This is a genomic window from Bartonella sp. MR90HLJMH (genome assembly GCF_042194115.1).
GTDB lineage: Bacteria > Pseudomonadota > Alphaproteobacteria > Rhizobiales > Rhizobiaceae > Bartonella > Bartonella grahamii.
The window spans coordinates 1-57,671 of sequence record NZ_JBHIMM010000006.1; the positions used below are offsets into that span (position 1 = coordinate 1).

Annotated in this window: 49 protein-coding genes, 4 tRNA genes and 3 pseudogenes (1 of these 56 running past the window's edge); 25 read left to right on the forward strand and 31 right to left on the reverse strand. The window is 36.2% G+C overall.

Annotated elements, in window-relative coordinates; translation table 11 throughout:
• A pseudogene (locus ACFIJ9_RS05165) lies at positions 1-212 on the forward strand (XRE family transcriptional regulator); the annotation flags it as partial.
• A gap of 89 nt (positions 213-301) precedes the next feature.
• Here ACFIJ9_RS05165 and ACFIJ9_RS05170 read toward each other — a convergent pair.
• The 3 genes from ACFIJ9_RS05170 to ACFIJ9_RS05180 all read right to left on the reverse strand — a co-directional run bounded on the left by ACFIJ9_RS05170 (position 302) and on the right by ACFIJ9_RS05180 (position 2,603).
• Positions 302-376: transfer RNA gene (locus ACFIJ9_RS05170), tRNA-Val, on the reverse strand.
• A 97-nt stretch (positions 377-473) separates the two neighbouring features.
• Entirely contained in the window at positions 474-836 is a 363-nt protein-coding gene (gene cpdR / locus ACFIJ9_RS05175) for a cell cycle two-component system response regulator CpdR (protein WP_005773448.1), read from the reverse strand.
• An 849-nt stretch (positions 837-1,685) separates the two neighbouring features.
• Positions 1,686-2,603 (reverse strand): alpha/beta hydrolase, encoded by a 918-nt coding sequence (locus ACFIJ9_RS05180; RefSeq protein ID WP_375636041.1) that lies wholly within the window; start codon positions 2,601-2,603, stop codon positions 1,686-1,688.
• Between the two features lie 279 nt (positions 2,604-2,882).
• Between ACFIJ9_RS05180 and ACFIJ9_RS05185 the strand changes: the two genes are divergently transcribed.
• Complete coding sequence (locus ACFIJ9_RS05185) at positions 2,883-3,350, forward strand: Hsp20 family protein (RefSeq protein WP_273788169.1); 468 nt, start codon at positions 2,883-2,885, stop codon at positions 3,348-3,350.
• A gap of 261 nt (positions 3,351-3,611) precedes the next feature.
• Here ACFIJ9_RS05185 and ACFIJ9_RS05190 read toward each other — a convergent pair.
• Positions 3,612-3,688, reverse strand: a tRNA-Pro gene (locus ACFIJ9_RS05190).
• A gap of 569 nt (positions 3,689-4,257) precedes the next feature.
• Here ACFIJ9_RS05190 and ACFIJ9_RS05195 point away from each other — a divergent pair.
• Positions 4,258-4,623, forward strand: coding sequence for an iron-sulfur cluster assembly accessory protein (locus ACFIJ9_RS05195; protein ID WP_375636042.1), 366 nt, complete (start codon positions 4,258-4,260; stop codon positions 4,621-4,623).
• Positions 4,624-4,692: 69 nt separating this feature from the next.
• Here the strand turns inward: ACFIJ9_RS05195 and mazG are convergent, their stop codons facing one another.
• The 8 genes from mazG to ACFIJ9_RS05235 form a co-directional block, all read right to left on the reverse strand.
• On the reverse strand, positions 4,693-5,508 hold the full coding sequence (gene mazG, locus ACFIJ9_RS05200) for a nucleoside triphosphate pyrophosphohydrolase (RefSeq protein ID WP_375636043.1): 816 nt from the start codon (positions 5,506-5,508) through the stop codon (positions 4,693-4,695).
• A gap of 33 nt (positions 5,509-5,541) precedes the next feature.
• A complete protein-coding gene (locus ACFIJ9_RS05205) occupies positions 5,542-6,471 on the reverse strand; it encodes a lipid A biosynthesis lauroyl acyltransferase (protein ID WP_375636125.1) in 930 nt (309 codons plus the stop codon).
• Between the two features lie 6 nt (positions 6,472-6,477).
• Positions 6,478-7,506, reverse strand: a complete 1,029-nt coding sequence (locus ACFIJ9_RS05210; RefSeq protein ID WP_375636044.1) for a zinc-binding dehydrogenase — start codon at positions 7,504-7,506, stop codon at positions 6,478-6,480.
• 58 nt (positions 7,507-7,564) lie between these two features.
• Positions 7,565-8,839, reverse strand: coding sequence for a beta-ketoacyl-ACP synthase (locus tag ACFIJ9_RS05215; protein ID WP_375636045.1), 1,275 nt, complete (start codon positions 8,837-8,839; stop codon positions 7,565-7,567).
• A 14-nt stretch (positions 8,840-8,853) separates the two neighbouring features.
• A complete protein-coding gene (locus ACFIJ9_RS05220; protein WP_375636046.1) occupies positions 8,854-10,029 on the reverse strand; it encodes a beta-ketoacyl-ACP synthase in 1,176 nt (391 codons plus the stop codon).
• 10 nt (positions 10,030-10,039) lie between these two features.
• Positions 10,040-10,324, reverse strand: a complete 285-nt coding sequence (locus ACFIJ9_RS05225; RefSeq protein ID WP_015856464.1) for an acyl carrier protein — start codon at positions 10,322-10,324, stop codon at positions 10,040-10,042.
• Positions 10,325-10,513: 189 nt separating this feature from the next.
• A complete protein-coding gene (locus ACFIJ9_RS05230) occupies positions 10,514-12,832 on the reverse strand; it encodes an NADP-dependent malic enzyme (RefSeq protein ID WP_375636047.1) in 2,319 nt (772 codons plus the stop codon).
• Positions 12,833-13,958: 1,126 nt separating this feature from the next.
• Positions 13,959-18,518 (reverse strand): hypothetical protein, encoded by a 4,560-nt coding sequence (locus ACFIJ9_RS05235; RefSeq protein WP_375636048.1) that lies wholly within the window; start codon positions 18,516-18,518, stop codon positions 13,959-13,961.
• A gap of 656 nt (positions 18,519-19,174) precedes the next feature.
• Between ACFIJ9_RS05235 and hfq the strand changes: the two genes are divergently transcribed.
• From hfq to ACFIJ9_RS05255, 4 genes are all read left to right on the forward strand, one after another.
• Positions 19,175-19,414, forward strand: coding sequence for an RNA chaperone Hfq (hfq, locus tag ACFIJ9_RS05240; RefSeq protein WP_005773461.1), 240 nt, complete (start codon positions 19,175-19,177; stop codon positions 19,412-19,414).
• A 54-nt stretch (positions 19,415-19,468) separates the two neighbouring features.
• A complete protein-coding gene (gene hflX, locus ACFIJ9_RS05245; protein WP_375636049.1) occupies positions 19,469-20,812 on the forward strand; it encodes a GTPase HflX in 1,344 nt (447 codons plus the stop codon).
• Positions 20,813-20,956: 144 nt separating this feature from the next.
• Complete coding sequence (locus ACFIJ9_RS05250) at positions 20,957-22,783, forward strand: hypothetical protein (RefSeq protein ID WP_375636050.1); 1,827 nt, start codon at positions 20,957-20,959, stop codon at positions 22,781-22,783.
• Positions 22,784-22,929: 146 nt separating this feature from the next.
• Complete coding sequence (locus ACFIJ9_RS05255) at positions 22,930-24,006, forward strand: COX15/CtaA family protein (RefSeq protein ID WP_375636051.1); 1,077 nt, start codon at positions 22,930-22,932, stop codon at positions 24,004-24,006.
• A gap of 20 nt (positions 24,007-24,026) precedes the next feature.
• Here the strand turns inward: ACFIJ9_RS05255 and argC are convergent, their stop codons facing one another.
• A complete protein-coding gene (argC, locus tag ACFIJ9_RS05260; RefSeq protein ID WP_375636052.1) occupies positions 24,027-24,959 on the reverse strand; it encodes an N-acetyl-gamma-glutamyl-phosphate reductase in 933 nt (310 codons plus the stop codon).
• 322 nt (positions 24,960-25,281) lie between these two features.
• On the opposite strand from argC, the gene glyA reads away from it, so the two are divergent.
• From glyA to nusB, 6 genes are all read left to right on the forward strand, one after another.
• Positions 25,282-26,595, forward strand: a complete 1,314-nt coding sequence (gene glyA / locus ACFIJ9_RS05265) for a serine hydroxymethyltransferase (RefSeq protein WP_375636053.1) — start codon at positions 25,282-25,284, stop codon at positions 26,593-26,595.
• 11 nt (positions 26,596-26,606) lie between these two features.
• Positions 26,607-27,089: a transcriptional regulator NrdR gene (gene nrdR, locus ACFIJ9_RS05270; RefSeq protein WP_015856456.1), complete on the forward strand. Its 483-nt coding sequence runs from the start codon at positions 26,607-26,609 to the stop codon at positions 27,087-27,089.
• Positions 27,082-28,209, forward strand: coding sequence for a bifunctional diaminohydroxyphosphoribosylaminopyrimidine deaminase/5-amino-6-(5-phosphoribosylamino)uracil reductase RibD (gene ribD / locus ACFIJ9_RS05275; RefSeq protein ID WP_375636054.1), 1,128 nt, complete (start codon positions 27,082-27,084; stop codon positions 28,207-28,209). Before nrdR ends, ribD begins: the two co-directional genes overlap by 8 nt.
• Entirely contained in the window at positions 28,191-28,808 is a 618-nt protein-coding gene (locus tag ACFIJ9_RS05280; RefSeq protein WP_375636055.1) for a riboflavin synthase, read from the forward strand. The genes ribD and ACFIJ9_RS05280 overlap by 19 nt, the downstream gene beginning before the upstream one ends.
• Before the next feature lie 81 nt (positions 28,809-28,889).
• A complete protein-coding gene (locus ACFIJ9_RS05285; RefSeq protein ID WP_375636056.1) occupies positions 28,890-29,345 on the forward strand; it encodes a 6,7-dimethyl-8-ribityllumazine synthase in 456 nt (151 codons plus the stop codon).
• Positions 29,346-29,347: 2 nt separating this feature from the next.
• A complete protein-coding gene (gene nusB, locus ACFIJ9_RS05290; protein WP_015856452.1) occupies positions 29,348-29,818 on the forward strand; it encodes a transcription antitermination factor NusB in 471 nt (156 codons plus the stop codon).
• A gap of 78 nt (positions 29,819-29,896) precedes the next feature.
• Here nusB and ACFIJ9_RS05295 read toward each other — a convergent pair whose 3' ends face one another.
• Positions 29,897-30,376 (reverse strand): outer membrane protein assembly factor BamE, encoded by a 480-nt coding sequence (locus ACFIJ9_RS05295; RefSeq protein WP_375636126.1) that lies wholly within the window; start codon positions 30,374-30,376, stop codon positions 29,897-29,899.
• 219 nt (positions 30,377-30,595) lie between these two features.
• On the opposite strand from ACFIJ9_RS05295, the gene ACFIJ9_RS05300 reads away from it, so the two are divergent.
• From ACFIJ9_RS05300 to ACFIJ9_RS05320, 5 genes are all read left to right on the forward strand, one after another.
• Positions 30,596-31,153 carry a DUF177 domain-containing protein gene (locus ACFIJ9_RS05300; RefSeq protein WP_375636057.1) on the forward strand — a complete coding sequence of 186 codons (558 nt, stop codon included), beginning with the start codon at positions 30,596-30,598 and terminating at the stop codon, positions 31,151-31,153.
• 150 nt (positions 31,154-31,303) lie between these two features.
• On the forward strand, positions 31,304-32,374 hold the full coding sequence (plsX, locus tag ACFIJ9_RS05305) for a phosphate acyltransferase PlsX (protein ID WP_375636058.1): 1,071 nt from the start codon (positions 31,304-31,306) through the stop codon (positions 32,372-32,374).
• Positions 32,375-32,423: 49 nt separating this feature from the next.
• The gene (locus ACFIJ9_RS05310; protein WP_375636059.1) at positions 32,424-33,398 is read left to right on the forward strand and encodes a beta-ketoacyl-ACP synthase III; all 975 of its coding nucleotides are present in this window, start codon (positions 32,424-32,426) and stop codon (positions 33,396-33,398) included.
• Positions 33,399-33,475: 77 nt separating this feature from the next.
• Positions 33,476-33,790 (forward strand): integration host factor subunit alpha, encoded by a 315-nt coding sequence (locus ACFIJ9_RS05315; protein ID WP_015856447.1) that lies wholly within the window; start codon positions 33,476-33,478, stop codon positions 33,788-33,790.
• Positions 33,791-33,985: 195 nt separating this feature from the next.
• Positions 33,986-34,489 carry a MerR family transcriptional regulator gene (locus ACFIJ9_RS05320; RefSeq protein ID WP_375636060.1) on the forward strand — a complete coding sequence of 168 codons (504 nt, stop codon included), beginning with the start codon at positions 33,986-33,988 and terminating at the stop codon, positions 34,487-34,489.
• Positions 34,490-35,609: 1,120 nt separating this feature from the next.
• Here ACFIJ9_RS05320 and thrS read toward each other — a convergent pair.
• From thrS to ACFIJ9_RS05335, 3 genes are all read right to left on the reverse strand, one after another.
• On the reverse strand, positions 35,610-37,586 hold the full coding sequence (gene thrS / locus ACFIJ9_RS05325; protein ID WP_375636061.1) for a threonine--tRNA ligase: 1,977 nt from the start codon (positions 37,584-37,586) through the stop codon (positions 35,610-35,612).
• A gap of 111 nt (positions 37,587-37,697) precedes the next feature.
• The gene (yidD, locus tag ACFIJ9_RS05330; RefSeq protein ID WP_375636062.1) at positions 37,698-38,048 is read right to left on the reverse strand and encodes a membrane protein insertion efficiency factor YidD; all 351 of its coding nucleotides are present in this window, start codon (positions 38,046-38,048) and stop codon (positions 37,698-37,700) included.
• On the reverse strand, positions 38,049-38,477 hold the full coding sequence (locus ACFIJ9_RS05335) for an iron-sulfur cluster assembly scaffold protein (RefSeq protein ID WP_375636063.1): 429 nt from the start codon (positions 38,475-38,477) through the stop codon (positions 38,049-38,051).
• Between the two features lie 125 nt (positions 38,478-38,602).
• Here ACFIJ9_RS05335 and folE point away from each other — a divergent pair, with 125 nt between their 5' ends.
• The 4 genes and pseudogenes from folE to ACFIJ9_RS05355 all read left to right on the forward strand — a co-directional run bounded on the left by folE (position 38,603) and on the right by ACFIJ9_RS05355 (position 41,457).
• Positions 38,603-39,223 carry a GTP cyclohydrolase I FolE gene (gene folE, locus ACFIJ9_RS05340; RefSeq protein ID WP_375636064.1) on the forward strand — a complete coding sequence of 207 codons (621 nt, stop codon included), beginning with the start codon at positions 38,603-38,605 and terminating at the stop codon, positions 39,221-39,223.
• A gap of 140 nt (positions 39,224-39,363) precedes the next feature.
• Positions 39,364-39,448 (forward strand) — tRNA-Leu (locus ACFIJ9_RS05345).
• Between the two features lie 193 nt (positions 39,449-39,641).
• Positions 39,642-40,814 (forward strand): alpha/beta hydrolase, encoded by a 1,173-nt coding sequence (locus ACFIJ9_RS05350; RefSeq protein WP_015856441.1) that lies wholly within the window; start codon positions 39,642-39,644, stop codon positions 40,812-40,814.
• Between the two features lie 135 nt (positions 40,815-40,949).
• Positions 40,950-41,457, forward strand: a pseudogene (locus tag ACFIJ9_RS05355) (hypothetical protein).
• Positions 41,458-41,944: 487 nt separating this feature from the next.
• Here the strand turns inward: ACFIJ9_RS05355 and ACFIJ9_RS05360 are convergent.
• The 4 genes from ACFIJ9_RS05360 to ACFIJ9_RS05375 form a co-directional block, all read right to left on the reverse strand.
• Positions 41,945-42,020, reverse strand: a tRNA-Thr gene (locus ACFIJ9_RS05360).
• Between the two features lie 204 nt (positions 42,021-42,224).
• Positions 42,225-43,583: an acetyl-CoA carboxylase biotin carboxylase subunit gene (gene accC, locus ACFIJ9_RS05365; protein WP_375636065.1), complete on the reverse strand. Its 1,359-nt coding sequence runs from the start codon at positions 43,581-43,583 to the stop codon at positions 42,225-42,227.
• 14 nt (positions 43,584-43,597) lie between these two features.
• Entirely contained in the window at positions 43,598-44,095 is a 498-nt protein-coding gene (gene accB, locus ACFIJ9_RS05370; protein ID WP_375636066.1) for an acetyl-CoA carboxylase biotin carboxyl carrier protein, read from the reverse strand.
• 242 nt (positions 44,096-44,337) lie between these two features.
• On the reverse strand, positions 44,338-45,210 hold the full coding sequence (locus ACFIJ9_RS05375; protein ID WP_375636067.1) for a DsbA family protein: 873 nt from the start codon (positions 45,208-45,210) through the stop codon (positions 44,338-44,340).
• A gap of 345 nt (positions 45,211-45,555) precedes the next feature.
• Between ACFIJ9_RS05375 and glpD the strand changes: the two genes are divergently transcribed.
• The 3 genes from glpD (at position 45,556) to cobT (ending at position 50,136) form a co-directional block, all read left to right on the forward strand.
• On the forward strand, positions 45,556-47,085 hold the full coding sequence (gene glpD, locus ACFIJ9_RS05380; RefSeq protein ID WP_375636068.1) for a glycerol-3-phosphate dehydrogenase: 1,530 nt from the start codon (positions 45,556-45,558) through the stop codon (positions 47,083-47,085).
• A gap of 698 nt (positions 47,086-47,783) precedes the next feature.
• Complete coding sequence (gene dusA, locus ACFIJ9_RS05385) at positions 47,784-48,764, forward strand: tRNA dihydrouridine(20/20a) synthase DusA (protein WP_375636069.1); 981 nt, start codon at positions 47,784-47,786, stop codon at positions 48,762-48,764.
• A gap of 385 nt (positions 48,765-49,149) precedes the next feature.
• Entirely contained in the window at positions 49,150-50,136 is a 987-nt protein-coding gene (gene cobT / locus ACFIJ9_RS05390) for a nicotinate-nucleotide--dimethylbenzimidazole phosphoribosyltransferase (protein WP_375636070.1), read from the forward strand.
• A 48-nt stretch (positions 50,137-50,184) separates the two neighbouring features.
• Here the strand turns inward: cobT and ACFIJ9_RS05395 are convergent, their stop codons facing one another.
• From ACFIJ9_RS05395 to topA, 10 genes and pseudogenes are all read right to left on the reverse strand, one after another.
• Positions 50,185-50,676 (reverse strand): Lrp/AsnC family transcriptional regulator, encoded by a 492-nt coding sequence (locus ACFIJ9_RS05395; protein ID WP_015856433.1) that lies wholly within the window; start codon positions 50,674-50,676, stop codon positions 50,185-50,187.
• A 21-nt stretch (positions 50,677-50,697) separates the two neighbouring features.
• Positions 50,698-51,326: pseudogene (locus tag ACFIJ9_RS05400) on the reverse strand (uracil-DNA glycosylase family protein).
• Positions 51,327-51,354: 28 nt separating this feature from the next.
• Positions 51,355-51,912 (reverse strand): thermonuclease family protein, encoded by a 558-nt coding sequence (locus ACFIJ9_RS05405; RefSeq protein ID WP_375636071.1) that lies wholly within the window; start codon positions 51,910-51,912, stop codon positions 51,355-51,357.
• Between the two features lie 315 nt (positions 51,913-52,227).
• Positions 52,228-52,395: a 50S ribosomal protein L33 gene (gene rpmG, locus ACFIJ9_RS05410; protein WP_004864083.1), complete on the reverse strand. Its 168-nt coding sequence runs from the start codon at positions 52,393-52,395 to the stop codon at positions 52,228-52,230.
• A 124-nt stretch (positions 52,396-52,519) separates the two neighbouring features.
• A complete protein-coding gene (locus ACFIJ9_RS05415; RefSeq protein ID WP_375636072.1) occupies positions 52,520-52,810 on the reverse strand; it encodes a hypothetical protein in 291 nt (96 codons plus the stop codon).
• Between the two features lie 68 nt (positions 52,811-52,878).
• A complete protein-coding gene (locus tag ACFIJ9_RS05420) occupies positions 52,879-53,121 on the reverse strand; it encodes a hypothetical protein (RefSeq protein ID WP_375636073.1) in 243 nt (80 codons plus the stop codon).
• Positions 53,118-53,333, reverse strand: a complete 216-nt coding sequence (locus tag ACFIJ9_RS05425; RefSeq protein ID WP_375636074.1) for a hypothetical protein — start codon at positions 53,331-53,333, stop codon at positions 53,118-53,120. Before ACFIJ9_RS05425 ends, ACFIJ9_RS05420 begins: the two co-directional genes overlap by 4 nt.
• 30 nt (positions 53,334-53,363) lie before the next feature.
• Positions 53,364-53,576 (reverse strand): hypothetical protein, encoded by a 213-nt coding sequence (locus ACFIJ9_RS05430; protein ID WP_375636075.1) that lies wholly within the window; start codon positions 53,574-53,576, stop codon positions 53,364-53,366.
• A 386-nt stretch (positions 53,577-53,962) separates the two neighbouring features.
• Positions 53,963-56,239: a ribonuclease R gene (rnr, locus tag ACFIJ9_RS05435; RefSeq protein ID WP_375636076.1), complete on the reverse strand. Its 2,277-nt coding sequence runs from the start codon at positions 56,237-56,239 to the stop codon at positions 53,963-53,965.
• Positions 56,240-56,242: 3 nt separating this feature from the next.
• Positions 56,243-57,671, reverse strand: partial view of a type I DNA topoisomerase gene (gene topA / locus ACFIJ9_RS05440; protein ID WP_375636077.1) — the 3' portion only. 1,145 nt of this gene lie beyond the right edge of the window; 1,429 of the gene's 2,574 nt are visible here — the last part of the coding sequence; the start codon falls outside the window, past its right edge; its stop codon occupies positions 56,243-56,245.

Genomic DNA, 57,671 nt, shown 5'->3' on the forward strand with positions numbered 1-57,671 from the left:
GGGTAGCAGAAATTTTGAGAAGAGAATCGGATGCTTGTCGCACAAGTTTTACAATCAAGACTTCTGATCTGTTGAGGCGTGAAATTGTTGGCATGTTTTCTAGATTTATAGATATTTTTACACAAGAGGATTTAGAAAAATTCAAACAAATACCAGAAGTAATTCGCGAATCAAAAAGAGAGAAAAATGCTACCTTTGTAGAGAAATGTTAAAAAACCCTATTCCTCTAACTTTATTCAGACATCCCTCACAGTAAAAAAGATGTATAAATACAGCAAGTTATAGGATAAGAAAAAGAATCTGGTGGGCGTGACAGGGATTGAACCTGTGACCCCTACGATGTCAACGTAGTGCTCTCCCGCTGAGCTACACGCCCATTCATTGATGTTGCATACACCATATAGAATGATAAACGTCAATGCCTAATTTCGTTTTCTCTTTCAAGAGATGCAAATAACTTAAAAAAATACTTTTTAAGCAGCGATAAGGATCTTTTCAACCTCATTGACGAGTTCACGTAAGTGAAATGGCTTAGAGAGAACCTTTGCATCAGGAGGGGCATCACTATTTGAATTGAGTGCTACCGCTGCAAAACCTGTAATGAACATTACTCGTAAATCAGGGTCAATCTCAGTAGCACGTCGTGCGAGTTCGATTCCATCCATCTCTGGCATCACAATATCAGTCAAGAGAAGGGAAAATGGCTCTTCTTGTAAACGTTCATACGCGCTAATACCATTATCGAAATCGGCGACTTCGTAGCCTGCACGTTCTAAGGCTTTTACGAGAAAGCGACGCATATCGTTATCATCTTCTGCGAGCAGGATTCGTTTCATGATTATGTTCCAATGGCTCCATTTGTCAGAGTTTTGCCGCATCAATTATACAATATAGAGTATTTATAAAAAAGACGGTAAAATGCTCATAATTGAAATGAATGGCAAAATGGTTAATTCTTACATTCTTATTCAGAATACAGCATATTCGTTGTGAGTTGGTTAAATTCAAAATATATGTGATTTTGAAAAAAGAAGAGGTTCTCTAAAACTTTTAAGATGATTCATTGCTATCTTTTCTTTTAAATTCGCTGATTATTATCAGAATTTCATTAAAAAACTTATGAAAACCGTTACTGTAGGGACTTGCTATATAGAGAAATTAGAAGAATATTATGTTAATTTATTGTTTTTTAAAAATTCTCTTAAGAAATAGAAATTTCATAGTTATTTGTTTTTATAGAGATTTGTAATAAATATTATAAGTGCGCTTTATTTTCAGTTTTTTCCTTAAATAGATGAAAACTATTATTTTTCTAGATATAATATTAAATTAACACTTAATAATAGATCAAAAATAGTATTTTGATGTTTTATTTATAAATATGTATCATGTTATATTAATGTAGATTTATTATCTTCATTTTATTAATTATACAAAATATTTTTTTATTAAGTTATTTTTTATGATGTAAAATAATTTTGTTTAATGTAACGATATACTTTGTATATTAGTTTTTTATTAGAATGCGTGGTAAATATTTAGGTCATGGCTTGCCTGTAGAGGCTAGAAAACGAATCATATGAGTGGTTGGAAAGTAAAATCCATTATATTAAAAAGTGTTTGTAGATCCAACGCTCGTAGAAATTTTCTTTTTTATGGGGTGGAGCGGAAATTAAGATTTAGTGTTATTTTACAAATACATTATCGGGAATAAATGCATCAAATGCAGCCCAAAATTGCTTTTTATAATTTTCGTTAACCATAATTGTATCCAGTTTAGCGCCTGTAATAGTAATACTTTCTGTCAGGCGTGTGTGTTGGCATAATTGCCGCACTTCAATGTTGTTTGCAATATTGTTTTGATTGGCTAGAATAAAGAGTGTTGGAATTCGTAAATCTCCGTGGAGTACATTTCTCTTCATAGAATCGATCGCATTAAATACCGATGCCATCCATTGGGATGTTGGGGGCTTAATGGAATGGAACGGCACTTTATGCATGTGTTCCGATTTTATATTGTTTTGTTTTTTTTTGTTTAATTTTTTCCCATCTTTCGCTGGTATAAAGCCAAGACCTATATCAGAAAGAAATTGTGTTAATTTATGTTGAAAACCATTCGTTTTATTACCGAATGGAGCAAAAAGGGGAGAAACACAGAGCAATTTATTAAACTGATAATTAATGAGATCTAATCCGCTAAGTGCTATCAATCCACCTATACCATAGGCGAGCATAGAGTAAGGAGGCGGACAATTAGGATAAACAATATTTTTAAGAAATTTATATAAGTCATTAATATCATTATTTATATCAAAACAATGATGTCGGCTTTGTTTTCTTATCTTGAAGGATTTTTTTTCTTGATCAAACCAGTCAAATATTGCTGTATGAAAACCGCGTTTAGAAATTTCATTTATTAATAAAAAATATTTTTCTAAAGTACTTGCGTAGCTTTTGAGAATAACAATTGTTCCCTTAGATTTTTCCACCTCAGGATATGTTATCGCAAAACGAATTTCGTGATCTATTGCTATTTTAAGAGTACCATGATGGATATTAGGAGGAGTGGAAGCCCAGTCTATGGGATAAATAGGTGTTTCCAATTGAAATCCTTTACAGTGTATTTGCCGCTTAGTGCAACGTGAGATAATGAGAGGACTTTGACATTTATGTAATGAAGAAAAAGGATTTAAAAAGGGGTATATTGCTTTTTAGATAGTTTTTATCAATTTAGGTTCCAAAGAGTTGAAATAAAGAAAAACAATTACCAGATAATATAGTGTGGTTGCCATGATGGGGCCGCAGGTTCACAAGTAAGTTTGCCATTTGGGAACTTTGTGAATTAATTATAAATTATAGTCGCTCTAGAGGAGGGCAATATTATGCGTCAAGTAGATTTTTCACCATTTTATCGTTCCACAGTAGGTTTTGATCATCTTTTTAACTGGTTTGATTCTAGAAGACAACCAGATGAAGTTTCTTCTTATCCCCCTTATAATATCGAGCGTTTAACTGAAGATTCTTATAGAATTTCTATGGCTGTTGCTGGTTTTTCTCAAGATGAAATTGATATTGAAACGCATTGTAACCAGCTGATCGTTAAGGGAAACAGAAAGTCTGAAAATGATGATGAAGAGCGAGAATTCCTTTATCGAGGCATTGCTTCGCGTGCTTTTGAACGGCGTTTTCATTTGGCTGATCATGTTAAGGTTATTGGAGCAGAACTTGGAGATGGGCTTCTTCATATTCAGCTTAAAAGGGAAATGCCAGCTGAATTAAAACCCAAAAAGATAACCGTACAGATGTCACCATCCATTACAAAAAATGATAATAGCGACATTGTCGTGTAGGAAAATTTAGAAAATATAAGACCGAATAATTATAAATTTTTCTGAAGAATAAAAAACGCGAGGCAAAAGGTCTCGCGTTTCGTGTGTGTGTTTTCCTAAGAACGAAGCTTATTTTAATAAAACAGCTTATTTCGAGTTTGTGATAAAATGTTATTGCACATTATTTTACGTTGAAGAAAAAATTCATGTATGTGCTAATTGAAATGCATAATAATTCACTTTTTAAGTAAGCTTATTTTTTATTTTATAGCATTTGAAAAATGGTCGGAGCGGCGGGATTTGAACCCACGACCCCTTGACCCCCAGTCAAGTGCGCTACCAAGCTGCGCTACGCTCCGAGTTTGTGTAAAACGATTAAATGACTGTTTCTTTAAAGGCAAGAGAAAAAATAAACAGAATAAAATCTAAAATGCTCTTGCACTTAGAGCTTTTGAAAGTAAAAAATTTTGGACATCAATATCTTGTTATCAATTCAAGATACGTAACAAATCTGTAAAATTCTTTGTAATCATTTTGTGAAGGGGTAAGATTGGTGGATTTAGGGGTATGAATTGGAGAAGGAGGGGAGAAAATGAGTACGGGGGGTATATTTTTTCCTTATCTAATCGTTACTTTTCTAAAAAGATAAAGATTTTTAAAAGGAGAGGAGTGAATGTATGGTATTGAAACGTTTTCCTTTGTTTAGAGTTTTTATAGACGAAGTATTTTGTGTTTTATGTGGACAAAAAATTGTAAGTTCTGGATTGTATAATCATAAATCTCATTTTATGGGTACGCATTTTTATCCAAATAAACAAGGTCAGAATACTTTAATTTAGGTTTTGTTGTTTTTTTTCTAAAATACTAGATACAATATTATAGAGGAAAAACTTTCAAAGTGTTTATTGAACTAAGAAAAGAGTAAACCATGAGCCGTTTTTCGGTAATAAATTTGACGGAAGCAGCAGTGGATCGTGTTAAAGCGATTATGGATGCAAAAGATGCACAGGGTATTCTTGTTGGTATCAAAAAAGGTGGTTGTGCAGGGATGGAGTATACAATTACTCTTGTCAAAGAAAAGGGGATAGATGCGGATGTTGTTGAAGTGAATGGTGCCCGTGTTTTCGTAGCACATGATGCGGTATTATTTTTATTAGGGGCGCAGATGGATTATGAAGTGACAACGCTTCGTTCTGGTTTTGTCTTTAAAAATCCTAATCAAGTTTCAGCATGTGGGTGTGGCGAATCGGTGGAACTTCGTCCTGCTACGCAGGATCAATATAAAACAAATTGAGCTGAGCTGAATTATAATTCAGTAATTTTAGAGGGACTTGTTCTTTGAGGTAGAAAAAATCTAATATTTTTATTGTTCATTTTTAGCTTGTTTCCAAAGTGCTTCCATTTCATTCAAGGATGCGTCAGTGAGTGTTTTAGATTGAGTGGATAGCTTTTCTTCAATATAGGCAAAACGGTTTCGAAATTTTATATTCGTTTTTTTTAATGCTTTTTGTGGATCAATCGCTAAGTGGCGTGCGAGATTAAGGAGAATAAAGTAGAGATCTCCAAACTCTGCTTCTATCTCTGAATTTTGTTTATTTTTGATGGCTTCTTTGAGCTCTTCGAGTTCTTCTTCTATTTTTTCAAAAACTTTATCACTTTTTTTCCAATCAAAACCTACTTTAGCTGCTGCTTCTTGTAAAGCAAGTGCCTCTTGGTTTGCTGGCTGGATTTGTTTTACTTGTGCGAGTATGCTTGTGGAGGAATTGTTGTTTTTTTCTTCGCGCAATTTTTTTTGTTCAACCTGTTCTCTTTTTTTTATATATTCCCACTCTTCTTTTATAAATCCTCGTTTTTTTTGCTCGGCATTTCCAAAAACGTGAGGATGGCGTCGAATCATTTTTGCCGTGATTGCATAAACAACATCTTCAAAAGTAAAGCTGCCTTCTTCTTGTGCAATGGTAGCATGATAGATAACTTGTACAAGAAGATCTCCAAGTTCTTCACAGAGATCCTTTCGGTTTTTTCGTTCAATGGCATCGATTACTTCGTAAACTTCTTCGAGCATATAGGGTATGAGGGATTCAAAAGTTTGTTTTTTATGCCAGATACAACCGCTATCAGAATTTCGTAATGCAGTGATAATTGCAATGAGATCTTTGATGTCTTTTGAAGCTAACATTTGCACTTCCTTTGTAAGCAATAGAGCCTTATGTTAGGTGTCCCAACGTCTATGTAACCACATCCATTGTCCAGGATATTCACGGACCCAAGATTCAACAATATCATTTAATTTTTGCGTAGAAGCAGCTATATCGATATCATTTTTTTCATCACGTGGAAGTTCTATATGTTCATATAACTCTAAACGATGACGTCCATTAGGCAAACGAATACAACGTGCTGGATAAATATCACAGTCATATTGTCGAGCGAGTTTTATAATTAAGGGATTTGTTTTAAGAGGTCTGTTAAAAAATGTTCCCATGATACCGCGGCGAAATTTTTGATCAACGAGCATACCAACATTTTCACCTTTTTCTAATTTGGCTGCTAATGCCCATGCTGCACCGGCCTTGGAGGGAATAAGATGCCCCATAGAAGTTTGTCGTGCTTTAAGGACTCGTTTGGCAACATAGGGATTATTGGGTGGTCTAAATAATACTGTAACATTAAGATCAAAACTTTGTGCACAAATAGGCAGAAGTTCAAAATTTCCAGTATGTGCGGTGAAAAAAATATGTGGTTTTTTTTCATTTTTTAATCGCTCAAATATTTCAACGCCTTTAACCTCAATGAAACCTGGCTCGTCTGCATGAGGATCAAAATCAAAAATTTTATCAAGAAAAATATATTCGGCTAGGAAACGTCCTATATTTTCCCACATTTCTATTGCAATTGCATGGAGTTCTTGCTCTGTTTTTTCTGGATATGCACCTCTAAGATTTTTAAGTGTGATTTGATGACGATGTAAAAGGGGACCAATTTTTTTTACCAACCAAGAAAAAAAAGAGACTCCCATTTTGGCAGGAAAGCATTTTAGAATAAATAAAGAACCAAAGAGCAGATATGCCCATAACAAGTAGGATATTTTTTTAGCTATAATTTTAATAAGATATATGAGATTTTTAAGAGAAAGCTTCATCATGATTTAATCGATTTTAAGGATAATTTTACCAAAAACATCACGGCTCTCCATTCGTTTTAAAGCTGTATCAATTTCATCAAGCTCAACAATTGTATCAATGACAGGGTGTACAGTTTTTTCTGCCATTTTTTGCATGGCATTTTTCATATTTTCCATACGGCAGCCAAATGAACCGAATATCTTAAGTTGTTGTTGGAATAATTGCATGAGATTTATTGGTGCTGAAACACCAGAGGTAGAGCCGCAAGTCACTAAGCGTGCTCCTTTTTTCATACATAACAAAGAACCGTTCCATGTATCTACACCAACATGCTCAAAAACAACGTCAACACCTTTTTTTTGGGTTAATTTACGCACCACACCTTCAAAACGATCTTTACGATAATTAATCACATGATCTGCTCCAAGAGAGTGTGCTTTTGCAATTTTTTCATCTGAACCTACAGTTGTGATAACTGTACAGCCCATGTGTTTTGCAAGTTGAATGGCTGCAGAGCCAATACCTGAACCACCAGCCTGTATCAGGATTGTTTCTCCTGCTTGTAGTTTTGCGTTATCGAAAAGCATATGTTCTACGGTACCAAAAGTAATTGGAGCAACCGCTGCCTGCAATTCATCACATTGGGGAGGTGATGGAACTAATAAACGTGCTGGCAAATTGACAAGCTCACACGCAAATCCATCAAGGTGAAAACCGTAGACTCCCTTTACATGACTGCAAAGATTATCTCGTCCTTCATGACAAGCTTGGCATACTCCGCAGGTTTGTGCACCATAAATTGAGACAATCTGTCCAAGTTGGAGATGTTCAACGCCATCTCCTATTTGTATAACTTCACCAGAGGCTTCTGCACCAATGATGAGGGGCATTTTTCTTTTCGCAAAAGCCATGCCACGCCATCCCCATACATCAATATGATTAAGAGCAACGGCTTTTATCCGCACAGTTACTTCACCTAGACTAGGTGAAGATGGCGGGGAAATATTAGTGATTTCAAGCCGACGATCATCGAAGAGTTGCAGTGCACGCATTACCATTCCCTTTAAATATGTTATTAGGTTAGCGTTGTAAAATTTTATTATTAAAGGATTATCCTTTATATGCAGTGATGACAAGACTCATATTTTGACCACCAAATCCAAATGAGTTGGACAAAACTGCATTGACACAGGCTTTACGGCTATGATGAGGAACAACATCTAAAGGGATATCAGGGTCAGGATTATCATAATTTATTGTAGGTGGAAGTATCCCCGATTGAATGGTTAAAAGCGAAAAAACCGCTTCTATTGCACCAGCAGCAGTTAATGTATGCCCAATCATTGATTTATTAGAAGAGACTGGAATATGCTCTAAAAGATCACCGAATACTGTTGATAATGCAAGATATTCCATTTTCTCATTTTCAGGTGTGGAAGTTCCATGTGCATTAATATAATCAATTTCATTGATGGTTATTTTTGCATCATCTAAAGCTTTGCGGATGGATTCAATTGCTGGTGATGCATCGGGTTTTGAACGAGTACGGTGAAAATCATCGGCTGTTTCTCCACAGCCAGCTAAAATTCCTAAAACTGTAGCATTACGGTTTAATGCGCTTTGAAGAGATTCAAGAACAAAAGCACCTGAGCCTTCTGCCATAACAAATCCATCCCGATCACGGCTAAAGGGTTTTGCTGCTTTTTCAGCAGGCTCATTTTGGGTTGAAAGAGCAGATAGTAACGAAAAACGGATGAGAGATTCAGCTGAAACTGATCCATCTGTCGCAATTATGAGAGCTCGATTTGTCTCTCCCCGTCTAATAGATTCAACTCCTAATTGAATTGCTGTTGCACCAGATGCACAAGCAGTGGAAAGTGTAACAGGAAGTCCTTTTGTGCCAAATGTTTTTTGAAGTTTTTCTGCAATTGCACCAAATTGTGTGGCTTCAAAAAGCGTTTCATGGAGTTTATTCTTACAGACTTTAAGAAGGTGTGCATAAGAAGGTTCACCATTGAATTCGTCCTCTTGATCAAGACTAAAACGTGCGGTCCATTCAAGTTCAACAGGAGGAGCAGCTAGAAAGAGTGGTCCATTAAAATTTTTTTTATCAACAGCAGCTTGTTCCAAAGCTTCTTCAGCGGAAAGATGTGCAAGCTTCTCAGAAAGAGCTGAAGCACCAAGTGTACTTTCTTTGAGAAAATCAATTGTTCCAGCAATATATGTATTTAATCCCTCAACGGGAAAACGTGTTATTTTGTGGATACCGCTTACACCGCTTGTTAATTTTTGCCAATTTTCATGTTTTCCTTGTCCCAGTGATGTGACGATGCCTGCCCCAGTTATTGCTACAAGTGGACGTCCAAAATGATCATGATATTTCACTATAGAAATTCCCTTCAAACAGCTGTAAGACGCACAATACCTTCAGCTCTTTTTATACCAATAGTTGTAACAAATATTTCACGTACTTCTTTAGAAAAAGGTTTTTCATGAGGACTTAACGCTGGAAAACTGTGTTTTTTTTCAATTGAAAGTGCTGCAAGAGCTAGAGCTAGAGGAAATTGTGCTTCCCGCATATAACCAAATAATGTTGTAATGCCACGGTAAGATAGATCAGCATTATCAAGAGCATTTTGTTCTGCTTTTGTTGCTTCGTGAGCTCCTGAGGCTGCTGAAATGGCTAGGGCAGATTTAGCGCCCGCAGTTTTTAACATTGTTGCAATTGATTCTCTAAGTGGAATTTTGGTTCTATCTGTTTGGTTTGTAATAATTTGGCTAATTTCAGCATAAGCACGTGCGTTGCGCTTTTTTGCATGTTCTCCACTTTCAAGAACTAGGAAGATACCACCAGAACCGGCTATGATACCGCCGCCGGGGTGGATTTTACGATCCCACACTGGGCTCCATCCATTATGGGTTAAAAGACCACCAAGTTCATGCGCCAACAACATATCATAACTTTGTGCATTATAGGAACCTCCTACAAGAGCATGGGTACTTTGACCTGATTTAATGCGAGCTACAGCAATTTGAAGAGCAGAAAGCCCACTGCCTTCTTCTCCCATAAATGTACGAGACGATCCAGTGACTTTATGAACAATTGAAATGTTTCCTGCCAAAAGGTTTGAAAGTTGTGCCAAAAATAATGTTGGACGAAGTTCGGTTGAAAGAGCAACATTTAACATAGAGGCATGATCGGCAACTGCGCGCGCTTTAGAAAGAATCTGTGTATCAACAGTAATATCACGCTCTCCTCCACTTGCTGCTACAATCATGTCCATTGTTGAAGTGAGGTGTTCATCATTTTTCATGCCAGCATCATCAAGAGCAAGACCAGCCGCATAGGTACCAAGACGCTGCCATGTTCCCATTTGCCGTTGATCACTTTTTTTAGGAATTTGTAAACTCCAATCAATTTCGGGCAATTTATGAACCGTGTAGGGTGAAAAAGTTGTACAATCTAGGTTTGGTGTACGGATTGGATCATTTAAGAGATTCCAATGTTGATCAACTCCTTCCCCCAGAGAGCTTATGAGGCCTATACCAGTGATGAATACAGATTGATCATGCATGGTGAAAAAATTACTCCGCCTGTTTTAAGGCAACGAGATCATCAATTTTTGCACAAAGGTTTTTAAGAACAAAGTATTCTTCTGTTGCAACAGTACCTTCGTTGACTTCTTGTGTCCATTGTTCTAGAGGGACTTTTATTCCGAAAGCTTTATCAATAGCGAAAACAATATCAAGAAAATCAAGACTGTCGATTCCTAGATCGTCAATTGTATGACTTTCTGGTGTAATTGTATCGCGATCAATTTCACTGATTTCTGCAATGATATCAGCAACTTTATCAAACGTGGAAGGCAATGTACGGATTCCTTATTATAGAGTTAGTAAATTCAAAATACATTTAATATCGTTCTTCTAGCCTTTTTTCTCTTAAAAAAAAAGACTTAATCCAGAATATAGCTATCTTTCTCTATAGAGAAAAGAGGTTTACAGTACATGAAACGCTATATCTCAATATTTAAAAAACTTTGAAATTTTATTGCGCATTTATTTTACGAGACTATTTTTTCTATTGGCTGCAAGGACAGCAAGGGCTGTTATATTAACAACTCCCCGTGAAGTTACTGAGGGCGTTAAGATATGGGCGGGACGTGCTGCCCCGATTAGAATAGGACCAACATGGAGTGCATTTGTGAGGCTTTTAACAGTGTTGAGCGTGATATTGGCTGCATCAAGTGTTGGAAAGACAAGCAAATTAGCTTCACTTTTAAGACGAGAATCAGGAAAAACACGATCACGAAAAACTTTGGAAAGGGCAGAATCACCATGCATTTCACCGTCTGCTTCTAAATCAGGGTGTAATTTGGCAAGAATTTCTGTTGCACGTCGCATTTTACGCGCACTTTCTGTGTTTTTAGAACCAAAGTTTGAGTGTGATAATAAGGCTGCTTTTGGTGTTATTCCAAATGCTTCAACTTCTTGAGCTGCCAATACAGTCATTTCAGCGATTTCTTCTGCAGAAGGATTTTCGTTGACGTAAGTATCTGTGAGGAAAAGAGTACGTTGTTGAGAGATAAGCAAACTCATAGCAGAAAAACGATGAACATTAGGATCAAGACCGATAATTTGTTCAATCAATTCAAGTTGACGTTCAAAACGTCCTTCTAAGCCGCAAATCATTGCATCTGCTTCTTCACGCATGACGGCAAGGGCAGCAATAGCCGTTGTTGATGTTCTTACTACTGTTTTTGCCATTTCAGGCGTAACACCACGCCTTCCTGTATAATGAAAAAATAAATTAACATAATCACGAAAACGTGGATCATCTTCAGGGTTGGTTAATTCAAAATCTATACCAGGACGAATTCTTAAACCAAAGCGTTTTAATCTCGCTTCTACGACATGTGGACGGCCGATAAGGAGAGGCGTTGCGGTTTGTTCTTCAATGACAACTTGTGCTGCACGAAGGACGCGTTCATCTTCACCATTAGCATAGATGACGCGTTTACGTTTTGCTGTTTTTGCTGCAGCAAAAACAGGTTTCATTGTTAAACCAGAAAGAAAGACAAATCGATTGAGGATATCATAGTAGGCTTCCATATCTTCAATGGGACGAATGGCAACACCAGTTGCCATTGCTGCTTTAGCAACAGCGGGAGCAATACGCAGTATTAAACGCGGATCAAAAGGAGAGGGGATCAGATAGTCTGGTCCAAAATTGGGTGGTTCTTTTGAGTATGCACGTGCTACAACATCTGAAGTTTCTTCACGTGCAAGGGCAGCAATCGCATGAACAGCGGCCATTTTCATTTCTTCATTAATTGCACAAGCACCTACGTCTAATGCACCACGGAAGATATAGGGAAAACAAAGGACATTATTAACTTGATTGGGATAATCAGAGCGTCCTGTACAGATCATTGCATCTGGTCGTATAGAGCGTGCTTCTTCAGGCATAATTTCTGGTACTGGATTAGCCAGCGCTAAAATGAGTGGATTTTGAGCCATTCTTTTAAGATATTCAGGCTTTAAAACACCACCCGCAGATAGGCCTAGAAAAATATCCGCATCATCAATAATATCAGATAAAGTTCGTGCGTCCGTTTTTTGTGCGTAATTGATTTTCCAACGATCCATAAGGGTCTTGCGACCTTCATAAACAACCCCCTCTAAGTCACTAAGCCAAATATTTTCAACTTTCGCCCCAAGACGAACCAAAAGATTAAGACAAGCTAGGGCAGCAGCACCTGCACCTGAGGTAACTATTTTTGCATTTTCAATTTTTTTTCCTGAAAGAGTTAAGGCATTTAATACAGCTGCAGAAACAATAATGGCAGTTCCATGTTGGTCATCATGAAAAACTGGAATATTCATTTTAGCACGAAGCTTTTCTTCGATATCAAAACATTCAGGAGCCTTAATGTCTTCAAGATTAATACCACCGAATGTAGGTTCTAAGGTTGATATCGTTTGTACCATTTGTTCTATATCGGATGCATCAATTTCAATATCAAAAACATCAATATTCGCAAATTTTTTAAATAAAACGGCTTTGCCTTCCATAACTGGCTTTGAAGCGAGTGGACCAATGTTTCCTAAACCAAGAACAGCAGTTCCATTGGATATAACAGCGACTAAATTAGCACGGGAGGTATATTGAGCAGCAAGATTGGGATCTTCATGAATCGCAAGACATGGTGCTGCAACGCCTGGAGAATAAGCAAGAGCTAAATCACGTTGATTATCAAGAGGTTTTGTTGCTTGTATTTCCAATTTTCCAGGTTTTGGGTGTTGGTGATAAAAAAGTGCGGCACTGTCAAGTTCAGCTTTTGGTGAACTGAAATCACTATTTCGTTCTCTAGACATTTTTATGATATCCAAGTTAGCGTATGTGTATATGAGATGTTCCATCTACGATAAGGTTTTGTCCACTAATAGATCCTCATTTCTCTGAATATCAAAATGCATGAGCATGAGCAAATTCTTCTGGATCGTAAAACCAGTTTGATGATTCTTTTTGTTTGTGTGCATGAATAATTTCATTGATAGCAGCACATTTGTTTTTCTTTCCTTAATAAAACTCGTAAAAGTTGATTATTTTACAAAAAAATAAAATATTTTCTAACGATTACATTATCAAGCCATTATTTTTTTGCAATGTTTACAAAATAAGGAAAGAACAGAAGAACGGTTCCTATCAATTTCATCCATTTTTTATAAAATATATATTTTATTTAAATTTTTATACGGAGGTAGAAGAAATTTTAAATAACAATTTGTAATTTATAAATTGTTTATTCCGCTATTTTAAAGGAAACTGGAAAGTTGAGAATGAAAGTTATGTTGTTCAATTGGATTCTTAATAGTGAAAGCTGTATCTTTTATATACTGATAATTATGTGTTTTAATAAACAAAGATGTGGCTGAAATGGCTGTAATTGCGGATTTTATACATGAAAATCATATATTTCGCATAACGCTTTTCTTTATAATTTATAATGCATCATTTCGTATGTTGAATGAGAAATTTGAATACAATAAGATTCTTTTATTTAAAATTCACCTAATATAATAAAAAATATTCAATTACATAATTCAAACGAGAGTAATGTGTGGATAAAAAACGTTTGAAAAATAAATAGAAATGTTTCTATGAGCTATTTTAATATAAGAGCATGGAATTTTTTCACAATTAGCAAAAATAATTATTACCTATTTTGTACCTTTATGAAACTATGGAAAATAAAGGAGTTAAGAAAAAGATAAGAAAATAGAAAATATGCTTATCATTCTTAAAGTGATATGTTGTTTGATAAGTCATTACGCTTCTTTAGGGTTATTGCTTAGGATATCAAAGAAAACCGCATGCCAATTATTCCAGCCTTTGAAGTACAAAGCCGTAGTTGAAAGCAAAGTACTCTACGATGAGCCATTAAAACAACTGGAGAGGAAAAAAGTGGAAAAAATATCTTTTTCCACTTTTCTTATTTTTTTATTGGATTCGACCACTTGCATGAGCAAGCATAGTATAAACTTTTCCGGTATCTGATATCAGGTATTTGCGAACTGAGCTGGAAGAACCAGAACTACGCGATATATCACGTAAGAGCTTTTCGAAATCTGTAACATATTGATTCACTGAACGTTTAAACTCAAAATCGCTCATATATTTTCTCTTAATCATTTCAAATATTTTTTGTCCATTTAAGGTATAAAGGCGTTCTGTTACGATGTTTTTTTGTCCACGTTGATAATGATCCCATAGCTCAACAATGGCATTGTGATTAATAGCTTTCACTATACCAGAAGCTAATGAATTAAGAGAGCTGTTTGCAGGAGATGGTTTTGTTTGCACTGATGTTAAAACATCATCACTAGGGGGAGCATCATAAAACGTTTCTTCACGTGAAGCTCTTTCTAAGAGATTTGACACCCATTTATTTGGTCTTTTTTTGCTTTGATCTTGTTGCAAAATAGGCTTAGGTGGTACGATCTTTTTAACGGACTCAGTGGAATTGTCATTTCTTTGATTAAACATTGATGATGCAGGAAATTCTGATATCAGCTGTTTTTTTGCGCTCTTTTGATCATTTTGTATAACACTGACTAGATCTTGTAACGCTGTAATCTGTTCATTCAAAGCTGTGCGAATTGTTTGCGTTGTTTCTTTTGTCTTTTCTGGAAGTTTTTTAACATTTTCATTGATATCATTATTAATCTTTGAAAGCTCTAAACGAACTTCATCAGCGGAGCGACGTATGTCTTCTGCTGCTTCTGAAAAACGCGTCGATGCTTCACTAACAAGCCTATTAAGTGATTGTTGGAATGAATTTGTGGAGTTACGTGCATTCTTATCAGAGCGTTCAAGTGCTGAGTTGAAGATTTTTTCATAATGTCCAATCAATTGATTAATTTCATGAGACTTTGAAACAAGAGCATCGCTTAATACAGAAAGCATATTATGTTTTTCTTCAAGTGTTGCACTAAGTGAATTTTCAGACTGTTCAAGAACATGAATAGTTTGGGAAAGTGTTTTTGCATGTTCACCAAAACTGCTCGTTATATGATTAATTTGTTCAAAGGTATTCTTTGAAAGTCCTTGCAGAATTTCAACATTATTATTGAGCGCTTGATTTGAGGCTGACAAACGCTCTGCTACTTGGTCCGTGTTGCGGAAAAAATTATTCGCACTCTCATTAAACTGACCATCAATATTTTGAACAGCTGATAATAAAACATTACTATTTTCGTGAAAATTGTAAATTGATTGATTCAACTGTGTTAAGACGGATGAGACATTATTAACAAGTTCTTCCTTCATAACCGTTATTGTTTGAATTGTTTCAGAGTTAGCTTTGGTTAAGCTATTCACTAAAAATTCATTATGTGCATAAATTCTTTGTTCAGCTTCTTGTGTGGAGAGAGAGAGTTGTTCACCGATATGCTGTGTTAAAGAATCTATTGATTCTGTCGTATTTTGCGCTGCTTGATTTAAGTGATTTGTCAGCTCTGTTATTTTTCCAACATGTTTTGAAATTTGTGTTGCTGTTTGATTTTCTGCATTTTCCAGACGGCTCGTTACATCAGAGAGCTGATACCCTAAATCATTTTTAAAATTTTGCATAGAGTGATGAAGAACATCACAGCGTTCATTAAGAACTTGCTCTATTGCTGTTGTTGATGTGTGAATGGTTTCATTCAATAATGCTTGTGCATTATGACTGGCTGTTGCGAAAGCTTCGACAGTATGCGCTGTTTGTTCAGACAGAACGGACAGAACTTTTTCACTGGTATCATAAACAGTTTTTTTGACATTTGATACAATGCGATTGCCTGATTCTGAGAGAATATTTTCTGCTTGTGCAGTAACATTTGTAACAGATGAAAGAATTTGTTCACTCGTAGAAGAAAGAATATCAGAAGCTTTTATAATCTTGTTATGCAGATTATCTGTAACTGTATTAACAGAGTCTTCTAAGGTTACACGCATATTGTCAACACTGCTTTCCAGCGCTTGTTGAATTATCTGACTTTGCTCATTATTAAGCATGAGAGACGTTTTTAACGTGTCAGAACGTTCCTCAATAACAGATGTTTGCATATCAATGGCTTCACAGATTTGGCTAAATTTTTCAGATAATGTTTCCTCTAGCGTTGTTGTCCGTTCAAAAATCTTGTGTGCACGATCTTCTAGATCTGTATCGAATGATTCCATACGTGTTTCAAGGGTTTCAAAGAAAACACCACTCGATTGAGAGAGAGTATTCTTTAAAATTTCGGCATGGCTTTCAAGGTTTTTGATATGATCTTGAACCGTTTCAGTAATGTTCTTATTATTGGCAACAAGTGCACTCTCAACTAAATCTATTTGTTGTTTCAATGCAACATCGACACGTATATCACTTTTTGCAATGAGGTTATGGATTGTTTCCATGCGTTGCTCAAGTGTGCGTGCTTGATCGGCAAGAACTTCATTGAGAGAAAAACTATTAATCGCTAAAGAGTCACGCAGAGCATCGGCACGGATATCAATATTTCTCGCTTGTGCTTCTAAAGCATCTTGGGTTGTATTGCAGCTTTGTACAATAACATCTTGTAGTTTTTCAGTGCATTGAATGATGTTTGTGATATGATTTTCAGCCTGTTTATCAACGACTTGAATATTGTCAGCCAAAACTTTTTCAATATGAGAAGTATTTTGGGACAAGACATCAATTTGATTTCTTAATGTATCCGCAATTTTATTCTTCTCGTTATCGAGCATGTCTGCCATAAGAGCTCGTTGATCAGAAAGTTGTACTTTAAAATCTTGTGAACGTTCTTGTATGATATCAACAATGGCATTGTCGACATACTGAATTTCTTCTCTCAGACTTTCTTTACTTTTATCAATTGCAGAAAGAATAGCTTCACGTCCATTTGTAAATGCATGGGTAATGTCTGCTGTTTTTTCCTGGAGGTTTTCATTTATTTTCAAGACATGAGATTCCAAGAAGTTACCAAGTTTTTCAGCATTATCTTCTAAAGCTTGACTGCGTTCTATAAAGGAATCAATGATCGAATCACTATGTTCTTTAAGAGAAAGATCAACAGTTGCTAAACGTTGTTCAAAGGCTCCAATTGCTTGCGAGGTTACGTTATCAAATTTAGAAGAGAGTTTATGTGCTTGGTCGTCGAGCTTTAAGATCTTCTCATCAAAATTCTGTAGAGATTGATTATTACGATCAATAAGAGCTTTATCCAAGGCTTTAAACTTTTCATCGACAGCGTGCAAAGTTTGATCTGTTACTGCCTGTATATGTGTTGCAATTTTAGCAACATGTACTTCCGCTTTTTCAGCTGTTTCATTAAAGGTTTTTTCTATTTGCTTTTCATTATGATCAAATCGTTTTGCAAAACCATCGAAGTTTTTTCCTAATTCATGAAAAAAATCTGTGTTTTTCTGCTGAATTTGTGTTGTTGTTTCGTTAAATTTTTCAACAAGCTGATTTGTTACGCCATCACCGGCATAGGAAAGCTTTTCAACAAGGTCTTCACCTTGTTTTTGTAAAGTTTGAGAGAGAGTTTGTGCAAGCTTTTCAACATTGGTTACAATTTTAGAGGTAACTAAACCAAATTCATCACTCAGTTGTTCTTGGGTTCCTTTAATTGTTGATTGTACGCGATCTGCGTGATTCAAAATGGCGATGCGTTCATTGCTCAATTCTTTGATTAATGTGTGAATACGTGATTCATTCTCAGCATAGGCTTGTTCTAGGTTGTGAACTTCACCTTGTATGATTGCTTCAAGTTCAACAGCACGTCCGAGGGTACGTTCAATACCTTCGTTCATTGCCGCTACTTCTTCACGAATGGTTTGCCCTATAGCAATAGCTTGTTTTTCAGATAAATGTTGTGGTTCACTAAGGCGTTGTGCAGCATTTGTCATAAGAAGAGCAATGTTATGCAAGTCGTTTGAACGTTTTGTTAATTGAGCAACGCCCCAAGATATAAGGATAGGAATTGCTGTTCCGGCTGCTACAGCGAGTCCTGTTGGGGATGTAACAAAAGTGCTGATATTGGATAAGGAGCTGAGTCCGGTAGGTGCGAGCTTATGCGCAATAAAAGCTCCTCCCGTTGCCCATAAAGCACTAAGCGCTGTTGTATACCAGTAGACTCGAGAGGAAGAACGCTGCTTTAATAGTCCAAAATTTACAGGGGTTGTTATATCATCATTTGCAGGAAGAAGTTTTGTAGACAACAATGTATTATGAACAGTTCCACCTGAAATATCAGGTGAAGGTTTTGGAGTGAAAAGCTGTTCAACAACGGATTTATCAACAACAGCTTCATCATGAATATTAGAAACAAAAGTTGACGTACCGTTTTCAGCAAAGAATTCTTCTTCTGCCATTGCAATTTTTTGAATCAGATCATCGACATTAACAATATTTTCAGAATTATTGGATGATATTGTTTCAAATTCTGTGTCATTGAAATCAAAGTTCATAGCTTTTGTGAGGGCTTCTTCAACTTCAACTTCAAATGTTTGCAATTTGGTTCTGCGTGCCATACTCGCCTCGTACTCTTACAGACGGAAAAGGGATACGTCCTCTTCCACATAATTTCTACATACTAGCTGTTAATTATTTAGAAAGGAATATGCTTAGGAAAAAATTTTAAAAACTTATCAAGATAAAGTTAACGCGGTTTCTTATACCCTGTTTAAAAATGTTATAAAATATAGTAAAAACAATTTATTATTTGAATCTAACAAAAACAAAAATACTGTTTACAACTTGTGTTTATAAAAAACTTTATAAGCCGCTAGTCTTTGAAATAAGGATAATTTAATGGCGGTTATATATACAGTAGGGTGGCGATTACCTCTCTATTAATACCGATGATCGTTAATAAATATTGTTGTCCGTTTACTTTTATTGATTCTAAATGAAGCAGCTTCATCATCACATATAGTCTGTAATAGCTTAGGATGTATAAAAGTATGCCTTTGAATTGTAAGCTCATAAAAAAGTAAACGTGGAAAAATTTTTAATTTAATATAGCTTTTCGTAAGTTGCGCTTTATTATTGCCTTAAAGAGCCGTTTTTTCTCTAATTTCAGTTGTTTGTTGCTAAATTTTGAAGCTTCTACGTTGACAATTGGATATTTTTCAGTCGATATGCATGCACGAATATTTTATGCAATCGAGATGAAGGTGTAAGAATAATGGCAGAGCGATCACAACACCTGCAAGATGTGTTTTTAAATACGGTGCGTAAGCAAAAAATTTCCCTTACAATTTTTCTTGTCAATGGCGTTAAACTCACAGGTATTGTAACTTCATTTGATAATTTTTGTGTTCTTTTACGCCGAGATGGACACGCGCAATTGGTTTATAAGCATGCTATTTCTACGATTATGCCTGGACAGCCTGTGCAGATGTTTGAGGGTGAAAGTCCTGAGTAAGCATGTCATTTTAAGATAGACCTCTTATCCCATTTTAAAAGTACTTAGATTGCTATGATAAATGAAAATGAGAGATTAGGAGGGATATTTTCGCAGAATACAGGACAGGTGCGCGCACTTGTTTTGATACCAATTTTTCAAGAAAATAGAAGTGAAAGCTCTTTGAGAGAGTGTTCGATATCTTCTCGTGTTAAAGAGTCATTAGGCTTAGCGTGTGCTATAAGGTTAGAAGTTGTTAATTATGAAACGATTAATATTGCAACGCCTCGCTCTGCAACTCTCTTTGGAAAAGGTAAAGTAGATGCGTTAACCTGTTACATAGATGAATATTCTATTGAGCTTGCGATTGTAGATCACTTTTTAACACCAGTACAGCAGCGTAATTTAGAAAAATTATGGAATTGCAAAGTTATCGATAGAACGGCTTTGATTCTTGAAATTTTTGGGGATCGTGCACGAACAAAAGAAGGAGTTTTGCAAGTAGAGTTAGCGCATTTGTCCTATCAAAAAGGGCGACTTGTGCGTAGTTGGACGCACTTGGAAAGGCAACGGGGGGGGCGTGGCTTCTTAGGTGGACCTGGTGAAACGCAAATTGAAGCAGACAGGCGTCTTTTACAAGAGAAAATTATTCGTATTCGACGCGAATTGGAAACGGTTATTAAAACACGTGCACTTCATAGAGCAAAAAGGAAAAAAACATCTTATCCTGTTGTGGCACTGGTAGGATATACGAATACAGGAAAATCAACTCTCTTTAACCGTTTAAGTGGTGCAGATGTTTTAGCAAAGAATATGTTATTTGCAACGCTTGATCCGACTTTGCGCAAAGTTGTTCTTCCCCATGGAAAAACTATTCTTTTGTCTGATACTGTAGGGTTTATTTCTAACTTGCCAACAAATTTGATTGCAGCTTTTAGAGCAACCCTTGAAGAAGTGGTTGAAGCGGATCTCATTCTTCATGTAAGAGATATGTCAGATCTTGATCATCGTGCACATGCTCAAGATGTTTTAGAAGTGCTTTCAAGTCTTGATATCGATATTGATGATATGGAGCATATCATAGAAGTTTGGAATAAGATTGATATGTTGGATGAGCAGGCATTGAATGTTTTACAAACAAGCGCAAAAACACGATTAAATCCTGCTCTCATGGTATCAGCGCTTAAGGGGGATGGACTCGATCAATTATTAAGAGCCATTGAAAAGCGAATTTTTGGAGAGGTGCAAAGCATTGAATATCTTTTAAAACCTCATGAAATGTCGCTTATCGATTGGTTTTATGAAAACTCTGCGGAAATAATGCAAGAAGGACATGATGATGGGTCTGTTACCATTAGAGCCGTTATTACTTCTGAAGCAAAAAAACAATTAGAGAACATCAAAAAAAATATGAATTAAGTTCTTTAAAGCTATTGCTGAACATTTGTGCTTAAATTTTATGTTTTTATTATCTGAAAATAATATGACAGCAAGTTAAGAGGATAGTTACTACTTTCTCTTAATAAAACAATATGAAGAAGTATTTTGCTGGTTAAAATAAAGATGAGTCTTAAGTGTAATAAAAGACTATTCGTACGTACCGTATGGCGAAGCATTTTGATTGTTTTGCTATTACAAGTGCTATGTATATCTTTGATTTGGTTGTATTATTTTGTCCAGCCCCGTGGTTACCAAGCAACTTTAATATTTTCATTATCTGATTCTGTAGGAAAACCGTTACCAATCAAAAAGCAAGACAATGTTATCGCCTTTTTGTTTTCACAGCCTATGTTCTTCAATGATTCGCAATTTTCTTTAAGTGCTTTTAATAAGAAAAAAAATCATGAAAATATCCGTTTATCGCGTCGTGGTGATTTTATCGATTTGACTTTTGAAGCTGAGACACTTGAAGCAGCTCAACGTGGGTTGGAAACTTGGTTTTCCGCATTTTCACAAGCAATTATAAAACAGAAACAATTCTTGTTAAATGATAAATTAGAAGACAAACAATATGATAATACCGCAATCGTTAATATCGTGCAGGGATTTCGTACATCTGTTGAGTCTTTTATTCAGCAGGGTGTAAAACAAACAGAGCTTCATGATCTTTCTATGCAATTAACGGAAGCAACTTTAAAGCGTATTCATTTAACAAGTTTGAACTCAACGATTAACACGATGCGTGAAAAGGGACAGTCTTTATTGTCTTTATCGTTTATTGCAGGTAATTCAGCAATTGTTGCTCTGGAATCTAAACGTGATCTTTTGGAAACGCAAAGAGCACATATGGCGGTGCAATTGGGGTGGACACATCCTCAAATTAAAGCAATGACTGCGGAATTAGAAACAGTTTCTCATCAATTAAAAAATAAAATTTTACAAATCGTTTATCAAGTTCATTCAGATGAGGTTATTGCAACGGAATTAGAAAAACAGCTCAAAAAAAGAATGAACTTTTTTGTAAAAGATCAATCCCAATCTTTGAATGAAATATTTAACGAGTTTGAAAATAAAATAAAAGCAGCAGTCGATGCACAAAATAAAGCGATGAGTAACTCTGCTCAACGAAGAGAAAAAATTATTGGTTCATATCGGAGATTGAGTGATGATCCTCTTCTTTTACAAAACACAAATATCCACGTGGTTATGCCAACAACGTTAGCACCAATTTCTTTTATGGCTCTTTATGGAAAAAATATTTTTGTGAGTGCATTGGCTAGCTTCCTTACTCTTTTACTAGGAATATTGTTATTTTATCCGTGCTTTAAAAGCAAAAAAGATCAACCTTCAGAAGAGGATTTGAGATCAAAAGAAAATGCTCTTAAGAAGAACGAGAGTATTTTAGTCTCTCAAGAAATGAAAAATCTTGAAGCTTTTATTACGATAGAGGGATTATCTGATGTTTTGAAATGGCGTGCTTCGACCATTATTTCAATCATTGGACCAGAGGCTGCACGGACAGCGGCAAAGCTTTCACTTCATCTCACAAAAGAGAACAAAACAATTTTGTTGGTCGATATTTCTGGTCAACAAATAGAGAAGGTCATTGGTCCACATCGCGGACTGAGTGATATTTTAACGGGCAATGCCCAGTTGCATGATGTTATTTACCGTGATTATGATACGGGGGTTGATATTCTTCCTCAGGGGTTAACAAGTGCTATTTCTGCACAAGATTTTTCAAATGACATTTCTCATATATTACAAGAATTTAAAAAAGAATATGACTTTATCATCCTTGAGATGGCAAGCGAACCAAAATATGGATTTGAGCAATTTGCAGAGCTAACAGACTATTATATTTGTAATACTGTTCTTAATGAACAAGAATGGATGATGCGGATGGTAAGCAGCTTTCCAAAGACTGTTTATCGCGTTGTTGCATCATAAACTTCGTAAAAAAGAAATATGTATCACATGTTATAGTAGTACGCTTGTTTTTTGCTAAAGTTATAGTACATACTAAAATACACAAAGATTTGATGTTTAAATTTTAAAATGCATTGTAGTTGGAGAGAAGCGTGGGGCAATCAGAGATGGCAGTAAAGAGATTAAACAATAGCATTTTAACGCCCGTGCAAAAGAAAAATAGAAAACAAATACAGGTGTGGCTTTACTCTATTTTATTGCTTTGTTTAGCAATTGTCTTAGTAGGTGGCGCTACTCGTTTGACGGGATCAGGATTATCTATAACGGAATGGAAGCCAATACACGGCGTTATTCCACCGATTGGTGTGGATCAATGGCAAGAGGAATTTTTAAAATATCAACAGATAGCACAATATAAGCTGCTTAATCCTGATATGACCTTAAGTGCTTTTAAGGTCATTTTTTGGTGGGAATGGGCGCATCGTGTTCTTGGGCGTCTTGTTGGTCTTGTTGCTTTATTGGGGCTCATTTGGTTTTGGGCGACTAAGCGTGTTGAAAAAAATATCTTACTCCCGCTTATTATCGTGCCTATTCTTATCGCCTTTCAAGGCTTTATTGGTTGGTGGATGGTTGCTTCAGGGATTGGGCAAAGCAATTTAACAAGTGTGAGCCAATATCGTTTGGCATTTCATCTTATAACGGCATGTTTTGTTATTGTTTTTGTTACTTATTTATCTCGAGGACTTGCAGAATACTCAGAAAAGCCAGCAAATCAAAAGGTGCAATATTTTGCGGCTTGGCTTGTTGTTCTCGTCTTGATAGAGATTTATTTTGGAGCTTTGGTTGCGGGGCTTCATGCTGGAAAAGTCTATAATACATGGCCTCTTATGGATGGGCAGATTATTCCTGATGGATTGTTGCAGCTTCGTCCTGTTTGGCTCAATTTATTCGAAAATTCCTTAATGGTTCAATTTATTCATCGGTTTTTTGCTTATTTTTTATTTATTATCTCAGTTATTCATGCTTTCTATGTACAAAAAAACATTCCACATTCAACCCATTCTCGTCGTGCATTTCTTATCTGTGTTATGATTATTATTCAAGCACTCTTGGGTATTTTAACGCTGTTACATGAGGTTCCGATAAGTTTAGGGCTCATTCACCAAAGTATGGCACTAGCAGTGTTGTGTTTTGCGGTTGCGCACTGGCGAGCAACGAAAGGGGCATATCGCGTTGTTGAATAAAAGTTTGTATTTAGGGAGTTTTAGTCGCTTGAAAGCATTAAGTCGAGGTTCTGGATAGCCGCAGCTGATGCGCCTTTTCCTAAATTATCGAATATGGCGCTGAGATTAAAAATACCTTCACGATCATTTCCAAATATGAACAGTTTCATATTATCTTTATTGGCTAAACACTCTGGATTAAGTCTTTGAAGTGAAGCAGTTTCTTCTTGTGATGCAACTAAAATGGTATTTTGTCCATCGTAATGGTTTGCGAGAATTTCGCGCAAATCAGAACAGTTTGCTGATTTTGTGAATAAATGGCGATGCAGAGGAAGATTCACAATCATTCCTTGGGGAAAACGACCAACACTTGGTATAAAAATTGGGGTTTTGTTGATTTGTCCATAAATTTTAATTTCTGGCACATGTTTGTGTTCAAGATTAAGACCATAGATAAAATAATTGTCCTGAATGTTTTGTTGAGATTGATTTTCCATTTGTAAAATCAACTGTTTTCCACCACCAGTATAGCCGGAGATTGCGTTAATCGATATGGGATAATAGGCGTCTAGCAGTCCTGCTTCACGGAGTGGGCGAATCAAACTAATGGCACCGGTAGGATAGCACCCAGGATTGGTTACATAATGTGCTGCTTGGATGCGCTTTCTTTGTCCTGCTGTCATTTCAGGAAAACCGTAAATCCAGTCTGGTGCAACACGGTGGGCTGTCGAGCTATCAATAATCCTAATGTTTTTATTTTTTTTAAGCCAATGAACTGTTTCGCGTGCAGTATCATCTGGAAGACACAAAATAGCAATATCGGCTTGATTAAGATAGTCTTGTCGCAGATGAACATTATGGCGATCTTTATGAGCAAGAGAGAGTAGTTCTAAATCTGTACGTTTCTCTAAGCGTTTTTGTATTTGTAGTCCGGTTGTGCCATGTTCACCATCAATAAAAACTTTGGTTAGCATTCTTATTTGCCTTGTATTAACTTTGCCTATTATATTCAGCTTTTCACATTATAAATTATTTTTAATCATTAAATTATTGAATTTCTTTAGATTATAGATACCTTTTGTAAAAGGTGTAAACAAATAAGAGTGTAAAAAAAGAAATGTAATCTCATTTTTCATCATTCTTGAGAGGGAAGTTTTTCACTGTTTTTATAACAAAGAGTAAGATAAATATTTGCATCATTATTTTTGAGTGTAAGTGGTTTAAAATGTTTGGTTTGCATGGTTTGCTGTGTTATCGTTCAGTGACTTTATTTTTTTTATGTTAGGAACGTGTTTTATGACTCAGCAAGCAAGTGACGCAGAAAAGCGCTTTTTTAATGATAATTTACAAACTGTTGATGGTGCAATCTTTGATGCAATTAGAGGGGAGTTTGAGCGTCAACAACATGAAATTGAGCTGATTGCTTCAGAGAATATTGTTTCAAGGGCGGTCCTTGAAGCGCAGGGGTCTGTTTTAACTAATAAGTATGCAGAAGGTTATCCAAGAAAGCGCTACTATGGCGGGTGTCAATTTGTTGATGTCGTTGAAGATTTAGCCATCGAAAGGGCAAAACAGCTTTTTGGTGCTGCTTTTGCGAATGTACAGCCTAATTCTGGTAGCCAAATGAATCAAGCTGTCTTTTTAGCTTTACTTCAGCCTGGTGACACATTTATGGGATTAGACTTAAATGCTGGTGGTCACCTTACGCATGGTTCATCTGTTAATATGTCAGGAAAATGGTTTGATGTTGTTTCCTATGGTGTGCGTCAAGAAGATCAGATTATTGATATGGATGAGGTTGAGCAGCTTGCAAAAGAACGTAAGCCCAAACTTATTATAGCGGGTGGCTCATCTTATCCACGGCTATGGGATTGGAAACGATTCCGTGAAATTGCAGATGAGATTGGTGCTCATCTACTCGTTGATATGTCTCATATTGCCGGTCTTGTTGCTGGTGGCGTGCATCCTTCACCCGTTCCACATGCGCATATTGTAACAACAACAACACATAAGTCGCTTCGAGGTCCTCGTGGTGGTTTAATATTGACAAATGATGAGTCTTTATCCAGAAAAGTTAATTCTGCAATTTTTCCTGGTCTTCAAGGTGGTCCTTTAATGCATGTAATTGCCGCAAAGGCTGTTGCATTTGAGGAGGCTTTGCGTCCCTCTTTCAAGAGTTACAGTGCCAATGTGGTCGCTAATGCGAAAACTTTAGCAAAAATATTACAGAGTAATGGTTTTAATATTGTTTCTGGTGGTACAGATAATCATTTGTTGTTGGTTGATTTACGTTCCAAAAATCTAACAGGTAAACGTGCTGAATTGGCTTTGGGGCGCGCTCATATTACCTGCAATAAAAATGGTATTCCTTTTGATCCTGAAACGCCATCTATAACATCGGGAATTCGCTTGGGATCACCTGCTGCCACAACACGTGGTTTTTTAGAAAAAGAGTTTATTCAAGTTGGTCATCTGGTTTCAGAAGTTCTTGATGGTCTTCGGAGCGCAAAAAGTGATGAAGATAATTATGCCGTTGAAATGGCTGTTGAGAAAAAGGTAAAAGATATAACGAGTCAATTTCCTCTTTACTCTTATCTTAGTACTCGTTAAGGACACAAAAGATGCGCTGTCCTTACTGCCAATATGAGGATACACAGGTTAAAGATTCACGTCCAGCAGAAGAGGGGGCAGTGATTCGCCGCCGCCGTGTGTGTTCCGTTTGTGGTGGTCGTTTTACAACTTTTGAACGTGTTCAGTTGCGTGAGCTCTTGGTTGCTAAAAAAAGTGGACGATGTGAACCATTCGATCGTGATAAGTTAATGCGTTCAGTTGATGTGGCTGTACGTAAGCGCAATATTGATCCTGATCATATTGAACGAGCAATTTCTGGCATTGTGCGCCAGCTTGAAAGTTTGGGAGAACCAGAGATTGCTTCAGAAAAAATTGGACATCTTGTGATGGAAGCATTGAAAAGAATTGATGATATTGCTTATATTCGTTTTGCTTCTGTGTATCGAGATTTTCGTAATGCAAGCGATTTTCACGATGTTATAGATGAATTGTCAAAGGGTATCGCGGATACAGAATCTCGTTTTGATGAATAAAAAAGTGCAAGATGAACGGTTTATGGCTGCAGCTATTCGTTTAGCAGAACGTCATGTCGGTCTTACAGGTGAAAATCCTTCCGTTGGTACGTTAATTGTGCGAAACGATAATAGTGCGGGGGCATTTATTGTTGGCTATGGCGTAACAGCTATTCATGGGAGTCCTCATGCGGAAGTGCAAGCTTTACATATGGCTGGTTCTTTAGCTCAAGGAGCGACTGCTTATGTTACTTTAGAACCTTGTGCGCATTATGGAAAAACTTCGCCGTGTGTGAATGCACTCATTGATTCAGGTGTTTCTCGAGTTGTTGTTGCGCTGACTGATTGTGACAAGCGTGTTGATGGTCATGGTATTGCTCTTTTGCGAGCAGCGGGTATTGAAGTGGTTGAGGGCATTTTAGCTGAAGAGGCTTTTGAATCTTTATGGACACATTGGTGCATAAGGAAGATACAACGCTGTGCGGTCACTTTTAAAATGGCAATTTCTGCTGATAATGGTGTTGGAAAAAGAGAAAAGGGCAGCGTAAAAATTAGTGGAACACTTTCTCATGCCCATACGCATATTCTACGTGCTCAAAATAATGCTATCCTCGTTGGTATTGGTACTATATTAGCAGATGATCCACAACTCAATTGCCGCTTGCCAGGGATGGAGGTGCGCTCACCAATTCGTATTATTTTGGATGCAGATTTATCTATCCCCCTTGATGCAAAAGTTGTCCAAACAGCCATGAAAATTCCTACATGGGTTATTTGTGATGTGGATCTTTCAAAGAAAAGCAAAAAAAATGCATTGGAGCAATATGGTGTGTCTGTTTATTCGGTAGAGATGAACAATGGTTGTGTAGAACCCTTTGCTCTTTTACAGATGCTTTATAAACATGGGATTAATAGTGTTTTATTGGAAGGGGGCGTAAAGACAGGGGAAACGTTTTTAAATGCTGGTTGTGTGGATCATTTGATATGTTTTTATGCACCCGTTATTTTAGGCGAAGGTCGTGTTGAAGCCCCTCATTTTGGAAATTATCTTTCGCAATTTCATAAGGTTGAATCAAGAATGTTTGGAAATGACCGTTTTTATAAATGGAGACGTAAGACATTATGTTCACAGGGATTATAACAGACATCGGTTGTGTTGAAGATGTACAACCTTTAAAGCAAGGGGTGCGTTTAGATATTTCTACACGCTATGACATACAGAGTTTGGAAATTGGTGCATCGATTGCGTGTTCAGGGATTTGTCTGACAATTGTAGAGCGGGGGGTACAACAAGCGACTGCTGGTTGGTTTGCTGTAGAAGCATGGGAAGAAGTATTGCGTTTGAGTAATCTTGCACAATGGACAAAAGGAACTTTTGTTAATTTGGAACGTTCGCTTCGATTAGGTGATGAAATGGGAGGACATTTGGTTTCTGGTCATATTGATGGTTTGGCTGAAATTATTGATCAAAAAAATGAAGGGGATGCAATTCGTTTTTATTTAAAAGTTGCAAGACAATTTATGCCTTTCATTGTCAATAAGGGATCTATTGCACTTAATGGGACATCTTTGACTGTTAATGGTGTTGAGGATTGTGTTTTTGATGTTCTTATTATTCGCCATACACTCGAAATGACAACGTGGGGACAAGCTAGAATTGGAGATCGGGTCAATTTGGAAATTGATCAACTTGCTCGTTATGCTGCGAAACTTTTTGCTTTAAAAAGAGAAGATGAATAAGCCAAAACTCTATTGATCGTTTTCAGAATTTTATGCTTTATAACCTTGATTTTTTTTGATTCGTTTTTGTGGAATTCCATTATGAAGAAAGAGATACGTAAAAAGCCTCACGTATTGATTGTTGAAGCACGTTTTTATGAGGGGATTTCTGATGCGCTTTTGAGAGGTGCAGTGAATACTTTGCAAAAAGCTGAAGCAAGTTATGATGTTGTAACGGTTCCTGGAGCATTAGAAATACCAAGTGCAATAGCTTTTGCTGAACAAAATAACATATCTTATGATGGTTATGTTGCTCTTGGTTGTGTTATTCGGGGCGAAACATATCACTTTGAAATTGTTGCTAATGATTCTTGTCGTGCATTGATGGATTTAACTGTTCATCAGCATTTGGCTATTGGAAATGGTATTTTGACTGTTGAAAACGAAGAACAAGCATGGGTGCGTGCAAAACTAGATGACAAAAATAAAGGTGGTTTTGCGGCTGAAGCTGCTTTATGTATGATCGCTCTAAAAAAGAGATTTGGAGATAATCGTTAAATATGGCTGATATAAAAAGCAGACATTTTCCGCGTTCAGCCAATAAACGTGGAGCAGCAAGACTCGCTGCAGTTCAAGCCCTCTATCAAATGGATATTGTGGGTTCGGGGGTTATGGAAACAGCAGCTGAGTATGAAGCTTATCGTTTGGGAAAAGATATCGATGGAGACCAGTATCTTGAAGCTGATTTTCAATGGTTTTTGGCTATTATAACGGGTGTTGTAAAAGATCAAAAGCAGCTTGATCCTCTGCTTCATCAACAGCTTTCTGCTGAGTGGTCTCTTTCACGTCTTGATTCTATATTGCGAGCAATTTTACGAGCAGGTTTATGGGAGTTGATCAACCGTAAAGATGTTCCTGTTGCGGTTGTCATGAATGAATATGTTGACATAGCGAAGGCGTTTTTTGAAGGTGATGAGCCAAAACTTGTTAATGCAGTTCTCGACAGTATGGCAAAAAAAGTCCGCCTATAAGAGCTAAAAATCCCCCCTATTATTAGGTCTGATAGTATCAGACCTAATAATATTGAGACGGTATGTAGACTATATGATTTAGTTATGGGGTGGCAAATTCGCAGGGCCTTTTATAATTTGAATTAAGAAAGGATGTTCTTTTGTTACAGTTGGCGTTGTTTGTGTAATAAAATCAAATACTTGACCGTCTTGTAATCCGTAATTAGCAACTTTTGCAACCTGATTATTTTTATTGAAGTAAATGGCTAAAACTTTGCGATCAATAATCTTTGTTTTCATAAACTGCATCCCACGATAGCGTGTCTGTGAGATGTAATAAAAAACTTCATTATCATATTTTGTTTTTAATGAAGGGGTCCCTAAAGTTAAAAGAACTTGCTCTTGACTTGAGCCAATAGCAATAGAACTTAGAGCATTTTTATCAAGAACATAGCCCTCTCTATAAATTTGGCTCGAACCTGAAGAATCGAGAAGACTACATCCCGCAAGCATTCCTATGCTTGCTATTGATAGACCAATCAATAATTTACGTTTGATTAAGGCTATTATGTGAGGCATTTGAAACAATGATATCTCCTTTTTATACTGAGGTGTAGGACAAGAAGGCAACCTCAAGTTTTTTCTTTTTAGCTTAATCTACCGTAGCTTACACTGAGTTTCCCTGTTATAAAGCAAATTATGCCATATAGAATTTCTTTAGAAAAGAAAAAAATGCATGAATACTTGAGATAAATAAAAACACAGTATTTTATGCGTTTTTATGTTTGGGAGTTGTCAATGAATGTTCAAAATGTTCCTCAAATGACATTTGCTTTGGCTTATCCAATATCCGTACGTTCTCTACCTGCTAAAGGTATAAGGGTTCATTTTTGTGCAAACAAAAAAGAATGTACACATTTAGCTCAGAACCATGATTTAATTGAAGTAAAATCTTGTGAGGGAAATTTCCATATTTTCCCGTGGAAAAAACGCGGAGTGCGTATAAAAGGTCTGTTGCAAGCGCGCATACTACAGTTATGTGTTGTTACATTAGAACCATTAGAAAATATCCTTTGTGAAAATATTGAGGTTGTTTTTGTTCCTGAAGATTCAAATTTGATGAAGCCGAAAACATCAGAGGATACAGGGGAATTGTTTTTAGATGTGGAGGGGCTTGATACTCCTGAAGTGTTTTATGATGATAAAATTGATATTGGTGCAATCATGGAAGAGTTTTTTGAGTTGTCTATTAATCATTATCCACGTAAAGAGGGGATAAAGATGGATATGGTTGAAAATTTAGAAGAAGCAGAGCAAAAATTCTCGCCATTTTCTGTTTTGAAAAATTGGAAGTGATTGTAAAAACATAAAAAAAATATCTATTGTATGCTAAACGGTATTTTCTGCGGAGCGATTTTTGCAAGATTTGCTTTGTGAGTGTTCAGGAGCCAAAAAATCATAATATGTGTTTAAAGATGTAAATGAAAAGATGTGGGATATGCAAGCGTGATTAGAATTTCTGTGGATGTCATGGGCGGTGATTACGGTCCAGAAGCAGCTATTGCAGGAGCAGCAATTGTACAAAAATATTTATCAAATATTTATTTTCTGTTTTATGGAATAGAGGAGGACGTTCGTCCGGTTTTAAAAAAATACCCTTGTTTGGATTCTGTATCGCGCTTTTGCCCTACAGAAAGTTATACACGCATGGATGAAAAGCCAAGCCAAGCACTTCGTAATGGACGTGGTAAATCATCAATGTGGTACGCCATTGAAGCGGTAAAAAATGGTGAAGCTGATGCTTGCATTTCTGCTGGTAATACGGGTGCACTTATGGCCATGTCTTATTTTTGTTTGAAAATGCTAGCAGAGGCTGAACGTCCTGGTATTGCGGGTATCTGGCCAACACTTCGCAGTGAGAGTATCGTTTTAGATATTGGAGCAACAATTGGTGCCTCTGCTAGTCAGTTGGTTGATTTGGCGGTTATGGGAGCGGGTATGTTTCGCGCTTTATATCACACTGAAAGACCAAGTGTTGGGCTTTTAAATGTGGGGGTGGAAGAGGTTAAAGGACTTTATGAAATAAAAAAAGCAGGAATGATATTGCGTGAAGTGCAATTAGAAGGATTGGAATATAAAGGATTTGTTGAGGGCAATGACATTGGAAAAGGAACAGTCGATGTTGTTGTAACAGAGGGGTTTTCTGGTAATATTGCTTTAAAAACCGCAGAAGGAACCGCGCGACAGATAGGAGAGATTTTAAACTCTGCACTGCGCAGTTCTTTTTTAACATCTCTTGGTTATTTTTTATCGCGGGGTGCTTTTCGTACGCTGAAACACAAAATGGATCCCGAGAGGGTGAATGGAGGAGTGCTTTTGGGGTTGAATGGTGTTGTGATCAAAAGCCATGGGAGTGCTAATGCTAACGGTTTTGCTTCTGCTATCCGCGTTGGTTATGAGATGGTTAATAATGGACTTTTGAAAAAAATAACAGCTGATTTGCGACGGTTTCATGAGAATAAAGAAACACTTTTTGATCAAGAAGGTGAAGAGACAGTGAATGGAGAGTCCTTATGATAAGCTCTTATAATAGAAATGAAAAATTTGAAGAAAAGGTAAGAGCTGAATGATTCGGTCAATTATACGTGGTGTAGGAAGTGCTTTGCCGAAGAGAAGTTTATCAAATGATGAGATTGCAAAGTTTGTTGAAACGTCAGATTCATGGATTGTTCAGCGTACAGGAATACGCCAACGTTATATTGCCAGTGAAAATGAAACAACTGTTTCTTTAGGAGTTGAGGCTGCGCAAGCAGCACTTACAAATGCTGGTTTAACAATAAAAGACATTGATTGTATTATTTTAGCAACGTCCACCCCGAATCGTACTTTTCCTGCTTCTGCTGTTGAAATTCAGTGTGCTTTGGGAATGAACCATGGATTTGCTTTTGATATTCAAGCTGTTTGCTCTGGTTTTATTTTTGCTTTAACAACAGGAGATTCTTATTTACGGTGTGGAGCGGCTAAAAGAATTTTAGTTATTGGATCCGATACATTTTCTCGGATTTTAGATTGGGAAGATCGTACGACATGTGTTTTGTTTGGTGATGGTGCGGGTGCTGCTATTTTGGAAGCACAAGAAATTGAGGGGGGTATTGCTTTTGAGCGTGGTATATTGTCTGCGAAATTGCGCTCTAATGGTGCTTATATAGATAAGCTATATGTTGATGGTGGACCTTCAACAACACAAACGACAGGCTATTTGCGTATGGAAGGACGAGAAGTTTTTAAATATGCTGTTGGTATGATAACGGATGTGGTTGATGATTGTTTTGCAGCTGCAGGTATGGATTCTTCACAACTAGATTGGTTTGTACCTCATCAGGCTAATAAGCGCATTATTGAAGCATCTGCTAAAAAATTGGGAATTTCACTAGATAAAGTTGTGATTACCGTTGATCAACATGGTAATACGTCTGCGGCATCAGTTCCGTTGGCTTTAACAACAGCTGTTTGCGATGGAAAAATAAAAGAAGGAGATCTTATCATGTTAGAGGCCATGGGAGGTGGATTTACATGGGGAGCAATTCTTATTCGTTGGTAAATTATGGCTACTTGACCATATTTCAAGAAAACGTATAAGTCATTTTGTAATTTTTAATATTTTAATAGGTGGTTATAATGACAAGTAAGACAGTAACGCGTGCAGATTTAGCGAGCGTAGTTTGTAAAAGAGTGGGCTTGTCACATACTGAATCAGCAGCTTTAGTCGAATTGGTTTTGGATGAGATTTGCAACTCACTTGTAAGAGGTGAAGCGGTTAAATTATCCTCTTTTGCAACTTTTCAGGTTCGCAGTAAAAATGAACGAGTTGGACGCAATCCAAAAACGGGTGTTGAAGCACCTATTCCGCCGCGACGTGTTGTGACGTTTAAGGCTGCTAATGTCCTTAAACAGAGAATTTTAGATTCGCATCGTGCAAGACAGAAAAAATGATATCTCATAAATGAATGCCATGATATGTTTGGTATTTGTTAAAAAAATGATAAAATAAAGGTCTTTGTTTTTTAGAAAAAGACGGTTGAGTAAGTCGTCAATGATGGTCTTATTTTTGACTAATCTTGTTGAGAAATTGAGACAGAATGAGTCATTGTAAAGTAATTTATTTTGTTTTAAATAAGGTGTTGCAAAATGGATAAAAGCTCTGATGCTTTTCGCACAATTAGCGAAGTAGCCGAGTTATTGGAGCTGCCGCAGCATGTCTTAAGATTCTGGGAAACACGTTTTAGGCAGATTAAACCAATGAAACGTGGGGGAGGAAGGCGCTATTATCGTCCGGTCGATGTTGATTTGCTCAATGGTATTAAGCAGTTATTATATGATCAGGGTTATACGATAAAAGGTGTGCAACGCCTTTTAAAAGAAAATGGTGTTTCTTTTGTGATTGCATTGGGTAATGGTGATCTTGATGCTATGAATGTAGTCATAGAGAAGAAACATGCAGGACAAACTTCTGAAAATGCTAGCAATAAGCCTAAGAAATCTTCTTTTGGGCTTTTGAGTTTCATGAGGAATGAGGAAGAAACATCTGTTGGTTCTGTGAATCTTTATAAAGATAAAACTGATAAAGCATTGTTGCAAGAAATCCTATTTGAACTCATTGAATGTAAGCGTGTTCTTGATAGAGCACGATAGCAATAATATTTTTTGTTTTATACGTGTTGCTTTTTTAGCAAAACATGTGTTTTGAAATTGTTTTACAAATCAATATCTTGCGTCTAGCGTAGCAATGTGTTTCGTAGATATAGACGTTTTATGGGTGTGCCCAGAGTTTTATACGTTCAACGAGTAGTAATGTATCGTATGTGTATATTTAACGAGTTTTTTATAAGAATTTTTAATTTGGTAAAATATAAAGAGGGGAAAGAATAAACGCTGAGTTTTACCATTTTTCTCTGATTTGGCTTTATAAAAGCTAAGGCAATATCTCATCAGTGTAGGTTGCAGGATATAGAATGCTATTAGTTTACCAATTTATGTGCTTGTTTTAAAGAGATGTTTCCTAAGGCTCCTTGAGCTTATTTTATCATGATTCCTTGTGAATCATATAATGCTAAACCCGTGGAGTACCGCTATTTTTACACTTATGAAAGAGAAAGTCGGTATCATCATTATAGTTTAGCTTGCTCTCAATGATTGCAACAATCCTCAGCACTTGAGGCGGTTCATTGTGGGCATTTTAAAGTCCGTTCTCAATAATTTTTATTCACACACTCATTCCGCTTGTCTCGTACAAGAAAATGATTTTGATAGATGCAATATAAACATATTTAAAATGAGAGAAATCTATGATATTCGAAACCCTATTTAATATAAATAATGATATGTTATCATTATAAATCAATATATTGTCTTTTTTATAAGAGCTTATCTTACGAATAAGACATATCATTGTTCAGCTAATTTTACATATTTTTTATTAATAAATATGATCTTGTTTTCAGTCTTCTTGCTTGATGTTGCTATAATTATCGTAATGATCTATCTATGGTAATAGCGCCTTCTTTTCATTATAAAGGTAAAAGATTAATGTTATTATTAATATTCAATTGTCTATGATTTTTGCATTTAAACAGCTCATAGCTTACATTCAACTTTTTCACCAATCCACCTTGTAGAGAGTGATCACGTGATTCTTTCTGGTGATAGGTAGTTGTGCATGAAACAAAATGCACTACAACATCAAATTATTTCATTTTGTATAAAAATTGAAGATTTATAGTAAAAAATTAACGTATTACCATCTTCTGTGATGTTATGTATTTATTACACGCTGCAAATCCGGAGGTGTTGCTTCATTTGAGAGTTGCTTAATCACATCTTCTACAGATAAAAGGGTTTTATTTGTACTTCCTAAGCGGCGCATATTTACGCTGTTTGTTTCAGCTTCACGTTTACCACATACCAAAATTACGGGGACTTTTTGTAAAGAATGTTCTCGTATTTTATAGTTAATTTTTTCATTGCGGAGATCTATTGTTGCGGAAAGCCCAATAGCTCTAAGTTTTGCCGTTATCTTTTGGGCATATTCATTTGCTTCGGACGTAATTGTTGCAACAACAACTTGTTCAGGAGCAAGCCAAAGTGGCATATGTCCAGCAAAATTTTCGATTAATATACCAAGAAAACGCTCCATTGATCCAAAGATAGCACGGTGTATCATAACAGGTTGACGTTTTTCTGAATCTTTATCAATATAGAATGCACCAAAACGTTCGGGGAGATTAAAGTCTATTTGTGTTGTTCCACATTGCCATTCACGACCGATAGCATCCTTTAATGTATATTCAAATTTTGGACCATAAAATGCTCCTTCACCTGGAAGGATGCTTGTTTTGATTTGTCCTGCAAATTTTGTTTCAATCGTTTTAAGAACAGATTCCATGATACTTTCTGCATGATCCCATAATGCATCAGACCCAACTCGTTTTTCTGGACGTGTTGAAAGCTTAAGACTGATTTCTTTAAAACCAAAATCAGCATAAGTTGATAAAATAAGATCATTAATACTGAGACATTCATCGGCTAATTGTTCATCAGTACAAAAAATATGCGCATCATCTTGCGTAAAACCACGCACACGCATAAGACCATGTAAAGAGCCCGAAGGCTCATAACGATGAACAAGTCCAAACTCAGCAAGTCTAATAGGCAAATCACGATAAGATTTTAAACCATGTTTAAAAATTTGCACATGACCAGGGCAATTCATTGGTTTAAGGGCATAAACATTCCCATGATCTGAATCTTCTGCTGCTGGAATTACTTTGAACATATTCTCCTTATACCAGCCCCAATGGCCAGATATTTCCCAGAGTGACCTATCGAGAACTTGTGGTGCATTAACTTCAGCGTATTGATGATCATCAAGGCGTCTACGCATATAGTTGATCAAATTTTGGAACATTTTCCAACCTTTTTTGTGCCAAAAAATCATTCCTGGCCCTTCTTCTTGAAAATGAAATAAGTCCATTTCACGTCCCAAGCGGCGATGATCACGTTTTTCAGCTTCTTCTAGCATATGGAGGTAGGCTTTTAAGTCATTTTCATTTGCAAATGCTGTTCCATAAATTCTTGTGAGCATTGGATTATTGGCATCGCCACGCCAATAAGCTCCTGCGACTTTCATTAATTTGAAAGCATTCCCAATTTGCCCTGTAGATTGCATGTGCGGTCCGCGGCAAAGATCAAACCATTTTCCTTGATAATAAATTTTTAAATCTTGATTTTCAGGAATGCTATCAATAAGTTCAACTTTATAAAATTCCTTTTTCTCAGAAAAAATTTTTCTAGCTTTTTCACGAGACCAAATTTCTTTTCTAAAAGGCTTATTGCGTTGGATAATTTCACGCATTTTCTTTTCAATGACGGTGAGATCATCTAATGTAAAAGGTTGTTGGCGTGCAAAATCATAATAGAATCCATTTTCAATGACAGGACCTATTGTTACTTGCGTTTCAGGAAAGAGTTCTTGCACTGCTTCAGCAAGGACATGGGCACAATCATGTCTTATGAGTTCAAGAGCACGTGAATCTTCTCGGGTAATAATCTCTACTTGACCAGATTGTTCCAATGGATCCGATAAGTCTCGCGTGATACCATCAAGACTATAGGCAACTGCTTTTTTTGCGAGTGATTTAGAAATGGATTCTGCTAATTCCAAACCAGTCATTTCGGGGGGGTAATTACGTTTTGAACCATCAGGAAAAGAAAGAGAAACAGAGCAAGACATAAAAACACCCTTTTAATCCAATTCCGCTAACGATTGCGGATGGTTTTGTGAAAATCGAGTAAAAAGCTTATAGAATGATTTTTTATCAATACATACGAAAAAAGAAAAGGATTATTTGTTGTGTTTGTCAGAAATTTTCCAGTAACGCCAAGGTTTATAAAAACAGCAAGAATTTCCAAGAGAAATAGGTACTGGATCAAAGCCATCTGTTCCAAAGGGCCCACAACGTATGATACGAAAGAGTCCCATCCATGCACCAGCCCAAAGCCCATGGCGTGCAATCGCTTCATATGTATATTCTGAACAAGTCGGAGCATGGCGACATTGATTGCCTATAAGACTTGAAAGTGTTATTTGATAGAAACGTATTAAGAAAATACCCAATAATCGTCCAGGTGTTTTTTGCCAAGTGCCTGTGTAATTTCGAGTTATTTTTTTTTGTCGAGATTGTGATTTGAACATTTATTTTTCTTCAATTTTTTGAATGCAGTCTATCGTTGCATCAAAGGGTAGTAGTGTTGCTGCATGGCGCATTTTATAGTCTTTAATGGGCTGTAAGCAAGAAAAATCCTCAAATGGAGCTTGAGGAGAAGGACCATTTTGCGTTAGCATTTGATAAATAACTTCACGCAATATTTTAAGATCTTGTGTTGTTTGTCCGATGATATGAGATGCTAAAAGTGAAGCCGATGCTTGCCCTAGCACACATGCGTGTATTTCATGGGCAAAATCCGTAACAATACCATTTTCCACTTTTAAATCTACAGTGATTGTCGAACCACAAAGGTGTGCATGTTTTCTTGATGTTGCATCAGGATTATTAAGACGCCCAATTTTGTCTATATGTGCAGCATATTCAAGTATTTTATCATTATAGATATTATCAATCATGCGCTATTACCTGAAATTTTGAGAGTCGTGATTGTTTAAACTTTTAATTCGCTTATATAGAGATTATACAAAATGAAATAGGTATGGAGCAAATGCTTTGTATAGAGTAAGCTTGGAGTTTTTGAATGCGTAATGTTGTTAAAGAAGACGCGAAGGATTCTTTTTTATCTGAAGAAAAGCGTCCGAGTATTGAAGAGGTGGAAGAAGCGATTCGTACATTACTCTTATGGATAGGAGAAAATCCAAATAGAGAAGGGCTTTTAGATACTCCAAGACGTATAGCCAAGGCATATCGCGAGCTTTTTAGTGGTTATAGTCAATCGGTTAAAGAAATCTTAGGTACAGTTTTTGAAGAGGTTTCAGGATACAATGAAGCCGTAATCGTAAAAAATATACCTTTTTATTCACACTGTGAGCATCATATGATCCCAATTATTGGGAAAGCACATATAGCATATCTTCCTAATGACAAAATTGTTGGCCTTTCAAAAATTGTACGTGTTGTAGATATTTTTTCTCGTCGTTTACAAACACAAGAAGCTATGACAGCGCAAGTGGCTCACGCGTTAAAAACGTATCTGAAGCCTCATGGTGTAGCAGTATTGATTGAGGCTGAGCACATGTGTATGGCTATGAGAGGAATCCAAAAACAGGGCTCTACAACAATTACAAAAAACTTTCATGGTTATTATGAAAAAGATCAAGCTGCACAAGCACATTTTATGATGATGATTCAAAGATCGTAGTAAAGTCCATATTTTTAGTAATCTCTATTAAGTTATAAATTGTCCGGATAAAAAATAAATTATGAGAAAGAGAAAATTGGCTTGTACCTTTCTTTATGATTTGTTAAAGGCTAAAAACCAAAATGTTTTTCTTCCCACGTGCGGTCGTGGCGGAATTGGTAGACGCGCAGCGTTGAGGTCGCTGTGGGGCAACCCGTGGAAGTTCGAGTCTTCTCGACCGCACCAGTTAGCAGTGAGTCTCTCTGTAATGAGATGAAGTTATGTAGAGATAGGGGATTTACGGGCATTATAGAAAAATCTTTTTTGTATGTTATTTGTTGATGTGTTGCTAATAATGTTTCATTTTTTATTACTTTATCTGTGCATTTGAAATGTTATATTTTTATAGGGTGGGGGTGAAGTTGCAGTGAGAAGTATAATGATTTTGAGATATTTAACACTTCTTATTTGTATTTCTTTATTGTCAGCATGTAGTGATTCACGCGCTGTGCTTTGGCATGGAGTGCATGCAACTCCTTCTATGACTGCAGTAGAAAGGGAAGTTGAAGGGAACCCGATTTCTCCAAAAGCCATCATTCCAGTGTATGTTGCAACAAGTCGTATGATGCAAAATAATTACGCTCAACCTTATGGTGCAGAGCGATCAAATAAAGTACATTACAATCGCGTTGATGTAGGAATTCCTCAGCAACATATAAAGGGAGTTGTTGAAATAAATGCGTATAAACCTACGCATGATAAGTATTTTGCAGCAGTAGCATTGCAAAAATACGATAATAAAGAACAGTTTAAACAGCAATTAAATGCTGCTTTAGAAAAAAAGCCAAAAGGAAAAAGAGAAATTTTTCTTTTTATCCATGGGTATAATAATAATTTTGCAGATGGTACATTTCGTACAGCACAGTTTACACACGATTATTCTTTAAATGTTGTCGCTGTGCATTATTCTTGGCCTTCTGCCGGATCTGTTCCTCTTTATATTTATGATCGTGACAGTGCTAATTTTGCCCGTGACGGATTGATAGAGCTTTTAACACTTATTAGTGAAACCAATGCTGATCAGATTTCGGTTATTGCGCATTCTATGGGCAATTTTGTTATAATGGAAGCATTTAGAACTTTAGCTTTACAGAAAAAATATAAGCCTATTCGTCGTATTACAAGTTTATTAATGGCGGCACCAGACATTGATGTTGATGTATTTGAGCGCCAACTTAATGATATAAAAAAACTTCCGCAGCCAACAGCTATTTTAGTATCCAGAGCGGATAAAGCTCTCGCGGTTTCAGGACGTCTTACGGGTGGACATCATCGTGTGGGCGATGGCTCAGATATTGAAATGTTGCGTAAAAATGGAATAGCTGTTCTTGATTTCTCTCATGTGGATGGGGGAGCACACAATGTCTTTGCATCTTCGCCAACGTTGATGGCTCTTTCTCGGGAAGGTTCTTTGGCTTCCACAATTATGCAAGGTACAGAATTGTCACCTAGTCAAGCCCTTCTTGCTGACGGTAGTAGTGTGTTGGAGAAAACAACACATCTTATCCTTTATACACCTGTACGTTTTCTCTCTCCACGGATTCCACGTTGATAGTGAAAAGAGAGAAGGGGACATCGAATAATGCATTGGAGGTAATATTTTTTAGCACTTTCTTTAGAATGGCTTTGTAAAATGAAAAATAAATAGCGGGATGAATGTAAAAAACAGTCATTAGGTGAGTTTGTGATGATTGCACGGAAAAGCTATGTTAATAACGCCTACAGTTGTTGATTATTTATCTCATTCCGCAATTAAGTTGTTAGATATTCATGCTATGCTTGTGAAGGTGAGAAAAGGTGATATGGGGGAAAAACCAAATTTATTGCGTCAAATTGATTCTACAAAAAAACAGTTAGATGAGATAAGCCATGCTCTTATTTTAGAATATCGTAAACGCCAAGAAAATGAGCGTTTTTTAAAACAAATTCTGCTATCCATTTCCGATCAACTTTTTGCACTTAACAATGGTTTTAAGGAAACAGGACGTCTTTTTTTTCAAGAAGTTAGAATACTTCAATCTCAGATGCAATGTTTATATGAGGGAAAGGAGAGGCTGCATTTGTTGAATAGCCAAGAATCTTTTTGTTCTCCATCAAAGATTGATGAAGTCATTAAACAGTTACAGAAAGCACGAGAAAAGCTTATTCTTGAAAGCCCACATCTCTTTGAAAAAAGCACAAAAGCTAAACAATAAAAGTTCTTTTAGTTGAGCAGGTAGATAATTTGAGTTTTACAGCAAAAAACGCTGTTAGATAGAAGGCTATAATCTTATTAAAGAAAAGAACTTTCTTTAATAAATGAGACACATGTATTTTATAATCACACTCTTTATCGCATTAAAGCTTTAAAAGACTTTGGTTATATCTTTGCTAAAGTTAAGGCTGATGCATTAGATGGCTTTATTGAAGAAAATATTTGTGGAAAGAAACTTTACAAAAAACTTTCTGATTCTTTTAATAACGGCTCACTGGATAATTTTGCCAATGTTATGGAGTTGTTAGTATATTCATTAGAAACTTAAACTCTAATATTTTCCTTGGTAGGAATTGGCTGAATTTAAAGCATTAAAAAAGAAATTTGATAAAAATAACACGTTTTTTAAATTCACGCCCAGCTCTATCTTCTCCTGAATTTAAAAAGGATCGGAAAATGAATAAGCTACACGTAATTAAAAAATCATATGGTGCCCCCAGAGAGACTCGAACTCCCGACCCCCTGATTACAAATCAGGTGCTCTACCAACTGAGCTATAAGGGCGTAACCACGTAGGAGTTAGCACAAACTCGCAAAAAGGAAAACAGAAAATTATCAAATTTTGTACATATTAAAAGAAAACTGTATAACAAATAAAAAATAACCAATCTATTTCCTCTTTTACCACTTTTTACAGCAAGGTTGGAATTATCCTTATGTTGATATCTTATAGAATCTTTTATAGGAATTCACCATTTTGCTATCGAATTACGAATCTGAAGACTTTGATTGATGAGCAAGGTATTTTTCTAGCCAGTGAATATTATAATTACCATCAGCAACATCTTGATTATTAATAAGATCGCGAAAAAGAGGTAGTGTAGTTTTTATCCCATCGACGACAAATTCATCTAAAGCACGCCGTAAACGCATCATACATTCTAAACGGGTACGTCCATGAACAATCAGCTTTCCAATCATACTATCATAATAAGGAGGGATACGATAACCTGAATAAGCACCTGAATCAACACGAATCCCTAAACCTCCAGGTGTATGAAAATGTGTAATGGTTCCAGGTGATGGCGTAAAGTTAATAGGATCTTCTGCATTAATACGGCATTCAATGGCATGACCAGAAAAACAGACATCATCTTGTGTCACTGAAAGCTTGCAGCCTGATGCAATATGGATTTGTTCATGGACTAAATCTATACCCGTAATTTCTTCAGTTACAGGATGTTCGACTTGTAAACGCGTATTCATTTCAATAAAATAAAATTCACCATTTTCATAAAGAAATTCAACAGTACCAGCTCCACGATATCCAAGTTGGGCACAGGCATTTGCAACAATACTGCCAATTTTTTTCCGTTCAGATTCGTTAAGTGCAGGTGATGTAGCTTCTTCCCATACTTTTTGATGCCGTCGTTGAAGTGAACAATCGCGTTCTCCTAAATGAATAGCATTTCCCGCACCATCACCTATGACTTGAATTTCAATATGACGGGGTTTTTCTAAATATTTCTCTATGTAAACAGCGTCATCACCAAAAGCAGCTTTCGCTTCTGAACGCGTTGTTTTGAGAGCTATAGAAAATTCTTGTTCAGAATGAACGACTTTCATACCACGTCCACCACCACCGGCAGAAGCTTTGATAATAACTGGATAACCAATTTCACGAGCAGTGCGTAAAGCATCTGATTCTTCAGTGACTGCTCCATCTGAACCGGGAACTACAGGAATACCAAGTTTTTTAGCGGTTTTCTTTGCTTCGATTTTATCGCCCATGATTCGGATATGAGTAGCTGTTGGACCGATGAATGTAATATCATGGGCTTCTAGAACATCTGCAAATTTTGCATTTTCAGAAAGAAAGCCATAACCTGGATGAACAGCATCAGCTCCTGTAATTTCACAAGCAGCAATAATTTGCTGAATACTCAAATAAGAATCGCGAGCAGGAGGAGGTCCAATACAAACGCTTTCGTCAGCAAGACGAACATGCATTGCATCTGCATCAGCGGTAGAGTGAACAGCCACGGTTTTTATGCCAAGTTCTTTACATGCACGCAAAACGCGAAGAGCAATTTCTCCCCGATTAGCAATGAGTATTTTTCGAATCATGGTTGCCCCTCGCTTTATTCAACAATAATAAGTGGTTCACCAAATTCAACAGGTTGGCCATCTTTGACAAGAACAGTGGTTACCGTGCCTGAGCGTGGTGATGAAATTTGATTCATTGTTTTCATGGCTTCAATAATAAGTAATGTCTCCCCTTCAGAAACATTTTGTCCTACTTCTACAAAAGGTTGCGCGCCTGGTGAAGGTGCAAGATAAGCTGTTCCAACCATCGGAGAGGTTATTGTGTTTTTTGATTTATCTTCTTGGATAGATTGTATAGGAGATTCAGTTGTTGGGACTGGAGAAGATGTTACAGAAAAAGTAGGAGTAGAAACAGGAGCATAGATGGCTTGCTCAGAAGAAGTTAAGGTATTTTGACGTGAGACACAAATACGAAGCTCCCCTTGTTCAACTTCAATGTTCGTTAAATTGGTATCATTCAAAATTTCAGCAAGATCACGAATAATTTTCGTATCAATTGCAGTTTTTACCGAATCCATTTTTTTTGTTGCCATTTTATTTCTAACTCCTTGATCAATGAAGATCGTCATTATCTCATTTTATGACTGCATATCTCTAGATTAGGGATGATATCTTTTGAGGCTTTAAAGATTTTTATTTCCTTTAAATCATTATACTTTGCAATTTAAAATTCGTATCTGCTTTACGCAAAATTGCACTTATAAGCCTGTTATCAAAAAAGAGAAAGCATAAAATTACCTCATTTACAGTATTCTTCCTAAAACTGATCAGGTATTCACCGTGTATTGTCTATCGCTTGTTTTAGAGTATCTTGTCTGGCTGCGCCAATGAATATTTTATTACCAATAATGTAAGAAGGTGTTCCCGTAATATGAAGTTTAGAGGCAATTTGGATATTTTCTTTAAAAGCGTTTTGTAGAGTGGAATCTTTTATTGCATTACGTAGTTTTTTTTCATCTGCTCCTAATGAAACAGCTACTTTAATAGCTTTAGCTTCATTTGCGCGGCCATGATACATTAAAAGCGTTTTGTGAAACTGAGGATATTTCTCTGGAAATTGTTTTCGAAATACGTAGGCAACAGTATGGGCTGCCATAGAATCAGAGCTTAAAATTGGTAAATCTTTAATAATAACCTTTAAATCTGGATATTCTTTTATCAAGTCTTCTATATGTGAATAGGAACTTTTACAATATCCACAGTTGTAATCAAAAAAATTGACAAGCACTTTTTTACCATTTGGGTTTCCCAAAACGGCGTCATGAGGAGAATGAAAAATTTCTTTTTCTAATAAATGGATGACAGAAGTTTGTATTTTGTTTTCGTATTCGTTCTGTTTTTCCAGCTTATCTTGAAGAATAAGCTGCATTTCAATCAGAACTTCTGGATGAGTAAGAAGGTACTCTCTGACAATTTGTTGAATATGATGAGAATCAGTATGTGGTATCATTTTTTCTTTAAGCTTAGATAAAAAGCTAGAATCTTCCAAAAGTTGTGTTTTAAGCTTTTCTAAGCTTAAATGATTTGCTGTTTTTGAGTGTGATGTTGCGTTTGATAAAGAAGGTAAAAAGATTAAAATACTCGACATAACTGGGACTAAAATTTTTGAAAGAGGTGTTATTTTCGAATTTTGAGAGTGATGAGTCATCTGTATACCTTCATATTTCCTAGTGTGTCATTGAGTGAACTATATGAAAAGCGTTATCTATGTGCAATAAAGCATTTAGCTATAGTGTGTATTTAAGAATGAGAAAAAACATCAATTTTTCTCTAAAAAGACTTCATATGATGAACCTTGGCTTGGCAAGGATTATTTTTTGTAAAAGATAAAAAAATTCTCTTTAATTTGTCAAATGTTGTTTTGATGTGTAAGGGTATCAAAAGCTTTTTGTGCGTGTTTATTTTAGGAAAAAGTACGTTGATAATACAATGAAGAACACTTGTATTATTTTTTCCTATTGCTTTATTGAGTACTGAGAAACAAAATTAAATAATGAAAAGTGAAATTATGAAAACCACAACACATTATGAGCTGTTTATCATTGGGGGAGGGATAAACGGGTGTGGATTGGCAAGAGATGCAGCAGGACGCGGATTTAAAGTGGGATTGGCTGAAATGAACGATCTTGCATCTGGGACCTCAAGTGCGTCAACAAAGCTTATTCATGGTGGGCTTCGTTATCTTGAACACTATGAGTTCAAACTTGTTCGTGAAGCATTGAAAGAACGCGAGATCATTTTACGTATGGCTCCACATATTGTGCGTCCTTTGCGTTTTCTTCTTCCCTATCATAAAGAATTGCGTCCTGCTTGGATGTTGCGTTTTGGACTTTTTATTTATGATTATTTAGGGAATTGGAATCAGAAATTGTGGCGCAGTAAAACGATTAATTTTTCAAAAAAATTTTGCTCTACACTGAAGAAAGAATATCAGAGAGGTTTTGAATATTCTGATGCAAGAGTAGACGATGCGCGTTTAGTTATTGGCAATGCTCGTGATGCAGAAAAGTGGGGAGCTGATATAAAAGTACGAACAGAAGTTCTCTCTTTAAAAAAAGAAGGCAATAAATGGCGTATCGTTCTTCAAGACAAGTTAAGTAGTAAAGAATATAGTGTCACAGCTTCTTATGTCGCGAATATGACAGGACCTTGGATTGATCATGTTTTAGCAAACATATTAGACTGTAAAGAACATCCACCAGTACGACTTGTTAGAGGTTCTCATATTTTGGTTCCCAAGCTTTATACTCATGATCGTGCTTATATTTTTCAAAATGGTGATGGGCGTATTATATTTGCTATTCCGTATCAAGAAGAATTTACCTTGCTTGGAACAACAGATTGTAATTATCAAGGAGATCCGGCTGACGTTCATATTACTGATACAGAAATTGATTACATTTGTGCAGCAGCCAGTGAATATTTCATACAACCAGTGTTACCTGAAACAATTGTCTGGTCTTACTCTGGAGTTCGTCCACTCTATGATGATGGAGCTTCAAAAGCACAAGAAATTACGCGCGATTATGTTTTAAAAGAAATGGGAACAGGAACAACACCAAAGATTCTTAATCTTTACGGAGGAAAGATTACAACTTATCGTAAGTTGGCTGAAGATGCGATGAAATTTGTTGAAAAAGCGCTTGGTAAAAAGGGAGCATCATGGACAGCTAAAACAGTACTTCCAGGGGGTGATTTTCCCTATAATCAATTAGATATAATCGAAAATAAGATTGCTCTTTTGATGCCAGATTTAGATGCTTTTACACATCGCAGGCTTGCACGCTCCTATGGTACGGAAGCATTAGTGATATTTGAACATGGTGAGGCAAATAGAGGAAAAGATTTTGGACATGGGCTTTATGAAGTAGAAGTAAAATGGTTGATGGAAAAAGAATGGGCTAAAGCATGTGAAGATGTGTTATGGCGTCGTTCAAAACTTGGTCTCCTATTTAATGAACAAGAGGTTGACATTCTTTCTTCCTATATGCAAAGCCAACAAGAGATTGAACAACGTTTATGATCATTTCATTTTACAGATTTTATCTGCAATATTGTAAAATATTTCTCTTCAAGAGATACTGGTGTCAGTCATACATATTAAAAAGACAATGATTGTCTATACCCTAATTTTAGTTTTTTTTTGCAAGAATCATAAAATGGCAAAATTAGATAGAATATTTAGGATCAACTTTATCTATCTTATAAAGTGAAATCGAAGAATATTACCAAGAATTACTCATTGAGAAAAACTGATTTATAATTAGATTCGTGTAGAATAAGGATTTTTGTTCTTTCTTGAGGAGAAAATAAAAGTACCTTCTGTAGCATTTATTTGCACAATAAGTTAAAAAATCTAAAGAAAATTAAATCTATTATGAAAAATTGTACAATGTTTTAGTTTATCGTTTATTATCTTAAACGCTGTGCTAAATCATGTAAGGATAGAGGCTTGATGAGCGTAAGAAGAAATTGTAAATGAGTTTTTTATATTATAGTGAAAAATTTTTTCATGTTTATATACCTGAACACTAATCTATGAGAAATGCCATATTGTGTTTTATCATGATTGATTGTAGTAAACCTTTATATCAATTGAATATAATGGGCTGTTATTATACTCATGATAGTATAAGGGAATAAAAATTTCCGTAAACTAAAAGTAAGTATTTTTCTATGTATAAAGAGAGAGAGCTATAGGGATATGAGAGTAATACCCTCATGATATTTTACAACCTTCCATCGCCTGTAAAATTTGCAGTAGCACCAATGTTGGATTGGACAGACCGACATTGCAGGTTTTTTTATCGTCTTTTAACGAAAAAAGCACTCCTTTATACGGAAATGATGGTAGCAGATTCTATCATTCATGGTGTTCGCAAACAATTGTTGGCTTTTAGCGATAAAGAACGCCCAGTTGCATTACAATTAGGGGGGGCAGATCCGAAAAAGTTAGCAGAAGCTGCACGAATTGCTGAAGATTTTGGCTACAACGAAATAAATCTCAATGTCGGTTGCCCATCAAATCGTGTTCAAGCTGGTGTCTTTGGGGCTTGTTTGATGCTACATCCAGACATTGTGGCAAATGCCGTGGAAGCGATGAAACGAGAGGTTACTATACCAGTAACTGTCAAATGTCGGATTGGAGTGGACGAACAAGATGAAGAGTTAGCGTTAGATCTTTTGGCTAATCAGGTTTGGAATGCTGGATGTGATGCGCTCTGGATACATGCACGCAAGGCATGGCTACAAGGATTGAGTCCGAAAGAAAATCGCAATATTCCGCCCCTTAATTATGAAAGGGTTTATAAATTAAAACGTAAATATCCTCATAAATTCATTGGGATAAATGGTGGAATTAAATCGATTGATGAGATCAAAGAACACTTAACTTTCTGTGATGCTGTCATGCTTGGTCGCCAAGTTTATCATGATCCAGCTTTGTTAAAACATATTGATTTTGAACTCTATGATGAGGCGCAAAATAATCTGAGTGAGAGTGATCTTATTGAGGTTATGTGTGATTATGCGGCTCGACATATTGCATCGGGAGGGCGGCTTTCTCATGTGACGCGTCACATGATTGGTTTATTTCATGGGCGGGGTGGGGCACGTCGATGGAGGCAAATATTATCAAATGACGCAACAAAACCAAATGCAGATATATGTATTTTAAAAGAAGCTTTTTATGCTCTCATTTAATAACAGCCTGACAATTAACATATGTTAAAATTGAGATCCTTTGTGTTTTGATTTCTTTATGATCATTTTGATCCCTTCGATTTTATAAGTTTCTGAAAATTTGCAACTTTTGTTATAGAAGGAATGTTAGAATTTATATATTAAACAACATGCTGATTGCTCCTATTTAATAGAGAAATAGGTTAAGAGCATAATGTAAAAATAGTAATAACATATTGATAATATTTTAAATCTTTCATGTTCGTTATTTGATTAGAAAATAGAAATCATTGCTTTCATAATATTTAACGTTTTTTAAGCACTGTTTAAAAAAACAATAAATTATTCATATCCTGTATATATGACGTGATTTTCATAAACATTGTAGATTTTAAAAGGTATCCTTATGACCGCTAGTCCATTTGATGATTTTCGTGCTTTGCTTACAAATTTACCTGTTGCTGATGAGTTTTCTATAATCTTGGCAAAAAAACGGCAAAAAAACTTAACAAAAGAGCAAGGAACATTGGGAAAACTGGGAGATATTGCTGTTTGGTATGCGGGATGGAGGGGCACAGAAAAACCTATCGTAACGCGACCTTTGGTCGCTATTTTTTCTGGAAACCATGGTATAGTAGAAGAAAATGTTACACCATTTCCACAATCGATGACACAAAAGATGGTGCAAAATTTTGCATCTGGTGGAGCTGCTATTAATCAAATTTGTATTGCTTATGATCTTGGATTAAAAATATTTGATTTAGCATTGGAATATCCAACAATGAATATTACGAAGGATGCTGCAATGGATGAGCGGAGTGCAGCTGCTACAATGGCATTTGGAATGGAATCCATTGCGGGTGGGACAGATCTTTTATGTATTGGAGAAATGGGAATTGGAAACACAACAATAGCTTCAGCTTTATGCTTAGCATTGTTTGGAGGAGAAGTGGAAGAATGGACAGAAAATGGTAAGGAATCAGAAGGTGATTTTTATCAGCGTAAAATCGCAGCGGTTAATACAGCTATTTCTTTGCATAAGGATTATTTTAATGATCCTTTTGAGATAATGCGTCGCTTAGGAGGACGTGAAATTGCTGCTATGGTTGGTGCTATTTTAGCAGCAAGAATAGAAAAAATACCCGTGATTTTAGACGGTTTTGTGGCAACAGCAGCTGCTGCGGTCCTTTATAAAATGCATCCAAAAGCTCTTGATCATACCCTTGTTGGACATGTTTCTTCTGAGGCAGCTCATCGTAAACTTTTAAAAAAAATTGGCAAAGAACCACTTCTTGATTTGGGGATGCGTCTTGGTGAAGGGACAGGAGCAGCTATGGCAGCTGGTATTGTCAAAGCTGCTGTTTTAACACATGCACAAACGGTGGTTTTTTAACAAGAAAGTTTGAATGCCTAAAAGATAATGAGACGATATAAAAAACTCTTAAGAGTTTTGTTCATGCGTCTTGTCGTGTAATTTAATATAATTAAGTGGAAGTTCCGTTGTATATTTAATCTGTTCCATTGCGAAAGAAGATGAGACATCACGGATGTCAATTTTAGAAATTAATTTTTTATAAAAAAGATCATAAGCTTCAATATTGGGCACAACAACACGCAATAAATAGTCAATATCTCCGCTCATTCGATAAAATTCTATGACTTCACGGAATTCTTGCACAATTTTTGAAAAACGCTTAAACCATTCATGGCTATGTGTGTTTGTGCGAATAGACACAAAAACAGTGACATGCGCATTTACTTTTTCTGGAGAAAGAACGGCAACACGACGCTGAATGACACCATCTTCTTCAAGTTTTTGAATTCTACGCCAGCAAGGAGTGGTCGAAAGTCCCACTTTTTTAGCAATATCAGCAACAGAAAGTGTCGCATTTTCTTGCAAAAGATGTAAAATTTTTCGGTCAAGACGATCCATATTTTTTCTCAATATTTTAATTTATAAAAATTTACGCACTAAACGACGCAGATATACAATAAGCTCATCGTTAAACCATGGGTTTTTCTGTAACCAAGAAGTATTTCGCCATGATGGATGAGGCAAAGGCATAACATTATAGCCTTGAGGTTGGGGGATGGAAAGAATATTTCTCCAATCACTAACGGTTGCTGAAACAGTTTTATGTTTTAATTCTGTAATATGCCACTTTTGCGCATAACTGCCAATAGCAAGAACAAGCTTTATTTGAGGCATCGCTTGGAATATCTTTTCATGCCATATTTCTCGACATTCACGCCTTGGTGGTAAATCAGCTTTATTGTTGTCATAACCTGGAAAACAAAATCCCATAGGAACAATAGCAAAAAGAGATTTGTTATAAAATTCTTCTTTCGTTACCCCCAGCCAATCACGCAGCCTTTTGCCAGAGTGATCATTAAAAGGGATAGAAGTTTCATGGACACGCAATCCTGGTGCTTGTCCTGCAATTGCAATCGAAGCCGTATCGGATAAATAAACGACGGGATTTGGTTCGTGAGGAAGAGGAGGAAAATAATGTGGTTGTTGGATACAAACACGACAGGAATAGATTTTTTTTCAAGTTTGATAATCTGTTTACATCGTTTCATTGGTCAATGAAATTAAAAAATATTTTTCTTATTCAGTGCGAGGATTTGTTTTGCGCCATTCTCGCGGTCGTTGAAAACTTGATGCCCATATTCCTTTTTTTTTCTTTCTAGCTTCTTGTTCTTCTTTAGGGTATTCATAATAACTTACAGCCCAACCATTATGTACAAGCGTTGCATTGATATTGCTAACTTGTTTTGTTTTACATGTTGCAAGAACACGACGGTATTGATCTATTTTATGCCAGTGACATGTAACAGTTTGATTGTCTAGTAGTTGTTCTAAATATTTTTTAGCCTCAAGTCCACAAGGGTAGCGTTCCTTCTTTTTTCCACAAAATTGGTGGAGTTCAGGAGCATCAATTCCAACCAGTCGAATCTTAATTGAAGAAATCATGATAGAATCGCCATCAATGATTACTGCATTTCCTTTAACAGAGTTTTGAGAAGAAAATTTTTCTTTTTGAGGCAACGGCTGATTCTGCTTAAAATAAATTGACATAAAAACAAGAATGCTAGCTGCAACAAAAATATTGAAACCAGTGATTTTTTTTAAGCTTCTTAGATTAAAATGAGAATTTTTTTTCATGAAACCAAGAAACTGCTAACATTATTATAACGCACTCTATTTTAGTATTGCTTATAATTCGTCCGAGAAATTTTATTCATATGACGAAACAATGTTTCGTTTTAATGAAAAAATTTTCGTTAGATATCACAATAATCAAATATTCATGTAGAATATATGTAAGCAACTTAAATAATAAATCAACTTATTCAAAACCGTACAAAACATACAAATTTTAAAGTAAACTTTTTAAACTTAAGGAAACAAAAAAACGCCCCTCAAAAAATAACTTTGAAGAGCAATATCCCCACATTTCTTTTGGAGTATAACATCTATTTATTTAATTTTTGTTTCTTTAAATTCAACGTGCTTTTTTACAACTGGATCATATTTACGCTTGCTCATTTTATCTGTCATTGTACGGCTGTTTTTCTTTGTTACATAGAAAAAACCGGTATCTGCAGTTGATAAAAGCTTGATCTTAATGGTTGCTGCTTTAGCCATAATGTAAGAACCCTATTTATACTGAAAAAATATTATTTTGCTATCAAAACCTATTTCTGATGTCATCAGATTCTCCAGCAACACTACGGATGTTCTCAAAAAAGTCAAGAGCTGATTAATTTTCTCATAAGTTGGACAAACACCAAAGTGATATATAAACTAAAAAAACAGCCATAGCTATTGAAAAACCGAAAGGATTAAAGATATCCATGGATTTTCCGATAAAGGTCGGCCCGATAAGCATACCAATTCTATAGCAAAAAATAAAAGCAGAATTAGCAGTAGCTAGTTCTTGTCCCTTGAGACGTGCCCCTAGATGTGCAAGGCCGATTGTATAAAGGCTCGCTGATACACCACCAAGAAGGAACAGATCAAGCATCAGAATCCATGGATATTGAATGATCCATGGTACCATGAAAGTTCCCAAAAAACCTAAGATAGCGCAACTTATCAGCGGATAGCGTCGATCTTTGGCATAATCGCTTATATACTCCTAATGCTGATAGGAATTAAGAGGAAAACATTTCCGAGCACAAGGGTTGCCATAAAGTGTGCTGCTTCATTCTCATTATAACCAATGGATAAACTAAAGGGTGTAATAAGAGTTAATGCGCCCATTTGAATAGCACCGTAAACAAGTACTGCCATCATTGCGCTTGGAACGTGAAAAAGATAACGAAAAAATGGTGTATATTGGCTTTTTTGAAATTCTGGACTTAATTTCAAGCGGCAAGAATTGGGATAGCAGCCAATATAATAAGACTATAACCAACAGCAAAAGGAATAAAACCTTGTGTTCCCACTTTTGCTAATAGCATTGGACCTACCGCAAACCCTAATCCTAGGACAATAGCATAAATGGAAAGAACAAAACCACGTCTTTTAGGGGGAGCATAACTGTTGATCCAAAACTCTGATAGGATAAACATAACTGTCATAGTAAAATGTAATATAAACCTTAAAATGAACTAAATCCATATGGATTCAAAAAAATAGAATCCTAAAAAACTTAAAGATCCTATGGCCATCATAAATAATATCGTTTTAGAAATGCCTAAGCATAAGGCGATTCGAGAAGTAAAAATAGCTGCAACAATTGTGGCAAATCCACCAACAGTTCCACTATAGCCGATCATACTATTGGAAATACCTTTCTCTGCCATAAGAAGAGAGAGAGACAAGTTGTGTTCCTATTCCCAATGCTGTTCCAACGGTGCCAATAGTTACAATAGCTACAATAATTGCACGCAAAGAATTGTTTTGAGAGTCAAAAGCTTTTTTTTCATGAGAATGGCTTAAGGTACTTTTGTTGATTTAAACAATAAAAAGATGAGCTGAAATGAAAGGGAGACCAAACTATTCTTTGCAGTTTTTCTCATTCCCTGAGTATAAAAAACTGCAAGATTTTTATGTGGTTATTATAGAGATAACAATAAAATTCATCCTCTTGTATACTAAAAAAAGAAGATTGTACACGTTATATAATATAAATATTATATAAGTCATTTCTTAACTTGAAGTTATTATTTTTTATTATTCATATTCTATTTAATGGAGGACAAGAAGCTTAATTTTTTCTTTTCCCATAAAAGGTATGCTTTTGTTTTTTTAATTTGTTTTTATGGTAGGATGTCGGTGAAAATTTTATTGGACGAGGTTTTGTTAAGAGTTCAAAGCATAAAGCGCCAGCAAAAGGTTGTACCGTTATAAGTTTTACTTCTACAACATCACTGAGCTGATAGCCTTTATGGCTACGCTGTCCTACAAGAACATGTTGTGCTTCATCAAAATGATAATAATCATTTTTAAGTGTAGAAATATGGACAAAACCATCTGTATTGAGTTTATCAAGTGAGATAAAAAGACCTGCTTTTGTCACTCCGGAAATGCGACCTGTAAAAATACGGCCGATTTTATTCGTTAAATAGTGAGCAACAAGCCGATCAATAGTTTCCCTTTCAGCCATCATTGCACGGCGCTCGTATAAAGAAATTTGCGTAGCAATTTCTGCAAGATTTTGTTCTTGTGTATCTGTTAATTGATCATTTCCTAATTTCAGCGTTTTAATGAGTGCTCGATGAATAATAAGATCAGCATAACGACGGATGGGGGATGTAAAATGTGTATAGTTATGTAGGTTTAAACCAAAGTGGCCGATATTTTTTGGATTATACTCAGCTTGAGATTGTGAGCGCAGAATAACTTGGTTGATCAATTCTTTTTGTGGTGTATTCGTCACTTTTGCCAGAATGCTATTAAGGCGCGCTGAGGTAAGTTCGCTTCCGCGGGAGAGTGGTATCCCCAAACTTTGAAGAAAGCTCCGAAGTATTTCTTGCTTAGCAAGAGAAGGTTTTTCATGAATACGATAAATGAGGGGCTGGTGATGTTGTTTTAATGTTTCAGAAGCTGCAATATTGGCTTGTATCATAAACTCTTCAATTAAACGATGCGCTTCTAATTGTGTTTCACTCACAACATCTTTTATGCATCCATTTTGATCAAGAATAATCTTTTTTTCTGCAATTTCTAACTCTAGTGGTTGGCGACGATTTCGCGCAGCTTTAAGGCATGCATAGGCTTCCCATAAGGGTTGCAAAATGCTCTCAAAAAGAGCGGCTGTTTTTTCATTTATATTCCCTTCAATTGCCAATTGTACTTCTTGATAAGAAAGTTTGGCTCTTACACGAATCATAGTACGATGAAAACTATGTTTTCGTTTATTACCGTTTGCATCAAAAATCATACGAACGGCTAAAGCTGGTCTTTCTTTTCCTTCACGCAGAGAACATAAATCATGAGAAAGGCGTTCAGGTAACATTGGCACAACGGTATCGGGAAAATAAACAGAATTTCCGCGTTTCAATGCTTCTTTATCTAATGCGCTTCCTGTTTTGATATAGTAAGAAACATCTGCAATGGCCACAATAATAATCCAACCATCATTATTTGCTGGGTCCTTATCCTTGGTTGCATAAACTGCATCATCATGGTCTTTTGCATCTGGTGGATCAATTGTAATAAATGGTAATTGTCGCCAATCTTCACGATTATCCATATTGGCAGCTTTGATATGTTTGACTTGCTCAAGAACACTTTCAGGAAAAATATAAGGAATTCCTTTCGAAAGAAGCGCTATCATTGAGAGTGTTTTTTCACTCTTAATATGCCCTAAAACATTCTTTATTTTTGCGCTCTTTAATCCGTAACCAGTATTTTTTTTAATTTCGACTTCAACGAGATCACCAATTTCAATCTTCATTTCTGGAGACATTTCAACAATGAGTTCACTGGTTTTGCGGTCTATAGGATCAAGGCGCCATTGATTATTTTCAAATTTTCGTACAACAGCAAATGCGCTTTTGGGAGATACATCAATTTTACGAATAATTCGTCCCATATAAGGGGGGCTTGAGCTTTCAGAATTTTTATTTCGAAAAACTTTTACAAGAATATGATCTCCAACACCAATGCTACTTCCTTTTATGTGATGAAAAGAGTGTATTTCAATATTGGGCTTTGGAGAATCTTCCCATTCAAGAGGTTGTGCAATAAAACTCCCATCTTTATCACGTCCGCTAATTTTTACTAAAGTAACAGGAGGTAATTTTCCTTTGTTTATTGCTCTTTTGCGTTGTTTAGAGATAGGATTTTGATCCTTTAACTCACGTAATATATCTCTAAGCCAAATACGGGAATCGCCTTTTAAGTTAAAAGCTTTGGCGATTTCTCGTTTACTTGAGTGGTTAGGATTCTCATTTATAAAGAAAAGGATTTCTTCCTTATCGGGAAAATTTTTCCCCTTGAATGAAGAGAGATATTTTATGTTTTTTTCACCTTTAGCCAAAATTTATGTCTCTTTTATTTTTGCTTTTGTTTTAGAAGAAGCTCTTTTTGAAGTTGTTTTTTTACTCGATGCTTTAGCCGATATAAGTTCTAATGCCTCTGGCAGTGTTACACTAATGGGATCTTTATCTTTTGGCAATGTTGCATTAATTTTACCCCAATTAACATAAGGACCATAACGCCCGTTGCGCACGGTAATGGTTCCTCCTTCGGGATGCTCTCCTAATGTTGCCAATGCTGCAGGTGTTGTTCTGCTTTGCTTGGTTTTGTTTTCTTGTTGCTCTGCCAATACTGTAACAGCGCGATTGATACCAATATCAAAAACTTCATCTGCATGAAGAAGGCGCGCAGATTTTCCGTTATGGCTAAGATAGGGACCATATCGTCCAATCGTAGCTGTGATTGTTTTTCCAGTTTCAGGATGAATGCCAATTTCACGGGGAAGGGATAGTAAGGCCAAGGCTTTATCAAGGGTTACGTTTTCTGCCTGCCATTCTTTTGGTAGTCCTGCACGCTTAACTTCTTTGCTTTCACCAAGTTGAATATAGGGACCAAACCGACCATTACGAAGAGAGATATCTTTTCCTGTTTCAGGGTCAATACCAAGGATAACAGGTTCATCATTGCGCACAGCTTCATTCTCTTCTCCAGTATCTGTACCGAGTTGGCGTGTGTACTTACATTCGGGATAATTAGAACAGCCAACAAAAGCACCATAACGACCGAGTTTTAATGATAATTGACCATTTTTACAAAGAGGACAGGAACGCACATCACTTCCATCTTCACGTTTAGGAAAGGCGAGAGGTGCTAATGTTACATTTAAAACATCAAGAACATTGGTTATACGGAGTTCTTGGATATTGCTAATAGATGCATTAAATCCATCCCAAAAATCTCGCAATACGTCTTTCCAAGAAAGTTTTCCATCAGAGATAAGATCCAGCTTTTCTTCAAGATCTGCTGTGAAACCATATTCTACATAGCGATTAAAAAAATTTTCAAGAAAGGCTGTAACAATACGTCCCTTAGCATCGGGAATAAGCTTTCGTTTATCAATTACAATATATCCACGGTCACACAATGTCGCCAATGTGGAGGCATAAGTTGAAGGACGACCAATTCCTAACTCCTCAAGCTTTTTAATTAATGAAGCTTCAGAATAACGAGAAGGGGGCTCTGTGGTATGCTGTGCAGATTCAACTTTTTCTTTTGTAAGTGCTTCACCAGTGTTTATTTGTGGTAAACGTGTTGTTTCATTTTCTTCATTATTTTCTTCGTCTCGTTGATCGGTGTAGACGGAAATAAAGCCATCAAAGCGAATAACAGATCCTGTTGCTCGTAGATTTGCACGGTTTTCTCCTTGCTGTGCTTCAATTTCAACAGTTGTGCGTTCAATTTCAGCAGAACGCATTTGGCTGGCAATAGCACGC

Bases quoted from the DNA above. Each gene is read 5' to 3' on its own strand.
- glpD (WP_375636068.1), top strand. From the start codon at position 45,556: ATGAAAAGTGAAATTATGAAAACCACAACACATTATGAGCTGTTTATC.
- ACFIJ9_RS05320 (WP_375636060.1), top strand. From the start codon at position 33,986: ATGGATAAAAGCTCTGATGCTTTTCGCACAATTAGCGAAGTAGCCGAG.
- cpdR (WP_005773448.1), bottom strand. From the start codon at position 836: ATGAAACGAATCCTGCTCGCAGAAGATGATAACGATATGCGTCGCTTT.
- ACFIJ9_RS05350 (WP_015856441.1), top strand. From the start codon at position 39,642: ATGATTTTGAGATATTTAACACTTCTTATTTGTATTTCTTTATTGTCA.
- nusB (WP_015856452.1), top strand. From the start codon at position 29,348: ATGGCTGATATAAAAAGCAGACATTTTCCGCGTTCAGCCAATAAACGT.
- ACFIJ9_RS05185 (WP_273788169.1), top strand. From the start codon at position 2,883: ATGCGTCAAGTAGATTTTTCACCATTTTATCGTTCCACAGTAGGTTTT.
- ACFIJ9_RS05415 (WP_375636072.1), bottom strand. From the start codon at position 52,810: ATGGTACCATGGATCATTCAATATCCATGGATTCTGATGCTTGATCTG.
- hfq (WP_005773461.1), top strand. From the start codon at position 19,175: ATGGCAGAGCGATCACAACACCTGCAAGATGTGTTTTTAAATACGGTG.
- ACFIJ9_RS05235 (WP_375636048.1), bottom strand. From the start codon at position 18,518: ATGGCACGCAGAACCAAATTGCAAACATTTGAAGTTGAAGTTGAAGAA.
- ACFIJ9_RS05220 (WP_375636046.1), bottom strand. From the start codon at position 10,029: ATGCATGATCAATCTGTATTCATCACTGGTATAGGCCTCATAAGCTCT.
- folE (WP_375636064.1), top strand. From the start codon at position 38,603: ATGCGTAATGTTGTTAAAGAAGACGCGAAGGATTCTTTTTTATCTGAA.
- rpmG (WP_004864083.1), bottom strand. From the start codon at position 52,395: ATGGCTAAAGCAGCAACCATTAAGATCAAGCTTTTATCAACTGCAGAT.
- ACFIJ9_RS05230 (WP_375636047.1), bottom strand. From the start codon at position 12,832: ATGTCTAGAGAACGAAATAGTGATTTCAGTTCACCAAAAGCTGAACTT.
- accB (WP_375636066.1), bottom strand. From the start codon at position 44,095: ATGGCAACAAAAAAAATGGATTCGGTAAAAACTGCAATTGATACGAAA.
- ACFIJ9_RS05335 (WP_375636063.1), bottom strand. From the start codon at position 38,477: ATGATTGATAATATCTATAATGATAAAATACTTGAATATGCTGCACAT.
- ACFIJ9_RS05210 (WP_375636044.1), bottom strand. From the start codon at position 7,506: ATGCGTGCACTGCAACTCTTCGATGATCGTCGGCTTGAAATCACTAAT.
- thrS (WP_375636061.1), bottom strand. From the start codon at position 37,586: ATGTCTTGCTCTGTTTCTCTTTCTTTTCCTGATGGTTCAAAACGTAAT.
- ACFIJ9_RS05295 (WP_375636126.1), bottom strand. From the start codon at position 30,376: ATGCCTCACATAATAGCCTTAATCAAACGTAAATTATTGATTGGTCTA.
- glyA (WP_375636053.1), top strand. From the start codon at position 25,282: ATGACTCAGCAAGCAAGTGACGCAGAAAAGCGCTTTTTTAATGATAAT.
- ACFIJ9_RS05375 (WP_375636067.1), bottom strand. From the start codon at position 45,210: ATGACTCATCACTCTCAAAATTCGAAAATAACACCTCTTTCAAAAATT.
- yidD (WP_375636062.1), bottom strand. From the start codon at position 38,048: ATGTTCAAATCACAATCTCGACAAAAAAAAATAACTCGAAATTACACA.
- ACFIJ9_RS05395 (WP_015856433.1), bottom strand. From the start codon at position 50,676: ATGGATCGTCTTGACCGAAAAATTTTACATCTTTTGCAAGAAAATGCG.
- dusA (WP_375636069.1), top strand. From the start codon at position 47,784: ATGATATTTTACAACCTTCCATCGCCTGTAAAATTTGCAGTAGCACCA.
- ACFIJ9_RS05315 (WP_015856447.1), top strand. From the start codon at position 33,476: ATGACAAGTAAGACAGTAACGCGTGCAGATTTAGCGAGCGTAGTTTGT.
- ACFIJ9_RS05205 (WP_375636125.1), bottom strand. From the start codon at position 6,471: ATGAAGCTTTCTCTTAAAAATCTCATATATCTTATTAAAATTATAGCT.
- argC (WP_375636052.1), bottom strand. From the start codon at position 24,959: ATGCTAACCAAAGTTTTTATTGATGGTGAACATGGCACAACCGGACTA.
- ACFIJ9_RS05300 (WP_375636057.1), top strand. From the start codon at position 30,596: ATGAATGTTCAAAATGTTCCTCAAATGACATTTGCTTTGGCTTATCCA.
- ACFIJ9_RS05250 (WP_375636050.1), top strand. From the start codon at position 20,957: ATGAGTCTTAAGTGTAATAAAAGACTATTCGTACGTACCGTATGGCGA.
- ACFIJ9_RS05195 (WP_375636042.1), top strand. From the start codon at position 4,258: ATGAGCCGTTTTTCGGTAATAAATTTGACGGAAGCAGCAGTGGATCGT.
- mazG (WP_375636043.1), bottom strand. From the start codon at position 5,508: ATGTTAGCTTCAAAAGACATCAAAGATCTCATTGCAATTATCACTGCA.
- nrdR (WP_015856456.1), top strand. From the start codon at position 26,607: ATGCGCTGTCCTTACTGCCAATATGAGGATACACAGGTTAAAGATTCA.
- ACFIJ9_RS05310 (WP_375636059.1), top strand. From the start codon at position 32,424: ATGATTCGGTCAATTATACGTGGTGTAGGAAGTGCTTTGCCGAAGAGA.
- hflX (WP_375636049.1), top strand. From the start codon at position 19,469: ATGATAAATGAAAATGAGAGATTAGGAGGGATATTTTCGCAGAATACA.
- ribD (WP_375636054.1), top strand. From the start codon at position 27,082: ATGAATAAAAAAGTGCAAGATGAACGGTTTATGGCTGCAGCTATTCGT.
- cobT (WP_375636070.1), top strand. From the start codon at position 49,150: ATGACCGCTAGTCCATTTGATGATTTTCGTGCTTTGCTTACAAATTTA.
- ACFIJ9_RS05285 (WP_375636056.1), top strand. From the start codon at position 28,890: ATGAAGAAAGAGATACGTAAAAAGCCTCACGTATTGATTGTTGAAGCA.
- accC (WP_375636065.1), bottom strand. From the start codon at position 43,583: ATGATTCGAAAAATACTCATTGCTAATCGGGGAGAAATTGCTCTTCGC.
- ACFIJ9_RS05255 (WP_375636051.1), top strand. From the start codon at position 22,930: ATGGCAGTAAAGAGATTAAACAATAGCATTTTAACGCCCGTGCAAAAG.
- ACFIJ9_RS05425 (WP_375636074.1), bottom strand. From the start codon at position 53,333: ATGACAGTTATGTTTATCCTATCAGAGTTTTGGATCAACAGTTATGCT.
- ACFIJ9_RS05280 (WP_375636055.1), top strand. From the start codon at position 28,191: ATGTTCACAGGGATTATAACAGACATCGGTTGTGTTGAAGATGTACAA.
- ACFIJ9_RS05405 (WP_375636071.1), bottom strand. From the start codon at position 51,912: ATGAAAAAAAATTCTCATTTTAATCTAAGAAGCTTAAAAAAAATCACT.